This window comes from Rhizobium sp. BK399, from assembly GCF_014194695.1.
Classification (GTDB): Bacteria; Pseudomonadota; Alphaproteobacteria; order Rhizobiales; family Rhizobiaceae; genus Rhizobium.
This window is the reverse complement of sequence record NZ_JACIAH010000018.1, coordinates 57672-113279: the sequence shown is the minus strand read 5'-3', so window position 1 is coordinate 113279 and position 55608 is coordinate 57672. Positions and strand designations below refer to the sequence as shown.

Annotated in this window: 48 protein-coding genes and 6 pseudogenes (1 of these 54 cut by a window edge); 32 read left to right on the top strand and 22 right to left on the bottom strand. The window is 60.5% G+C overall.

Annotated elements, in window-relative coordinates; translation table 11 throughout:
* The 5 genes from FHT97_RS26285 to FHT97_RS26265 form a co-directional block, all read left to right on the top strand.
* A partial coding sequence (locus tag FHT97_RS26285; RefSeq protein WP_183864724.1) for an acyl-CoA dehydrogenase family protein occupies positions 1-716 on the top strand: 716 nt, incomplete at its 5' end.
* Between the two features lie 8 nt (positions 717-724).
* Positions 725-1156: a thioesterase family protein gene (locus tag FHT97_RS26280; RefSeq protein ID WP_183758478.1), complete on the top strand. Its 432-nt coding sequence runs from the start codon at positions 725-727 to the stop codon at positions 1154-1156.
* On the top strand, positions 1134-1529 hold the full coding sequence (locus FHT97_RS26275; RefSeq protein WP_183758476.1) for a RidA family protein: 396 nt from the start codon (positions 1134-1136) through the stop codon (positions 1527-1529). Before FHT97_RS26280 ends, FHT97_RS26275 begins: the two co-directional genes overlap by 23 nt.
* 7 nt (positions 1530-1536) lie before the next feature.
* Positions 1537-3510, top strand: a complete 1974-nt coding sequence (locus FHT97_RS26270; protein WP_183864723.1) for a 3-hydroxyacyl-CoA dehydrogenase NAD-binding domain-containing protein — start codon at positions 1537-1539, stop codon at positions 3508-3510.
* 170 nt (positions 3511-3680) lie between these two features.
* On the top strand, positions 3681-3905 hold the full coding sequence (locus FHT97_RS26265; protein ID WP_183758473.1) for an antitoxin MazE family protein: 225 nt from the start codon (positions 3681-3683) through the stop codon (positions 3903-3905).
* Positions 3906-3925: 20 nt separating this feature from the next.
* Here the strand turns inward: FHT97_RS26265 and FHT97_RS26260 are convergent, their stop codons facing one another.
* Positions 3926-4153, bottom strand: a complete 228-nt coding sequence (locus FHT97_RS26260) for a hypothetical protein (RefSeq protein ID WP_183758471.1) — start codon at positions 4151-4153, stop codon at positions 3926-3928.
* A 54-nt stretch (positions 4154-4207) separates the two neighbouring features.
* Positions 4208-4599 (bottom strand): annotated as a pseudogene (locus FHT97_RS26255) (DUF983 domain-containing protein).
* A gap of 340 nt (positions 4600-4939) precedes the next feature.
* Here FHT97_RS26255 and FHT97_RS26250 point away from each other — a divergent pair.
* Both FHT97_RS26250 and FHT97_RS26245 read left to right on the top strand, forming a co-directional pair.
* Positions 4940-6316 (top strand): PLP-dependent aminotransferase family protein, encoded by a 1377-nt coding sequence (locus FHT97_RS26250; RefSeq protein WP_183758467.1) that lies wholly within the window; start codon positions 4940-4942, stop codon positions 6314-6316.
* Positions 6317-7053: 737 nt separating this feature from the next.
* Positions 7054-7263, top strand: a complete 210-nt coding sequence (locus FHT97_RS26245; protein ID WP_028827775.1) for a cold-shock protein — start codon at positions 7054-7056, stop codon at positions 7261-7263.
* Between the two features lie 345 nt (positions 7264-7608).
* Here FHT97_RS26245 and FHT97_RS26240 read toward each other — a convergent pair whose 3' ends face one another.
* The 4 genes from FHT97_RS26240 to FHT97_RS26225 form a co-directional block, all read right to left on the bottom strand.
* On the bottom strand, positions 7609-8916 hold the full coding sequence (locus tag FHT97_RS26240) for an NtaA/DmoA family FMN-dependent monooxygenase (protein WP_183864722.1): 1308 nt from the start codon (positions 8914-8916) through the stop codon (positions 7609-7611).
* A complete protein-coding gene (locus FHT97_RS26235; protein WP_183864721.1) occupies positions 8913-10166 on the bottom strand; it encodes an acyl-CoA dehydrogenase family protein in 1254 nt (417 codons plus the stop codon). Before FHT97_RS26235 ends, FHT97_RS26240 begins: the two co-directional genes overlap by 4 nt.
* A gap of 87 nt (positions 10167-10253) precedes the next feature.
* Entirely contained in the window at positions 10254-11342 is a 1089-nt protein-coding gene (locus FHT97_RS26230; RefSeq protein ID WP_183758462.1) for a rhodanese-like domain-containing protein, read from the bottom strand.
* Between the two features lie 17 nt (positions 11343-11359).
* Positions 11360-12958: an ABC transporter substrate-binding protein gene (locus tag FHT97_RS26225; RefSeq protein WP_183758460.1), complete on the bottom strand. Its 1599-nt coding sequence runs from the start codon at positions 12956-12958 to the stop codon at positions 11360-11362.
* 351 nt (positions 12959-13309) lie between these two features.
* On the opposite strand from FHT97_RS26225, the gene FHT97_RS26220 reads away from it, so the two are divergent.
* The 6 genes from FHT97_RS26220 to FHT97_RS26195 all read left to right on the top strand — a co-directional run bounded on the left by FHT97_RS26220 (position 13310) and on the right by FHT97_RS26195 (position 19351).
* On the top strand, positions 13310-14488 hold the full coding sequence (locus tag FHT97_RS26220; RefSeq protein ID WP_183864720.1) for an acyl-CoA dehydrogenase family protein: 1179 nt from the start codon (positions 13310-13312) through the stop codon (positions 14486-14488).
* 11 nt (positions 14489-14499) lie between these two features.
* Positions 14500-15858 (top strand): LLM class flavin-dependent oxidoreductase, encoded by a 1359-nt coding sequence (locus FHT97_RS26215; RefSeq protein WP_183864719.1) that lies wholly within the window; start codon positions 14500-14502, stop codon positions 15856-15858.
* A 10-nt stretch (positions 15859-15868) separates the two neighbouring features.
* Positions 15869-16210, top strand: a complete 342-nt coding sequence (locus FHT97_RS26210) for a DUF3088 domain-containing protein (protein WP_183864718.1) — start codon at positions 15869-15871, stop codon at positions 16208-16210.
* Between the two features lie 13 nt (positions 16211-16223).
* Positions 16224-17444, top strand: a complete 1221-nt coding sequence (locus FHT97_RS26205) for an acyl-CoA dehydrogenase family protein (RefSeq protein ID WP_183864717.1) — start codon at positions 16224-16226, stop codon at positions 17442-17444.
* On the top strand, positions 17441-18766 hold the full coding sequence (locus tag FHT97_RS26200) for an LLM class flavin-dependent oxidoreductase (RefSeq protein ID WP_183864716.1): 1326 nt from the start codon (positions 17441-17443) through the stop codon (positions 18764-18766). Before FHT97_RS26205 ends, FHT97_RS26200 begins: the two co-directional genes overlap by 4 nt.
* 156 nt (positions 18767-18922) lie before the next feature.
* Positions 18923-19351: a nitroreductase family protein gene (locus tag FHT97_RS26195; RefSeq protein ID WP_348649647.1), complete on the top strand. Its 429-nt coding sequence runs from the start codon at positions 18923-18925 to the stop codon at positions 19349-19351.
* 24 nt (positions 19352-19375) lie between these two features.
* Here FHT97_RS26195 and FHT97_RS26190 read toward each other — a convergent pair whose 3' ends face one another.
* Entirely contained in the window at positions 19376-20386 is a 1011-nt protein-coding gene (locus tag FHT97_RS26190; protein WP_183758449.1) for a LysR substrate-binding domain-containing protein, read from the bottom strand.
* Positions 20387-20672: 286 nt separating this feature from the next.
* Between FHT97_RS26190 and FHT97_RS26185 the strand changes: the two genes are divergently transcribed.
* On the top strand, positions 20673-22289 hold the full coding sequence (locus tag FHT97_RS26185; protein ID WP_183864715.1) for an ABC transporter substrate-binding protein: 1617 nt from the start codon (positions 20673-20675) through the stop codon (positions 22287-22289).
* Positions 22290-22360: 71 nt separating this feature from the next.
* Here the strand turns inward: FHT97_RS26185 and FHT97_RS26180 are convergent, their stop codons facing one another.
* From FHT97_RS26180 to FHT97_RS26145, 8 genes are all read right to left on the bottom strand, one after another.
* Positions 22361-23776: an FAD/NAD(P)-binding protein gene (locus tag FHT97_RS26180; protein WP_183864714.1), complete on the bottom strand. Its 1416-nt coding sequence runs from the start codon at positions 23774-23776 to the stop codon at positions 22361-22363.
* Between the two features lie 63 nt (positions 23777-23839).
* Complete coding sequence (locus FHT97_RS26175) at positions 23840-24802, bottom strand: amidohydrolase family protein (RefSeq protein ID WP_183864713.1); 963 nt, start codon at positions 24800-24802, stop codon at positions 23840-23842.
* Between the two features lie 33 nt (positions 24803-24835).
* Complete coding sequence (locus FHT97_RS26170) at positions 24836-26083, bottom strand: acyl-CoA dehydrogenase family protein (protein ID WP_183864712.1); 1248 nt, start codon at positions 26081-26083, stop codon at positions 24836-24838.
* Between the two features lie 69 nt (positions 26084-26152).
* Positions 26153-27211 carry an aldo/keto reductase gene (locus FHT97_RS26165; RefSeq protein ID WP_183758440.1) on the bottom strand — a complete coding sequence of 353 codons (1059 nt, stop codon included), beginning with the start codon at positions 27209-27211 and terminating at the stop codon, positions 26153-26155.
* Between the two features lie 13 nt (positions 27212-27224).
* The gene (locus FHT97_RS26160; protein WP_183758438.1) at positions 27225-28160 is read right to left on the bottom strand and encodes an oligopeptide/dipeptide ABC transporter ATP-binding protein; all 936 of its coding nucleotides are present in this window, start codon (positions 28158-28160) and stop codon (positions 27225-27227) included.
* The gene (locus FHT97_RS26155; RefSeq protein WP_183758436.1) at positions 28141-29133 is read right to left on the bottom strand and encodes an ABC transporter ATP-binding protein; all 993 of its coding nucleotides are present in this window, start codon (positions 29131-29133) and stop codon (positions 28141-28143) included. The genes FHT97_RS26160 and FHT97_RS26155 overlap by 20 nt, the downstream gene beginning before the upstream one ends.
* Positions 29133-30134, bottom strand: a complete 1002-nt coding sequence (locus FHT97_RS26150; RefSeq protein ID WP_183864711.1) for an ABC transporter permease — start codon at positions 30132-30134, stop codon at positions 29133-29135. Before FHT97_RS26150 ends, FHT97_RS26155 begins: the two co-directional genes overlap by 1 nt.
* Positions 30131-31120, bottom strand: a complete 990-nt coding sequence (locus FHT97_RS26145) for an ABC transporter permease (protein ID WP_183864710.1) — start codon at positions 31118-31120, stop codon at positions 30131-30133. Before FHT97_RS26145 ends, FHT97_RS26150 begins: the two co-directional genes overlap by 4 nt.
* 274 nt (positions 31121-31394) lie before the next feature.
* On the opposite strand from FHT97_RS26145, the gene FHT97_RS26140 reads away from it, so the two are divergent.
* The 10 genes and pseudogenes from FHT97_RS26140 (at position 31395) to FHT97_RS26100 (ending at position 41300) form a co-directional block, all read left to right on the top strand.
* The gene (locus FHT97_RS26140) at positions 31395-33002 is read left to right on the top strand and encodes an ABC transporter substrate-binding protein (protein WP_183864709.1); all 1608 of its coding nucleotides are present in this window, start codon (positions 31395-31397) and stop codon (positions 33000-33002) included.
* Between the two features lie 23 nt (positions 33003-33025).
* On the top strand, positions 33026-34204 hold the full coding sequence (locus FHT97_RS26135; protein WP_183864708.1) for an LLM class flavin-dependent oxidoreductase: 1179 nt from the start codon (positions 33026-33028) through the stop codon (positions 34202-34204).
* A gap of 11 nt (positions 34205-34215) precedes the next feature.
* Positions 34216-35253 (top strand): ABC transporter substrate-binding protein, encoded by a 1038-nt coding sequence (locus FHT97_RS26130; protein WP_183864707.1) that lies wholly within the window; start codon positions 34216-34218, stop codon positions 35251-35253.
* Between the two features lie 20 nt (positions 35254-35273).
* Entirely contained in the window at positions 35274-36428 is a 1155-nt protein-coding gene (locus tag FHT97_RS26125; RefSeq protein ID WP_183758424.1) for an acyl-CoA dehydrogenase family protein, read from the top strand.
* A gap of 51 nt (positions 36429-36479) precedes the next feature.
* The gene (locus FHT97_RS26120; RefSeq protein WP_183758422.1) at positions 36480-37550 is read left to right on the top strand and encodes an LLM class flavin-dependent oxidoreductase; all 1071 of its coding nucleotides are present in this window, start codon (positions 36480-36482) and stop codon (positions 37548-37550) included.
* Positions 37551-37897: 347 nt separating this feature from the next.
* Entirely contained in the window at positions 37898-38017 is a 120-nt protein-coding gene (locus FHT97_RS26115) for an ABC transporter (protein ID WP_183758420.1), read from the top strand.
* Positions 38018-38164: 147 nt separating this feature from the next.
* Positions 38165-38767 (top strand): hypothetical protein, encoded by a 603-nt coding sequence (locus tag FHT97_RS26110; protein ID WP_183758419.1) that lies wholly within the window; start codon positions 38165-38167, stop codon positions 38765-38767.
* A 43-nt stretch (positions 38768-38810) separates the two neighbouring features.
* A pseudogene (locus FHT97_RS26105) lies at positions 38811-39035 on the top strand (glycosyl transferase); the annotation flags it as partial.
* Between the two features lie 715 nt (positions 39036-39750).
* Positions 39751-40033, top strand: a pseudogene (locus tag FHT97_RS31135) (AraC family transcriptional regulator); the annotation flags it as partial.
* A gap of 58 nt (positions 40034-40091) precedes the next feature.
* Positions 40092-41300 (top strand): MFS transporter, encoded by a 1209-nt coding sequence (locus tag FHT97_RS26100; RefSeq protein ID WP_183864706.1) that lies wholly within the window; start codon positions 40092-40094, stop codon positions 41298-41300.
* Between the two features lie 485 nt (positions 41301-41785).
* On the opposite strand, the gene zwf is transcribed toward FHT97_RS26100, so the two are convergent.
* The 5 genes from zwf to FHT97_RS26075 all read right to left on the bottom strand — a co-directional run bounded on the left by zwf (position 41786) and on the right by FHT97_RS26075 (position 46602).
* Positions 41786-43255, bottom strand: a complete 1470-nt coding sequence (gene zwf, locus FHT97_RS26095; protein ID WP_183758415.1) for a glucose-6-phosphate dehydrogenase — start codon at positions 43253-43255, stop codon at positions 41786-41788.
* Positions 43256-43590: 335 nt separating this feature from the next.
* Positions 43591-44382, bottom strand: a complete 792-nt coding sequence (locus FHT97_RS26090) for an amino acid ABC transporter ATP-binding protein (protein ID WP_183758413.1) — start codon at positions 44380-44382, stop codon at positions 43591-43593.
* Positions 44379-45047, bottom strand: a complete 669-nt coding sequence (locus FHT97_RS26085; RefSeq protein ID WP_183758411.1) for an amino acid ABC transporter permease — start codon at positions 45045-45047, stop codon at positions 44379-44381. Before FHT97_RS26085 ends, FHT97_RS26090 begins: the two co-directional genes overlap by 4 nt.
* Positions 45044-45685 carry an amino acid ABC transporter permease gene (locus tag FHT97_RS26080; RefSeq protein ID WP_183758409.1) on the bottom strand — a complete coding sequence of 214 codons (642 nt, stop codon included), beginning with the start codon at positions 45683-45685 and terminating at the stop codon, positions 45044-45046. Before FHT97_RS26080 ends, FHT97_RS26085 begins: the two co-directional genes overlap by 4 nt.
* Before the next feature lie 89 nt (positions 45686-45774).
* The gene (locus FHT97_RS26075) at positions 45775-46602 is read right to left on the bottom strand and encodes a transporter substrate-binding domain-containing protein (RefSeq protein ID WP_183864705.1); all 828 of its coding nucleotides are present in this window, start codon (positions 46600-46602) and stop codon (positions 45775-45777) included.
* Positions 46603-46826: 224 nt separating this feature from the next.
* Between FHT97_RS26075 and FHT97_RS26070 the strand changes: the two genes are divergently transcribed.
* The 5 genes and pseudogenes from FHT97_RS26070 (at position 46827) to FHT97_RS26060 (ending at position 50788) form a co-directional block, all read left to right on the top strand.
* A complete protein-coding gene (locus FHT97_RS26070) occupies positions 46827-47561 on the top strand; it encodes a UTRA domain-containing protein (RefSeq protein WP_183864728.1) in 735 nt (244 codons plus the stop codon).
* A 6-nt stretch (positions 47562-47567) separates the two neighbouring features.
* Positions 47568-47663 (top strand): annotated as a pseudogene (locus tag FHT97_RS31130) (LysR family transcriptional regulator); the annotation flags it as partial.
* Positions 47664-47754: 91 nt separating this feature from the next.
* A pseudogene (locus FHT97_RS26065) lies at positions 47755-48780 on the top strand (IS110 family transposase).
* A gap of 421 nt (positions 48781-49201) precedes the next feature.
* A pseudogene (locus tag FHT97_RS31125) lies at positions 49202-49342 on the top strand (LysR family transcriptional regulator); the annotation flags it as partial.
* A 93-nt stretch (positions 49343-49435) separates the two neighbouring features.
* The gene (locus FHT97_RS26060; protein ID WP_183864704.1) at positions 49436-50788 is read left to right on the top strand and encodes an LLM class flavin-dependent oxidoreductase; all 1353 of its coding nucleotides are present in this window, start codon (positions 49436-49438) and stop codon (positions 50786-50788) included.
* 57 nt (positions 50789-50845) lie between these two features.
* On the opposite strand, the gene speB (FHT97_RS26055) is transcribed toward FHT97_RS26060, so the two are convergent.
* Complete coding sequence (gene speB / locus FHT97_RS26055; protein WP_183758403.1) at positions 50846-51817, bottom strand: agmatinase; 972 nt, start codon at positions 51815-51817, stop codon at positions 50846-50848.
* A gap of 206 nt (positions 51818-52023) precedes the next feature.
* On the opposite strand from speB (FHT97_RS26055), the gene speB (FHT97_RS26050) reads away from it, so the two are divergent.
* Positions 52024-53070 carry an agmatinase gene (gene speB / locus FHT97_RS26050; protein WP_183758401.1) on the top strand — a complete coding sequence of 349 codons (1047 nt, stop codon included), beginning with the start codon at positions 52024-52026 and terminating at the stop codon, positions 53068-53070.
* Between the two features lie 483 nt (positions 53071-53553).
* The gene (locus FHT97_RS26045; protein ID WP_246712782.1) at positions 53554-54495 is read left to right on the top strand and encodes a polyphosphate kinase 2 family protein; all 942 of its coding nucleotides are present in this window, start codon (positions 53554-53556) and stop codon (positions 54493-54495) included.
* 238 nt (positions 54496-54733) lie between these two features.
* Here FHT97_RS26045 and FHT97_RS26040 read toward each other — a convergent pair whose 3' ends face one another.
* Complete coding sequence (locus FHT97_RS26040) at positions 54734-54982, bottom strand: SPW repeat protein (RefSeq protein WP_183758397.1); 249 nt, start codon at positions 54980-54982, stop codon at positions 54734-54736.
* 489 nt (positions 54983-55471) lie between these two features.
* Between FHT97_RS26040 and gatC the strand changes: the two genes are divergently transcribed.
* A protein-coding gene (gatC, locus tag FHT97_RS26035; protein WP_183758393.1) for an Asp-tRNA(Asn)/Glu-tRNA(Gln) amidotransferase subunit GatC crosses the window boundary here: on the top strand, positions 55472-55608 show its 5' portion. It continues 151 nt past the right edge of the window; only the first 137 of its 288 coding nucleotides appear in the window; it begins with the start codon at positions 55472-55474; its stop codon lies beyond the right edge, outside the window.

Genomic DNA, 55608 nt, shown 5'->3' with positions numbered 1-55608 from the left:
AGGTCGATGGCGGCTACAGCCTGACCGGCGCCAAGACCTGGATCTCCAATGCCCCGATTGCCGATGTCTTCGTCGTCTGGGCCAAGACCGAGGACCGCGTCATCCGCGGCTTCATCCTGGAAAAGGGCTGGAAGGGCCTGTCGGCGCCGGCAATCCATGGCAAGGTCGGCCTGCGCGCCTCGATCACCGGCGAAGTGGTGATGGATGAGGTCTTCGTGCCGGAAGAGAACCTTCTGCCCAATGTCACCGGCCTCAAGGGACCGTTCACCTGCCTGAACTCGGCCCGCTTCGGCATCGCCTGGGGGGCGCTCGGGGCTGCCGAGGACTGCTATGCCAGGGCCCGGCAATATGTACTCGACCGCAAGCAGTTCGGCCGGCCGCTGGCCGCCAACCAGCTGGTCCAGAAGAAGCTTGCCGACATGGTCACCGAAATCTCGCTCGGCCTGCAGGGCTGCATCCGACTCGGCCGCATGAAGGAAGGCGGGCATCCGCCGGTGGAACTGACCTCGATCGTCAAGCGCAATTCCTGCGGCAAGGCGCTCGACATCGCAAGGCTTGCCCGCGACATGCTCGGCGGCAACGGCATCTCCGACGAGTTCGGCATTGCCCGCCATCTCGTCAACCTCGAGGTGGTCAACACCTATGAGGGGACACATGACGTCCACGCGCTGATCCTCGGCCGCGCCGTCACCGGCATTGCCGCATTCGCGAATTGAGGCACGCCGTGGGGTTTCGAACGACAAGACCGCTGCGCTTCGGAGACTGCGATCCCTCGGGGATTGCCTATTTCCCATCTTACCTCAACCTGCTCGTCGGTGTTCTGGAGGACTACTTCGCCTCGCTCGGTTTTCCCTGGAAAACATTAATCGAGGACCGCAGGATCGGCGTTCCCACCGTGCGGCTGGATGTGACGTTCTCAAGACCCGGCTTCCAGGGCGATCAACTCGAATTCGAAATTGCGGTTTTCAAAATCGGCAGTACCTCGCTCGATCTGGAACATAGGATATCGGCAAACGGTAAGGTGCTTTGGACCGCACGACAGCGCGTCGTTGCCACGTCGCTCGACACCCACCAATCACTCGCATGGCCTTCCGACGTCCGCGCCGCGTTGACACATCATCTGGAGACAACTGATGCACACGATCCTGCAGCCTGAAGGCTGGGCGAAGCCAATAGGATACGCCAACGGAATGGCAGCAAAGGGCCGCATGGTTTTCGTCGGCGGGCAGATCGGCTGGAACGAGCGCTGCGAGTTTGAAACCGACGACTTCGTCGAACAGGTGCGCCAGACCCTGAAGAACGTCCTGGCCGTGCTCGCAGAGGGCGGCGCCGAACCACGACATATCACGTCGATGACCTGGTACTTCACCGATAAGGCGGAGTACCTCGGCAATCTGAAAGGTATCGGTCAGGCCTATCGCGAAACGATCGGCAGGCATTTCCCAGCCATGGCTGCGTTGCAGGTCGTGGCCCTGGTGGAAGATCGCGCCAAGATCGAAATCCAAGCAACCGCGGTCATTCCTGAATAGGTGGATCATGGGCGACCTGTGCTTTTCCAAAACCGTCTCCGGCAAGATCGCCGATCGCGTGCTGGTCGTCACCATCGACAATCCGCCCGTCAACGCAACATCTCTCAGCGTCCGCGCCGGCCTTGGTGCTGCACTGGACCATGCCGCGGCGCTGGATGCCGTGCGCGGCATCGTCATTACCGGGGCCGGCAAAACCTTTGTCGGCGGCGCCGACATCAAGGAATTCGACAAGCCGGCCGAAGCGCCTTTCCTGCCCGATGTCTATCTGCGCATCGAGCAGTTTTCCAAGCCGGCAGTGGCGGCGGTCAACGGCGCAGCACTCGGGGGCGGATGTGAGCTGGCTCTTGCCTGCCATGGCCGCGTTGCCGCGCCCGCGGCAAGCTTCGGCCTGCCCGAAGTCAAGCTCGGCATTGTCCCGGGTGCCGGCGGCACGCAACGCCTGCCGCGGCTCGTCGGCATAGCCGCGGCTGCCGAGATGATCGGAACCGGTCGTGCCCTGAAGGCCGACGAAGCGCTTCGCATCGGCTTGATCGACCGCATCACGACAGAGGGTCTGGTTGCAGAAGCGTGCGTGCTTGTTGCCTCCATGGCGGGCGGCGAGCTTCGCAGATCCGGCGCGATTGCTGTAAAGCCGGTCAGCGATGCCGAGATTGACGCCGTCGGCGCGAAAATTCTTGCCAGGGCGCGCGGCCAAGCCGCGCCGGTCGAAGCCCTGCGGCTCGTGAAGGCCGCCGTGACGCTTCCATTCACGGATGGCCTTGCCGAAGAACGCAGGACATTCCTTCGCCTCAGGGAATCTCAAGAGGCGGCAGCGCTGCGCTACGTCTTCTTTGCCGAGCGGGCAGCCGGGAAAGTCGAGGGACAGGAAAAGACGACGCCGCGAAACACACGATGCGTCGGCGTGGTCGGCACCGGACTGATGGGCTCCGGTATCGCCGTCTCGGCGCTGAACGCGGGCTTCCAGGTCATAGGCGTCGAGCAGAGCGAGGAAGGCGCCACGAAGGGGTATGGGCGCATAGCGGGAATTCTTGAGAAGGCGGTACAGTCCGGTCGTCTCGATCCCGCAGGCCGGGACGAGCAGCTCCTTAAGCTCACAGTCGCTTCGGACCTCGGTGCGCTTCACGATGCTGATCTCGTCATCGAAGCTGTTTTCGACGACTTCGACGTCAAGGCCGGGCTGTTCCGCCGCCTCGACGACGTCGTCAGGGCGGATGCGATCCTTGCCACGAACACCAGCTATCTCGATCCTGACACCATTGCCGCTGCGACGCGCCATCCCGAGCGTGTCGTCGGCCTGCATTTCTTCTCGCCCGCAAACATCATGCGACTGGTCGAAGTCGTGAATTGCGCCCGTACCGAGACCGAGGTCCTTGCTACGGCGATGGCCTTCGCCAAGCGCCTCGGCAAGCTGCCGATTGTCTGCCGCGTGACCGAAGGCTTTATCGGCAACCGGGTCTTTTCTGCCTACCGGCGCGAGGCTGAATTCATGGTTGAAGAGGGCGCCCTGCCGCACGAGGTAGACCAGGCGATGGAAGCCTTCGGGTTTCCGATGGGTCTCTTTGCCGTCTGCGACATGGCTGGGCTGGAGATCGCCTGGGCGCGCCGCAAACGTCAGGCGTCGATGCGCGATCCGAATGCTCGTTACGTCGAGATTGCCGACCGCCTTTGCGAGGCCGGGCGCTTCGGACAGAAGAGCGGCCGCGGCTGGTATGCCTATCCCGAGGCACGGCGGACAGTCGATCCGGACGTCACCGCCCTTGTCGTGGCAGAGCGGAAGCGCAAGGGGATCAAGCCTCGTTCGTTCACCGCGAACGAGATTGTGACAAGGGTTCTGAAGGCGATGGTCGACGAGGGCCGCGCTCTTCTATCGGAGGGTATCGCGACACGCGCAAGCGACGTCGATCTCGTGATGATCAACGGATACGGTTTTCCCGCCCATAGGGGCGGTCCGATGTTTGCGGCTGATAAAGCGGAGACGTGACCGGCGTAATCCGCCACCGCGCCTGCATGCTGTGGCAGGTGCGGCTCTATCACGTAGTGGGTAGGACACAGGTGAGATCGTTGCGCAGGGAAGCCAATCCGTGAACCGCATGGACATGACGAATCTCTGACCTTACATCGTTACATGTAACAAGCCGCAGGGGGATGGTCGTGGCAACCCCGGTCAATGAACGAGTCCAAAAGCGCCGCCGGGCCCTCATGGAAGCAGGGCTGCGTCCGGTACAAATATGGGTTCCCGATACCCGTCGCCCCGGTTTCGCCGCCGAATGCCATCGCCGATCGGTTCAGACAGCTCTTTCCGATGCTGGCGACCAGGAATTGCAATATTTCCTTGATGCCGCACTCTCCGACTCAAGCTCCGGAGATGAATCGTGAGGCGTGGCGACATTATGCCATCATGGAAAGCTCAAGTCCAAACCGACCATCCTGCTAAGAACGAACGTGAAGAGCCCCACGCATAGGAGCGATAGCACGAAGACTGCGGCCATCTTGCCGCCCGCGCGTAGCACCGCGCCTCTCTCTCCATTCTTCCCTTGATCGTAATGCCACTTGATGGCGAAGTACATGCCCGTTCCTAACACGAGAAGCTTGAACGGAAGGAAGACGGTAATGAACCAATCCATTTTGAACATTCCCAGGGTATTAGTTGACACTATCTACTCGTGAGGACCACTACCTCACGACTTTGGTCGAACGTAGTCGCGGTCGATCTTTCCCTCTTCCGCCTTGAAGAAGAACTGACTGTTGATGAGCCAGCCCTTCAGCGGCCGGAGAGGCAAAAGACAAGCCAGAAGCACCAGTGGGAGGGACGTGAAGAGATGCACCCACATCGAAGGGGAATAGGCGACCTCTATCCAGCACGCACCGCCACTGCCGGTACGCATGTGAAGCAGATTACGAAAAACGCCGGGCCATCTGCCGGATCGGCGAAGGAGTAGTCGAGGCCACAAACTTCGCATTTGGGCTTAACAGTCAGAAAGCCGTCGAAAAGGTGCCCTTGTCCACATTGCGGACATAACCCACGCAGGCCCGTTTGTATGGGCGGCAATGGAGGCCATTCAGTGGTCATTGCGTTATCTTTCCATTGATTGAATACATTGATACATACAATTATCCAATCAAATTCTCCATTTTACAAATTGTCGCAGAGTCTGTTCCGGCCAGGCCCAGGTAGTCGTTGCTGCACCACACCGTAACGCGACGTGCGTGGTGAGGACCATGCCAGAGCAGGAATTCTCAGTGTCGCTCAATGAACGTGCGATAGCGGCCATCCAGCTTCATGCTATGATGGCTTCGAATTTAGGGTTGCTGCTCATTCTAGGCCCCAATTTCCTTGACAACCGGCGTGGTTTGATATCCATATATTATACATATAAGGCTTGAATTGAATGCAGATCTGTGGAAAGTCGATGACTGCGACATCCTGGACACCTCAGCTCGGTACCCGTGAGGGGCCAATCTATTTGTCGATCGCGGATGCTTTGGCTGCGGACATCGCGAGTGGTCGGTTGGCCGAAGGGGTGAGACTTCCAACGCAGCGCAAACTCGCTGACGACCTCGGGATCGACTTCACCACAGTCAGCCGAGCCTACTCGGAGGTCCGCAGCCGTGGCCTGATCGAAGGCAAGGTGGGTCAAGGGACATACGTGCGATCGAAACGTGGCGCGCGACCATCACTGCAGCCCTCGGGCGTCGTCGACATGAGCATGAACCTGCCGCCGAGGTTTCTCGATCCCGTCCTGGAACAGAGAATGTGGGATGGCGCAAAAAAGCTTCAGGAACAGGGCTTGGACCTCCTGCTACGGTACCAGGAACCAGGCGGCATCATGGAGGATCGTATCGTCGCCGCGTCTTGGCTTTCAAGGCGGCTTCCGGGGATATCGGCTGATCGAGTGGTAGTCGCGTCAGGCGCGCAAGGAGCCCTTCACGCCATTCTCAGCGCGATGACAGAGCCCGGCGATGTCGTCTGTGCGGAAGAACTCACCTACCCTGGCTTCCGCTCGATCGCATCTCATCTCAGGCTCAAATTGGCTCCGATTGCAATGGACGATCAGGGGCTTGTTCCGGACGCTTTTGCGCGAGCATGCAGGGAGGCGAAGCCGAAAGCGCTCTATTGCATGCCAACGCTTCACAATCCGACGACACGGACATTGTCCGTTCAGAGGAGGCACGATCTCGTCAATGTTGCGCGGACATATGGCGTGCCAATTATCGAGGACGACGCGTATAGTGGCCTTGTTTCGGCCCCGCCACCGCCGCTTGCGGCGCTGCTGCCCGAAGCGGTTTATCATGTGGCCAGCTTATCCAAATGCCTGTCGCCCGCCCTTCGGGTCGCATATGTCGCCGTACCGGAGGGTCGTACACATCGCGTGGCCAACGCGATCCGGGCGTCAGCGTCAATTGTGTCGCCCCTCACGAGTGCTCTAGCGTCACGGTGGATAGAGACGGGAGTAGCGGATGCCGTCAGAGGCGAAATAGTCAAGGAGACGGGAAAGCGCCTGGACGCCGTCAAGGCGATCCTTCCGTTCGATGTTGAAACCTCTCCAGGGGGCTTCCACGTGTGGCTAAAGGTTCCTGAACCGTGGACGCGAGGTGAACTGGTTTCCAGATTGCGTTCGATAGGGATCGGTATCGTCACCAGCGACGCTTTTGCAATTGCGTCTGCGCCCGAAGCCATACGACTTGCGCTTGGCGCTCCGGTGGACCTGGAGGAACTTACACGCGCTCTCCGGGTTCTGGCAGACCTCCTAGCTCAGCAGCCGGCGATCTCCACAATGGTAGTCTGACCTTTCATCAGGCAAGTTGCATTGCTCGATGTGCCCGGGCCTGCTCAATGCGACCTTGCGGGGACAATGATGGGCAGAGGCTGGTCGTCCCGCATCGTATGTATCGAGGCTCCGCCGCCGCCCATTCCATGAGCCGTCACTTTACCCCTATCCTACGCGCGCGCTCGACCGCTCCGGAGTTCGATCTGAAGCTCGCCGCGAAACGATTTCCGGCAAGCCTTTTCGTTTAGAACTATGCGATCGGCTGCCTGTCGAAGTTCTGATTGGTTGCGGGTTCAGGTAATCAGATTCAACCCGGCGAAAGGCTCATCAGGCGCCCTTCCGACCATGCAGTTCAATGTATTGCTGATCAAGCGTATGGCCATCCTGTGAAATGGCCTGCCGGGACGACAGCCCGGTGAATTCCCTCACCTTCTACGCACAGTCCGTGCGAAGCCGTACAATGCTGTTCGGCTCAAGGTTCAAGTCCTCTATATCTTTGCATCAGCGAGGGTCATCTCGCCAGAAAGGACACCCGCAGCCCGCACCAAATTCAGGAGCCGTTGGTTTTGATCTGTGGTTCCTAGCGTGACGCGTTGGTCGGCTTTCGTTGTGAGCGTTACACAGCACCGTCGTCACCAGAACGGCCGAATTGCTCGTCCATTCACCACATTGAATAGAGGCGAGGATATTTCCAGTTGCAGACATCGAATCTGGACGGCATGTTAGTGACCGAACAGTGCTCCTGGGAGAACAAAATGGCCACTGGTACCGTAAAGTTTTTCAACGCAGACAAGGGTTTCGGCTTCATCTCACCCAGTACGGGAGGCAGCGATATCTTTATTCACATTTCGGCTCTCCAAGCCTCCGGCATCCAGTCGCTGCAGGAAGGCCAGAAGGTCTCGTTCGACACAGAGCCGGATCGCCGTGGCAAGGGACCAAAGGCTATCAACATTCAGCTGATGTAGTCACCGGTTCCGAGCGGATATCCACTCGGCTTCCCGGACCTAGCGATCTCTCCATCATCGCTGTCTGCATTGCTGCTCGGCTGATGGAATTGTGTTTGAAACTTGGGAAGCGTCGACGGGACCGACATCGATGGCGCGCCAGCCATCCTGAGAATTTTATCCGAGAGACTCGAAAGCGAAGCTTTCGGCAAGGCGCGAAATCGACCGCTCGATTGTCGCCTGCGCCTCGCCCATGGCATCGGTCTGCAATTGAGCGCAAGTGCGCAGCAGGAAAAGCGTTCGGGTAAGCGGCGGGTTTATGATCCGTCGACGGCTTCCCCCTGGCGAAAGCACGCCATGCAAACGTCATGTCGGATAGGAGAGCCCATACCGGTCGCGTATCGTTCGTCCCTCGTACTGACGGGGATAGACGTTTCGGTCCTGAAGGATCGGGATGACCGTGTCCACAAACTCGATGATATCATCGGGCGCCCTCGGCGGTTGCAGCATGTAGCCGTCCACCGTGCCGTCCTCCCACAGGTCGATCATTTCCTCGGCCACCTGTTCCGCCGTGCCGATGAGGAGCCGGTGATGTCCCTCGGAACGGCGCACGGCCTGACGCGCAGTCAGTCTTTCATGCTGTAGCAGGTCGGCAAGCCCAAGTCCCATCCCAACGGCCTGTTGCCTGTTTTGATCAGGCAAGAAGCGTTCATAGTCAAGGACGGCGTCCGGGTCGAAACGGTCGCGGTCCAATCCATGCTCGCGCACGAAACGTTCGAGCAGCCCATCTTCCGATCCCGTCCCACTGTAGAGTTCATGCTTGCGCAAGGCTTCCTTAAGGCTTTCCCCCAAGATAACCACGAGGCCGGGGACGATGCGAATGCCGGCTGGATCCCTGCCGAGCGAAACGGCCCTGTTGCGCACCTTGTCGCCGAACGCCCTGCCCGCGGGTTTCGACAGGATGTTGCAGTAGATGATCTCGCCGTGCCGTGCCGCAAGATCGATGCCGCCATCGGACGCACCTGCCTGGGCGATGACCGGATGGCCCTGGGGACCACGCGGGACGTTGAGCGGACCACGCACCTGGAAAAAGGCGTCCTCATGATCGATCGGAACGGCACTCGTGCTGTCCCAGAAGCGATCGGATCCAACCTCGCTCTCACGCCTTGGATCCCAGCTCGCCCACAGCTTCTTTGACACATCGAGAAATTCGACAGCGCGGGCATAGCGCTCTTTGCGCGGTGGAAGCGCTGCACTGCCGAAGTTGGCGGCGACATTGGGATTGAACGACGAGACAATATTGACGATCAGCCGCCCTCCCGAAACGATATCGAGCGACTGGGCGCGCCGTGCGAAATTATAGGGTGAATTATAGGTGGACGAGACCGTCACGACAAACCCAATATCGGGCACCTGCGCTGCCAGCGCCGTGCACAGGATCAGCGGGTCGATCGTATGAAAGGGTCGCCCCAGCGGTTCTGTCATCAGCGCCGGGTGGTCGGAAAAGAACACGGCATCGAAGCGCCCCTTGTGGGCAATCTCTGCCAGGCGCCGATAGTAGGCCGGATCATTGATATCGTGCCAGTCACCGCTGCGGTATTTCCATGCATTGGCGAGATAGCCGGTGGAATTCAGTCCGACGTTAAGGTTCATGCGACGTTGTTGAATGCTCATGCGCCTGCCCGTTCCGTCTGCTCTTGCCTTGCGACACCCACGCCTGCCTGCGGACCCGGGATCGTGCCGTTGACCGCGTAATCGCCGACGATGCGATCGTGGTAGATGCGCGGATTGTGGGACGCGATCGTGCGCGCATTGCGCCAATGGCGGTCAAGACCATGGCCGCGCTTGGCCGCGGACGCTCCCAAGGCGTCGAACAGCACCGTGCTGGCGTCAAGGATCAGCGAAGTGACGACGGTGACGGACTGGCTGACCTCAAGTTCTGCATTGCGACCAGCCACCGCGATCTGATCCTGATCGCCGCTCTGATTAGCCTCGTAGGCGCGCTGCAGGGCGCCTGCTGCCTGAAGCACGATTGCTCCGGCGCTGTAGGCCGCACCCCTGACCTTCCCCACCACCTGCTGGATCTGCGGGTCTTCGGCCGGTCGGGGCGCATTGCCCCGGTTATAAATCCTCTTCCTCGCCGCCACATGCCGCGCAAGGTCGTTCGCCGCGGCGCGGCCGATGCCCGCAAGCGACGCCAGATGGACCAGTTGGAAGAACCCGCCGGAATAGCTAAACCGGACCGCGCTTGGCTTGATCAGCTCGTCGGCGATCTCGACATCCCTAAAGCGCGCCGTGCCGCTGGCTGTCAGCGACTGGCCGAAGCCATCCCAGTCGTCGATAATCTCCACGCCTGGTGCCGAGGTCGGCACCAGCGCGCCGATCGGCTGCCCGTCCCCATCGATCGCGCCGAGCGTGATCCAGTCCGCATAAAGCGAGCCAGTGGTATAGAACTTTTCGCCATCGAGCCGCCAGCTTGCGCCATTGCGGACCAGACGGGTCGAATAACTGCCGAGCGGCGTATCGCCAAGCTCCGAGAACCCGCTTCCAACCGTCTCGCCCTGCCCGAGCCTTGTCAGCCAACTGTCGCGCCAGGCACTGTCAGCTGCGTTCAGAAGATCCTCGGTGAAACCAAAGTGACTGCGGTAGGCGTTGGTGAGGTTTGGGTCGGCCGCCGCAAGCTCGATGATGAGGCCGAAGAGTTCGGGCAAGGTTAGGCCAAAGCCCCCATGGACGGCCGGCAAACGCAATCGCGAAAAGCCCGCGGTTTTCAGCCACTCATAGGCATCAAAGGGTAATTCATGAGCGAGGTCGCGGTCGATCGCACGCTCGCCGATACGGGCGAAAACGGGCCTGAGACTCGCCGCCAGGCGCTCGAAGCGCTCGCTCGGCGGTGCGCCCCAGGCCCCGTTGATATCTGTCATGGCGTTTTTTCCTGTTACAGGCCCAATACCGCCGGCTAACGGCGGCGATTAGGCCCGGTTCTCATTTCAGCCAAGGCTCGGCCTGCCTTAAGCGGCTGCCCGCTCCTCTGCCCCGAAATCGTGAAGCAGGATTGCGATCTCGAAACCGCGGCGGGCGAGCCAGTGGGCGACGATGCGGGCGCGCGAACCCAGGAGATCGTCGACCAGGACGACGCGGGCGCCACGAACGGCAATCGTCCGATAGGATACGCCGAGCAGCTGCCCGCCCTCCGAGGAGATCGAGCCCGGAAGATTCGAGCGCGCAAACTCGTCCGGCGTGCGAACGTCCAGGAGGTAGGTTGTGCGCACCGGATCGGCCTTCCACGTCTCGGCCGTCTTCCGATCGACGAACGTCAGACCGTCCTTCGCTGAAAGGCTCTTTCCATACTCGCTTGCAAACCGGCGCGCTGTTTCTGTCGCCTCGTGGTAGGTTGCGGTACGCCCTGTCTCCAGATCGAGGCCCGCGTCGGTCCAGCCGCGCGTCCCGTCATCGAGATAGGCAACGGCATTTTCGACGCCGGCATCAATAAGGGTCTGGGCCCCGAGAATAGCGCGCGGCAGGCCGGCGCAGGAAACCACGACCTTCGTCTCCGTCGAGGGGACGAGGTCCTTGAAATGCAGCAGTAGTTCGGCCCCGGGCACGCCGACGGCGCCCGGCACATGCGCCTTTTCATATTCGCCGAGCGTGCGTGTATCGAGGACGATGACGTCCTGACCCTGATCGCGCAATGCCTTCAGCTCGACGGCAGAGACCACGGGCGTCCCTCTCTCGTCGCGAACCTTCGTGACGAAGGCAACGCCCGGAATATCGAAGGTCGGAAGCTTGTCCTCGCCTTCCTCCACCCAGGCGGGAATGCCGCCTTCCAGAACATGGATGTTCGTCCAGCCGGTTTGCCGCAATCGGGTGACAGCCGCTTCGGCCGTGCCATCGCCACCATCGACCAGAACCGTGCGGACCACACGACGCGGCACGAAGCGGTCGAGTTCGGCGTCCAGGCGTTCGGCAGGCAGGTTTGTCGCAAACAGCGGCGATGCGTAGCCGACCTCTTCGGTTGGCCGGATATCAAGCACCGCCAGTTCCAGCCCATCGCCCAGCCAATCAGTCAATCTGGCCTTGTCTATCGAATATCCCGTCATGTTTTCTGCTCCTGATATCAAGCGTTCGGATCGAGCCACAGGTCGCCGAAGCTCCAGTTCAGCCCCTGCGATCCCGTCACGTAGTTCTTCACCCTCCTGTTGGCGACGATCTGGGCGCCGGCGGCGACGAGGTCGACGGACGCCACCTCGTCATGGATCAGATGCTGGAACTTGCTCCAGACCTCCCAGCGCTTCTTCTCATCAGGCTCGATGGCGGCCGCCTCGAGCAGCGCATCCGCCTTGGCGTTCGCGTAGTGGCTTGCATTCGAGAACGGCAGGCCGATCTTGAAATTCTTGCTCCAGTAGGCGCGCTGAATGCCGAGCGACGGATCGAAGGTGTTGGAGAGCGACTCCACTACCAAGTCGAAAGCCCGGTCGGTGTAGACGGTCTTCAGGAAGGTCGGCAGGTCGTATTTCTTGATCTCGATTCCAACGCCGATCTTTTCCAGCTGGTTTTTCAGCACATCGGCGTAGCCTTGCGGCAGGTAGGAATTATAGGTCAACCTGAGATCAAAGCGCTTGCCATCCGCCTTGCGCGGATAGCCCGCTTCATCGAGCAGCTTTTCGGCTGCGGCCGTATCGTAGGGATGGGCCACGACGCTCTTATCGTACCACTGCGGCAAGGCCGTGCTGACAGGGCTGGGCGACACCTGCGCATAACCATAGAGCGCGACGTCGACGATCTCCTGCAGGTTGATCGCCTGGGCGATGGCAAGCCGGACCTCGCGCTTGGCAAACAGCCGATTGTCGTAGTTGAAGAACAATTGCTGCTGCGGGCCGGAATAGGCGTAGGTGGTCGTGTCGACGATGAGATTGGGGACCTGCTTCAGCCGCTCGAGATCGGCAAGCGGCACCGGATTGTCGCCGATGTCGGCTTCACCGGTCTCCAGGGCCGCGGACCGGGCGGCCGGATCGGTGACGACGCGTAGGATGATGCGGTCGAGATAGGGCTTGCCCGCGTCCCAATAGTCCGGATTGCGTTCGAAGATCAGGTGGCTGCCCGCAACCCATTCCGTCAGCTTGAAGGGACCTGTCCCTATCGCTGTTTGCAGCGTCTGCCCGTCACCAGGCGCCAGCTTCTCGAAGATGTGCTTCGGCACGATCGGCGACTCCGAGCTCGACTGCGCCGAGAGCAGGAACGGAGCCGGCTTCGACAACACGATAACCGCGGTCAGCGGATCCGGCGTCTCCACCGCCACCACGTTCTGATAGGTGATGCGACCGCGCGGATGCGCCTCCTTCAGCCGGAAGATCGAGAAGGCGACGTCATCGGAGGTGAAGTCCTTGCCGTCGTGCCACTTCACGCCCTTACGCAGCTTGAACGTGTAGCGAAGATTGTCGTCGGAAACAGACCACTCCGTCGCCAGCAGCGGCTGCGGCTTGACGTCGAGGTCGAAGGTGAGCAGGCCCTCAACGATCTTCGGGCCGATCGCCTGGCCGGTGCCCGACGATGTGTTGATGGCAAAGAGAGCATTGCCGGGATCCACCCGGTAGAGCCAGTTCAAGGTGCCGCCCGTCGCCGGTGCAGCGCCTTGTCCAAATGAGATCGACGGGAGCAAGGTGCTAGCGCTTGCAAGCAACATCAGCTGGTTGAAACTGCGACGGTTGATGGACACGCGAAGAGCTCCTCTCGGGTTGGATTGTGGTCCGCTGAGGGGAAGCTTCAGTGCTGCGCCTCGAAAGCCGAAGTGAAAGTTTCTTCTCGTCCGGGAAAGAATAATTGCCTCCGGACGATTGTTCGACGTCGGCGTAACACAGAGGAAAAGCTGCTCAATTTCCGCGATTTGACAGGATGGTGTTTTCGCCGATGAGCACCGCGACGAAACGCAGAAATCGAGCGCACCGGTAAAAGAATTTCTTTCCGTGAAATCAAACAGATATTTCTGGACTTGAACGGCCGGCCAGCCAACCGTTGACGGGAAATAGGCGGGCACACGCCCGTCCTACCGTCATTTCCGGGAGGCAAAATGCCGTTCGTAACAGATGCTGACGACACGCTTCTGGCAAAGGCGAGCGAACTGCGCCAGGCGTTTCATCTCGATGCCGTCGAGAGAGACAAACAGGGCGGCAGGCCAGTCGACCAGATCAGGCTCCTGAAAGAAAGCGGCCTGCCTTCGGCGCAGATCGCCAGGAAGTACGGCGGCCAGGGCGCCTCATGGCCAACGATCCTGCGCATCGTCAGGGAGTTTGCGAAAACCGACGGATCGCTCGCCCATCTCTTCGGCTATCACCACCTGCCGCTCAACCTCATCCTGTTTCGCGGCTCGGCCGCGCAGAAAGAGAAATGGCTGACTGGCTCGGCGGCCGGCAACTGGATCTGGAGCAATTCCGGAAACGCGTTATCGAAAACATCGAGCGGCGAACGGACGGCGACCGGCTGGATCATCAACGGCAGTCGCCCGTTCTCCTCGGGCACGCATGTCGCCGATTACATCCAGGTTTCCTGGGAGAATGGCGATGGCGCCCGACTGACCGCCGCCGTTCCCGCCGACCGCGACGGCATTGTCATTGTGAACGACTGGGACGGCATCGGCCAGCGGCAGACCGGCAGCGGCACGGTCCGCTTCGTGGATCTTGAGGTTCAAGACGACGAGCTGATCAGCTCGCCCGAGGTGCCGTTGACACCCTATTCCTCGCTCACATCGCTCCTTCAGCAAAGCGTCCTGCTCAACGTCTTCGTCGGCAGCGCACAGGGCATACTGGAGGAGGGCCGCAGCTATACGACGACGAGTTCGCGGCCATGGGTCTATTCCGGCGTCGAGCGGCACACCGACGACCCCTGGATCAAGCGCCAATACGGCGACCTCTATATCCGCACTCTTGCGGCAACGGAGCTGGCCGACAAGGCCGCGCGCAGCCTCGATGCTGCCTACGCCGCAGGGCCTTCGCTGACCGCCGCGGGCCGTGGCGCGGCCGCGATCGATATCGCGACGGCGAACGTCTATGCCGGCGAGGTCGGGCTTGCCGTCTCCAGCGAGGTCTTCGAGGTCATGGGCGCCCGCTCGGCGACCAATGCCAATGGCTTCGACCGCTTCTGGCGCAATGTCAGGACCCACACACTCCACAATCCCGCCGAGTACAAGAAACGCACCGTCGGCACCTGGCTGCTGACAGGCGAATTTCCCGTGCCGGCCATCTATCGCTGAAAGGAACCGCAATGGCGAAACGCAAGGACAAGATCAAGCTCGGCGCATTTCTGCTCTTCACCGGGCATCACGTCGCCGCATGGCGTCATCCAAAGGCTTCCGTCGGTACCGAGTTCGAGAACTACCTGGAATTGGCCAAGCTCGCCGAAGCGGCGAAGTTCGACACGATCTTTTTCGCGGATGGCGTCGCCGCGCGCATCAAGGATGTCGAGGCCGCAAGCCGCAAGGCTCATAGCGGTGTTTATCCCTTCGAGCCCATCACCCTGCTCTCCGCGCTGTCTTCCGTCACCCGCAATATCGGGCTGATCGCCACCGCCTCCACCAGCTACTCCGACCCCTATAATCTCGCCCGGCAGTTCGGCTCGCTCGACCGGCTGAGCGGCGGTCGAGCCGGCTGGAACCTGGTGACCTCCGCCGACCCCGACGCCGCCTTCAATTTCGGCCATGAGACGCAGATCCTCCATTCTGACCGCTACGAACGGGCGGAGGAATTCGCCGACGTCGTGCTCGGCCTATGGGACAGCTGGGAAGACGATGCTTTCCTGCGGGATCGCGAAAGCGGCCGCTATTTCGACCCGGCCAAGCTGCATCGGCTCGATCACAGTGGAAAGCATTTCAAGGTCCGCGGCCCGCTCAACATTCCGCGCTCGCCACAGGGGCGACCGGTTGTCGTCCAGGCCGGCGCCTCCGAGCCCGGCAAGGAGCTTGCCGCCCGCACGGCGGAAGCCGTCTTTGCCGCCCAGATCACCCTGGAGGAAGCAACGAGCTTCTACGCCGACGTCAAGGGACGGTTAGCGAAATACGGTCGCTCGCACGACGACCTGAAGATCCTGCCCGGCATTTTCCCGGTCGTCGGCCGCACACAATCGGAGGCGCAGGAGAAGTTCGAATCCCTTCAGGAACTCATCCAGCCGGAGGTCGGATTGAATCTGATTTCCCAGCTCTCGGGCCTCGACCTCCGGGATTATCCGCTCGATGGACCGGTGCCCGAAAATCCGCCTGCGACAAATGCCGGCAAGAGCCGGCAGGCACTGGTTCTGGATCTTGCCCGGCGCGAGAGCCTGACGATCCGCCAGCTCTACCTTCGCATCGCCGGTGCGCGCGGCCACTGGCAGGTCGTGGGCACGCCGACGGAGATTGCCGATACGCTGGAAGAGCGCTTCGAAAACTATGGAGCTGACGGCTTCAACATCATGGCGCCGATCATGCCGGGCGGGCTCTCTGATTTCATCGAGCTTGTGGTGCCGGAACTGCGACGGCGCGGTCTCTTCCGCCACGAGTATGAGGGTACGACACTGCGCGAAAACCTTGGCCTGAAGCGCCCCGAAAACAGCCATACCGTCATTCACGGCGCAGTCGCGGCCGAGTAGGGGAAAAGACATGAGCCGCGATACGCTTTTTCTCATCGCCCCCGGTTTCTCGGACCCGACGCACCCTGGGCAGACGTTCGTCTGCCCCCATTGCAATGCGATCGAGGGGGTACTTTCGAGCTTTCCCGAGCTTGCTGCCCGCATCGAGGTGCACAGAGTTCCCTTCCCTCGCCCGCGCACACAGGTGATCGAGGCGGTTGGCGAGGAAAACCAGTCCTTGCCGGTGCTGGTCCTCGCATCCAACCCGCCGCCCGATGCTGCGGACTGGAAAGGCAAGCGCTTCGTTTCCAAGACCAGCCGCATTCTCGAATTGCTTTCAGAGCGGCATGGCTTTCCGCGACTTCACGACTGACGGAGATAAGACGATGACCGTAAAGCCCTCAGGCTTCGAACCAGCCCTGCTGCCTCCCGTCCTCTTCGAGCCGGACCAGACCGATCCCTATCTCGCCAAGGCGGTCGAGCTCAGGAACATCTTCGCTGTCGATGCCGTCGAGCGGGATCAACAGGGCGGGCGGCCGACAGAGCAGGTCCGGCTTCTCAAGGACAGCGGCCTCGTCAATCTGCTCATTCCCACGGAATTCGGTGGTGAGGGACAGCCCTATTCGACCGCTCTGCGCATCGTGCGTGAGTTCGCCAAGGTCGACGGGTCGCTTGGCCACCTTTTCGGCTACCACTTCAGCCCCATCCAGAATGCCCTGACGGGGGGTAGTGACGAACGATCGGCCGCGATCCTGCGGCAATCGGCCAAGGGTCGGTGGTTCTGGGGCAACACCACGAACAGCTTCTCCAAAAGCCTCTTCGGCAAGAGGATAGAAGGTGGCGTCCTCCTGAACGGCTATCGGCCGTTCGCTTCCGGCTCGCACGTCGCCGATTATCTGATGGTCGCATGGGAAGACGAGGAAACGAACGCGCGCAGCTTCGCCTATATTCCCGCCAATCGCGATGGCATAACGATCGCCGACGATTGGGATGGCATCGGACAACGGCAGACCGGCAGCGGCCGTGTCTTCTACAAGGATGTCACCGTGAAGGATGAGGAGATCTTGTCGGAACGCCCCAGGGATCCGGCTGCCCTTCTCATTCCGCAGCAACAGCAGAGCGTTCTCCTCAACGTCTTCATCGGCAGCGCGCAAGGCGCCCTGATCGCAGCACGGGATTATACGATCACGAAATCTCGGCCGTGGATCTACTCCGGTGTCGAACGCCATTCGGACGACCCGTGGATCAAGCGACAGTACGGTGAACTCTGGACCAAGGTGCAGGCCACTACCGCACTGGCTGACAGAGCCGCGGTCGCCATCGATACGGCCTATGCCAAAGGCCCGGCGCTGACGGCCGAGGAGCGCGGCGCCACCGCGATTGCGGTTGCTTCCGCCAATGTGCTCGCGGGCAAGGTCGCGCTCGAGGTCACCAGCGAAATATTTGAGGTGATGGGTGCTCGTTCCGCCGTCCGGCCGTACGGCTTCGATCGCTTCTGGCGCAACGTCCGTATCCACACTCTTCACAATCCGGCAGAATATAAGACCCAGAATGTCGGCTCCTGGTTCCTGACCGGCGACTATCCCGAGCCGGGGATATTCCAATGAGCCGACGGCAGCTTCATCTCAACATCAATATCCTGCACTCGGGGTTCTCCCCAGCGGCCTGGCGCATGGAAGGCAGCGACCCCCGCGCCTCCTTCGACATCAACCACTACATCAAGGTCGCTGACATCGCGGAACGGGGCACATTCGATGCCGTCTTCCTGGCCGACCAGGCGGCCATATCGGACCGCATCGACTTTCGCCCGCTCACCTCGCTGGAACCGACCATCGTGCTTGCAATTGTCGCGGCCAGCACGGAACGGATCGGGCTGATCGGCACGGCCTCCACCACTTACAACGAACCCTACAACATCGCCCGGCGCTTCGCGACGCTCGATCATGCCAGCGGCGGACGCGCCGGCTGGAACATCGTCACCAGCGCGGATCTGGCGCAAAGCAGGAACTTCGGCCTTGAAAAGCCGGTAGCCCATGCCAGCCGCTATGAGCGGGCCAGCGAGTTTGCCTCCGTGGTCAAGGCGCTATGGGACAGCTGGGAGGAAGAGGCCTTTGTCGGTGACGTCGCGACCGGACGTTTCGTCGATCCCGGTCGTGTCCACCCCATCGCTCACAGCGGCAAGCACTTCTCCGTGCATGGGCCGCACAATATTCCGCGCCCACCACAGGGGCACCCGGTTCTCGTGCAGGCGGGCGGATCAGACGACGGGCGTGAACTCGCCGCCGCACATGCCGAAGCGGTATTCTCCGCCTCGCAATCCTTCGAAGAGTCGCTGGATTACGCCAGGGATCTGCGCCGTCGCGCCGTTCGTTTCGGTCGCTCGGAAAACAGCATCCTCGTGCTCGCGGGCCTCGCCACCATCATCGGCAGCACGGAAGCGGAAGCAAGGCGCAGACAGGAAGAACTGCGCGACCTCATTCCGCTTGAATACAGCCTTGCCCGACTGGCCGGTGTCCTGCAGGTCAATCAGAAGAAGCTCGAACTCGACAAGCCCTTGCCTGAGGACATTCCGCTGCCGGCCGACGGCGGGCACACGTTCTTCCACGCCACGCTGGCGCTCGCGCGGCGGCAGGGATTGACCGTTCGGGGCCTGATCCGCGCGCTCAACGGCGGCACCGGGCATCGCACGATTGTCGGCACGCCTGCCGCGATCGCCGACGATATAGAGACATGGTTCAGCGCCGGTGCGGCCGATGGTTTCAACCTCATGCCCGATGTGCTGCCGCACGGGCTTGAAGTCTTCGTCGATGAGGTGGTTCCGATCCTGCGTCGCCGCGGTCTGTTCAGGCACGAATACGCCGGCCGCACATTGCGTGATCACCTTGGTCTCACGCGGCCACACAACCCCTACGCCAGCGCGGCAGAATAGCGACCCGGAAAAGGACAGTCCCATGACACCTTCCCTTGCAGCAAAGCCAACCGGCTCCGACCGGCTGGCAGCGCTATCAGCCGAACGCTATCGCCAGGTGCAGCACCTCGGCAGCGACTGGAATGAACGGTCGACGCCCTGCTCTCCCACCGCAGCGTGCGCAGCGATGCGGCACTTGCGGCGCAGAATGCGGTCGTTGCCTTTGAATCGCTGGGGCTCGGGACCTGCTACATCGGCGCGATCCGCAACGATCCGGAAAGGGTCGCCCGGGAACTCGCCTTGCCGGATGGTGTCTTCCCGGTCTTCGGCCTTACTGTGGGGTTTCCCGATCCGGCACAACCCGCCGGCGTGAAGCCGCGCCTACCTCAGTCGACGGTCCTGCATCGCGAGCAATATTCGGATCGCGCCCGGACGCGGGATCTTGCGGGCTACAAAAAGGCACTGAGGAGCTTCCAGACGGAGCAGGCGATGCCGGCGATCGACTGGACCAATCAGGTCCGGAACCGCATCGGCACGGTCGAGGCCTTGAAGGGGCGGCACGTACTTGCGGCGGCGGCGCGCAGGCTGGGCTTCCGGCTCAAGTAGAGCGGCAGGGCCTGGAAGAACAACTTATTCTGCGGCCATCATGTCTGCCGCAGGTCGGATACGGCGCGCGATGATCTCATCCATCGTCTGCAGGGCGCGCGCTTCCGCGAGCAGCCACTCGCGAAACAGATCGACGCGCATCAATCGCGCCGTATGCGCCGTGGTGGCGAAGAAATAGGACGAACTGACGGGCTGCGGCACGCCAAAGGGGCAGACCAGCCGCCCGGAGCGGATCTCTGCTTCCGCCAGCCTGATCTTGCCGAGCCCCAGCCCCTGCCCTGCCAGCGCTGCATCGAGGACAAGAGAGGACTGGTTCAGGCGGAACCCACCCTGCGACGGCAGGTAGGAGAGCCCGGCTGCGCGCAACCACCCACCCCAATCCGGGCAGGATTGATCATGCTCTGCCCCATCCTCGTGCAGCAGCGGCACGTCTTCGATGGCCTCCGGCTTGCCCCACAGCCCATGCGTATCCGCAAACTCCGGGCTGCAGACCGGCAGTATGGCCTCGGAAAAGAGATGATCGACAACGAGCCCCGGATATGGACCGCGACCGTAGCGGATCACGCAATCGGCGTCGCCGGCATCCAGGTTCGTCAACTGGGTCGACGCATCGACCAGAACCTGCAGCCCGGGAGCAGCCCGCCGCAGCGCATCGAGGCGCGGGATGAGCCACTTGCTGGCAAACGACGGGGCGACCGAAACGCGGATCGGCTGTTCATGATCGCTCTGCACGAACTGAGCCATAGCGGCCAGAACAGCATCGAAGGCCCCGGTCAGTCCGGGCACCAATGCCAACCCGGCCGGCGTCAGATGCAACTGGCCACGCACACGGTTGAAAAGCGGCTGACCGAGGTAGTCTTCCAGCAGGCGGATCTGTTGACCCACCGCTGCCGAGGTCACATGCAGCTCTTCGGCGGCGCGAACGAAATTCAGGTGTCGGGCCGTCGCGACGAAGGCCCGCAACGATGTCAGCGGCGGCAGCCGCGCAAGCGTCGGCTGAATTGCTTTTCTGCGGGAGTCGGCAAACGTGCTCATGAGAGGATTGCACCACAAACCTGCCCTTCAAGACGAGAACCGGCATTCCTTCCCGCCCTACCGACGGGACATTTTCTTGCGCGGCGAGCCTCAATCGGAGATGCAAAAACTATTCTCTATATTTTTAGTGGACTACAGTAATTCAACCTTCTCCTTGACGCTCTGCCGCGAAGTTTTCCTTTTCCGGACAGGCAGAAAAACATTCTTCCTGTTTTGCACGGCCCTGCCCGATGATGCCTGCAACGACGCTTCGATAGAGGCGTCCATCGCAATTCAGGGGGTATCCATGGACATCAGCAGACGCCAGCTCAACAAACTTCTCGCCGCGACCGGCCTTACCGCATTCCTGCCGCTCAAGGCGTTCGCCGAGACTTCCGCACCGACAAAGGGTGGCACCTTGAACTTCATCGTGGAGCCGGAACCGCCGACGATCCTCACCCTCGCCCATACGGCTGGCGGCACGCAGAAGGTGAGCCCCAAGATCACCGAAGGTCTCTTGACCTACGACTTCGATCTGACACCAAAGCCGCAGCTTGCCACCGAGTGGTCAGTCAGCGACGACGGGTTGAACTACACTTTCAAACTCCGTCCAAACGTCAAGTGGCATGACGGCAAGCCCTTCACATCGGACGACGTTGCCTATTCCATCGAGCTTCTAAAGCAAGTCCACCCGCGTGGCCGCGGCACCTTCGCCAATGTCACCAAGGTCGAAACGCCCGATCCGCTGACCGCCGTGATCCGGCTTTCCAAACCCGCCCCCTACCTGCTGAGCGCTCTCTACGGGGCCGAGTCCCCGATCGTGCCCAAGCACGTCTATGACGGCGTAAAGATTGCCGACGTGCCCACCATTCCGAATGGCAGTGCCCCGATCGGCACGGGACCATTCGTCTTCAAGGAGTGGGTGCGCGGATCGCATATCATCCTCGAGCGCAATCCCGATTACTGGGACGCCGGCAAACCCTATCTCGACCAGGTTATCGTACGCTTCGTACCCGATGGGGCCGCCCGCGCCGCCGGCTTCGAAACCGGCGAATTCGATATCGGCGGCGACAATCCCATCCCGCTGAGCGATCTCGAACGTGTGAAGGCATTGCCGAACATTGCCGTCGATTCACGCGGCTACGAGACCAAGGGCGACCAGACGCAGCTGATCTTCAATCTCGACAACGAGTATCTGAAGAATGTCAGCGTTCGCCGCGCCATCGCCCACGCCATCGACCTCGACGTTATCCTGAACACCGTCTGGTACGGCTACGGCCATGTTTCGCCGACCCCGATCAGCACCTTCCTGCCGCGCTATCTCGACACCTCGATCAAGCCTTATGCTTTCGATCTGAAAGCCGCTGAACAGCTGCTCGACGAGGCCGGCTACAAGCGCGGCGCGGACGGCGTCCGCTTCAACCTGCGACTGACCCACAACTCCTACAATGAAGGCTTCAAGCGGGTCGCCGAATATCTGAAGCAGAACCTGACGCGTATCGGCATCAACGCAACGATCGATTCCTACGACTTCTCCACCTACATCAAGAAGGTCTACACCGACCGCGCCTTCGACGTGACCGCCGAATATCTGGGCAACCAGTTCGATCCGACGCTCGGCGTGCAGCGCATCTACTGGTCGAAGAACTTCAAGCTCGGCCTGCCCTTCTCGAACGCCAGCCACTACAATAACCCGGAGGTGGACAAGCTGCTCGAAGCCGCATCCGTCGAGGTCGACGATGCAAAACGCAAGCAGCAATTCTTCGCCTTCCAGAAGATCGTTGCCGACGAAGTGCCAGTAGTGAACCTGATTTCACTGGAGAACGTCACGGTGTTCAACAAGCGGGTCAAAAACCACACCATCGGGGCCGAGGGTGTGCAGTCCAACTTTGCTGATGTCTACATCAAGGACGGCGAAGGCTGAGGTGCGGCGGCAGGACTAGCACGAGAAAGGGGCGCATCGACGATGCGCCCCTTTTGCTTTTGGAGATGAGATCACGCCACTCGGATGGGCGTGAATTTCGTGAGGATGCGATCGGCAAGCGCAATCGCCTGGGCGCGCTGCTCGGTGATCGAACTCGACTCCCATGCAACGCCCCGCAACGGATGTCCGATGGCGCTGAGATTGCGGTGCACGAGCCCCTCCTCGTTGATGAGATCGCCCGCCGTCGTCGCATCGATGCCATAGCCGGTGCTATGAGGGCGAACCTCGCCGCTTGCCAGCAGGCTCCTCACGAAGGGGTCGGATACCCGACGCCAATCATGCAACTGATGGCCACGACAATCGATCACGCCATCGAACGGCACAGTCTCGACGCCTGTCGCTGTCTTCAGGCTGGCGATGATCTCGCTACCCTCGACCGCAAATCCGAGGATACGGGCGCGTCCATGCTCCAGCCGGCCTTCCGAAATCACCCGCTCGATAATCGCGTGGCTTTCCGGTGCCGAGCGATGCGCGGTGACGTCCCAGAAGGCCCTGAGATGCCGGGTGAACCGCAGCCGCTCGCGATCGCTGGCCGCTTGCCACAGCGAGAGAATATGAGGGCGGATCGCCAAGGGCAGCCCTTGCCAGTCGGCACCCTCAGCCGAGATCGCCCGTCGTTCCGCCTTGACGCGTGACAGCAGTTCGCGCGCCGTTGATGGCAACGGGCCATCGGCAAGAAAGTCGCGCGCTGCGTCGACAGTCCTGCGACCCTCCACGAACTGGCCACGGCGCGATATCACGCGGTAGCGACTGCGGTAACCTCGTGCCTCCATGCTGGCCACGGCATCGACCATCGACAGGCTCGAACCAATCAGGAGAATTTCCTCGCAGCCTTTCAGACGGTCGAGCGCCAGTGCGTCCCACGGATTGGCTGCAAAACGTGGGTGACCGGCGAGTTCAGCCTCGGCGGCCGACAGGCGCGGTTGAAAAACGCCAAGGGCCAGCACGGCTTCATCCGCCTCCACAGAGGTACCGTCAGCCGTGGTAATGCGGATCCGGCTCGGCGTTGCCAACAGCGTGGATGCCGACGACCGGATATGCCGCAACGTCGAACCGAGCCGCGCGTTCGCGACCGCACGCGCGAGCTCGTCACGGACATAGGTCCCATAGAGGTAACGCGGCGGGCTGCTTGTGCGCACCTCGGCGGGAGGCGTCCAGCCGTAGGCGGGGCCATTCTCGACGAGCCAGCGCGCGAGATGGCCGGGATCCTCGGGATAGAGCGAGAAGATTTCAGCGGGACCGTTCACCAGATGTGCCGGATCGGGTGTGCTGTAAGCAACACCCCGCCCAAGCTCCTCGCGCCGCTCTATGATGGTGATCGCCAGCGGAACTTCGGTCTGGTCGAGCAGCTTGAGCGCCATCAGCGCCCCAGCGAAGCCCCCACCGACAATGGCAACGGAGTGATACGGAATACGATCAATGCGCAATAGACCTCCTCTCCCACCGGCGTCGGTGGGGCGTGATATGTCGGGATGTGAGAGCGGACGCCCTTATGCGATCAGCCTGTCGCGACTGCGATGGCGCCCATTCAGCAGTTCTAGGGCATTTCGGCTGGCAATCAGCTCGGCTTCATGCGCGCTCAACCCTGCCGCCGCAAAGGCCGTGGCGAGCCCGTCCTGCGTCGGATCATGTTCGAGGATCGGCCAGTCGCTGCCGGTCAGAACATGGTCGGCGCCGACGAGACTGGCCACGAAGCGGATGAAGCGTGCTTCCGACGGCATGATGTCGATATAGAGGTGACGCCGCTTGCCCGCTGGCGCCTCCGCGAAAATGGATGGCAGTTCCCCGAAGGGACCGGTCAGCGCAAGTGCCGAAATGCCGAGCGCGGTGATGACGACCCGAAGCTCCGGCAATTCCTCGAAAACACCCGATGTCACCAACGAAATCGCAGCGGCGGCGTTGATCGTGCCGCGGCTCAAGCGGGTCCCGAGCCTGCCGAGGCCTGACAGCTGCGTTGAAAGCGGCTCGGGGTTGATCGGATGCAGGAAGACGGGAACGCCAAGCTCCGCAGCAACCCTCAGGACCGGCCGGGCTTCTGGCGCGTCGATTAATCTGTCACCTCTCGCGCTGTCGAGAAACAGGCCGGGCAAATTGAGTTCGACGATGGCGCGCCGCGCCTCGATCGCCGCCGCTTCTCCGCCGAAGGTGTCCACGGTCGCCAGCGCGAAAAGCCGATCAGGATGGCCCGCAACGGTCGCGGCGAGATCGTCGTTCAGCTTGCGGCTGACCGCACCAAGATCGGCATCAGGTGCGGCGACCATCGACAGCGCGACCCCGATCACGCGGCGCGAGATACCGGCCGCATCGCTATCCGCGATAAGCGCATCGATGTCTGCGATTTTCGTGCCGATCCGCGCCCACAGCGAGTCGAGCGGGCGACCGGGCGCGCGGTAAACCTCCCAGCCTTCGGGCAGGAAATGTGTATGGAAATCGACGATGTCGAGCTTGCTCATGGTGGCTCCGTGACGATCGCTGCGCGGCAGGGATCAGAAGACCTTGCCTTCCTCCAGGTGTGTCGTGGTTCCGTTGATGTAGAAGTCACCGACCACCCTCGCCTTGTGCAGCAGCGGATTGTGATTGAGCACCGTGCGGATGTTGCGCCAGTGCCGGTCGAGATTGAGATGGCGCGACGTCGCGGAGCCGCCGCCGAGTTCGAAGACGTTGGTGGCCGCCGTGAGCGCAATTTGCGAGGCGACGATCTGTGTGCGCGCCGTCGTCAACGCGCTCTCGATCAGCGCGGCTTCAAGCGTCTGCTGATCGCCTGCGGCGAACGCGGCGGCCGTCTTGTCGAGCGCACGCGCGCTTTCGCGGATCAGCGTGTCGACGGCAAAGGAGCCGGCAGCGACCTCACCGAGAATCTTCTGCACGAAGGGATCCGCACTGGCTGTCTCGGCCGCGCTATGGGCCGCCGACCGTGCCTGCCGGCGCACATATTCCGTCCCTTCGGCAAGCGCGCCACGCACAGCGCCCGCCATTGATGCCGCAAGGTGAAGCTGCCGCAAGGTGGAGGTGTGGCGGCCGACCAGCGTGTTAAGGCCGCGCGTGGAGATTTCATGCGGCAACACCTCGACGTCTTCGAGCAAAACGCCACCGCTCGCGGTCAGCCGCTGGCCCATGCCATCCCAGTCGTCGAGAATGGTGATGCCTGGACGATTGACCGGAAGCAAAACGCTCACGAACTCACCGTCATCGTTCTTCGCACTGAATGATGCGAAGTCCGAAAATGCAGTGCCGGTTGCATACCATTTGCGCCCGTCGAGACGGTAGCTATCCCCCGATCTCGTCAAACGTGTCGTCACCTCGCCCGGCCGCTTGGTGCCCTGCTCCGTATGAGCCCCGCCGAAAAGCTTGCCCGAGAGAACGCGGCTGAGCTGTGTGCGCTCGATGGCAGTATTAGGGCTGAGGATCAGGCTTTCGGTAAAATTGAAATGGCTGCGCAGCGCGTGAGCGACATTCGAATCTGCCGCTCCGATCGCCATGATCGTTTCGATGTAATCGGCAACGGATCCCCCCGGACCACCGAGCGCCACGGGAATGCGCAGCGCCCCCAGACCGGTCTCCTTGAATAGGCGGAAGGCCTCGAATGGAAGCTCCCTTTCCAGATCGCGTCTTGCCGCCTCCTTCGCGATTTCGGCCGTCAGATCAGGAATTCTTGCCAAGAGCGTCGAGAGATCGTTCACCGCCTCCTGAGGTGTCGGAGTGGCGGACAGTGCTGAAGGAGCGGTATTCGGCATGCGGGAACCTTCTCGGCCGGGAAAAGAAAAGAAGGGACCCGCCATATCGGCGGATCCCCAAAGTCATGATCAGGCGACAGCGCGTGTCAGCGGCACGACATTGTCGGAACCGGCTGCAGCGCTACGCGGCACACGACCTTCGACCGGATGGCTCGGATCGTTGAAGCCTGGCGTCGAGGGATGCCCCGTCGTGACCAGCCGGTCGACCAGCGCCTCGTCCTCGGCGTCGAGCTTGACGTCCAGCGCGCGGATATAGCTGTCCCAATGCTCTTCCGTGCGCGGACCGGCGATGGCCGCCGAGATCAGCTTGTTGTTCAGCACCCAGGCGAGCGCGAACTCGGTCGGCGATATCCCCTTGCGGGTCGCGTGCGCAGCGATCTCGGTGGCGATGGCAATCGATTCAGGACGCCATTCCGTCTCGAGGATGCGCTTGTCGCCGCGACCGGCGCGCGTGTCGGCAGCCGGCTCCTTGCCCGGCTCGTACTTGCCGGTCAGAACGCCACGGGCGAGCGGCGAGTAGGAAACGACGCCGAGACCATAGTGATGGGCGGCCGGCAGCTGCTCGGCTTCGGCGGTGCGGTTGACGATGTTGTAAAGCGGCTGGCTTGCCACCGGACGATCGATACCGAGTTCATCGGCGAGCTGCGCGACTTCGGCGATGCGCCAGCCGCGGAAGTTGGAGACGCCGAAATAGCGCAGCTTGCCGGCGCGGATCAGGTCGGCGATCGCGCGCACCGGCTCTTCCAGCGGCGCATCGAAGACGGCGCGGTGGAAATAGAGGATGTCGATATAGTCGGTGTTGAGACGGCGCAGCGAATTCTCGACAGTCTCGATCACCCACTTGCGGGAATGACCGCCGAGGTTCGGGCCCTTCTTGTGCGAATTGACGAACTTCGTCGCCAGAACCCAGTGATCGCGATGCGCCTTGATACCCTTGCCGACAACCTCTTCCGACTTGCCGTCGTGATAAACATCGGCGGTATCGATGAAGTTGATCCCCTGCTCGCGCGCCTTGTCGATGATGCGGAACGCGACATCGTCAGGCGTCGGGCCACCGAACATCATGGTTCCCAGGCTGAGCGGTGACACCTTGAGCGCACTGCGCCCGAGATAGCGATAATCGACCATTGTATTCTCCTTCTTACTGAGCATGGTGGCAGGCGGCGGCGTGGCCGCTGCCGAACTGGCGGAATGCTGGATCTTCGGATCGACAAATATCGGTGGCGAGCGGACAGCGCGTATGGAAGCGGCAGCCGGCCGGTGGATTGTGCGGGCTTGGCAGATCGCCGGTGATGGGCGCGGCCTGCTTGCGCCGCGACGGATCGGGCACGGCGGCGAGCAGCGCTTGCGTGTAGGGATGTTTGGCGCCCTTCCACAGCTCGCTCGTCGCAGCGCTCTCGACGATGCGGCCGAGATACATGACGAGCACGCGATCGGCGAAATAGCGAACGACGGAGAGATCGTGAGAGATGAAGAGATAGGAAAGCGAGAGCTCCGTCTTCATCTCGACCAGCAGATTGAGGATCTGCGCCTGGATCGAGAGGTCTAGCGCCGAAACCGGTTCGTCGCAAATGACGAGTTCCGGCTGCAGGATGAGCGCACGGGCGATGCCGATACGCTGGCGCTGGCCGCCGGAGAACTCATGCGGATAGCGATCGAGCGAATCCGCCGGCAGGCCGACATGAGCAACCATCTGTGAGGCGATCGTCTCGCGCTGCTTGCGCTCGCCGATGCCATGAACCGCAAGCGGTGCGGTCAGGATTGTGCGGATCGTCTGTCTCGGGTTGAGGGACGCGAACGGATCCTGGAAGATCATCTGGATGCTGCGCCGGACGGACTGCAGTTCGCGCCCCGCCATGGCGGTGACGTCCCTACCCTTGAAAGTAACGCTGCCAGACAAGGGATCGACAAGCCGCACCAGCGATTTGCCGAGCGTGGACTTGCCACAGCCGGATTCGCCGACCAGCGCCACCGTCTCGCCCTCTGCAATCTCCAGGGAAACACCATCGACGGCGCGCACGGTGCCAGCGGCTCCGGGATAATGGGTCGAAAGCCGATCAACCGACAGAAGCGACATGAGCCTTCTCCGCAATGGCTGGAACATACGGGCACGCCACCTGTCGGCCAGCGGGCAGTGCGATGAGTTGCGGTACGACGGACGCGCAGGAGGGCCGCGCCACCGGACAGCGTGGGCGGAACGAACAGCCTTTCTCGCCCGCCGCCGAAACGATCGAACCCGGGATTTCCGAGAGCGGCCCGTCGCGATAGTGGTAATCGGCCTTCAGGCGCGGCGATGCCGACAGGAGGCCGTTTGTATAGGGGTGATACGGCTCGTCGAACACCTCGCCCGGAAGCCCCTCCTCGATCTTGCGCCCGGCATACATGACGACGACGCGGTCGGCCCATTGCGCAACGATGCCGAGATCGTGGGTGATCAGGATGACCGCCATGTTCAGCCGCACGCGAAGGCTATCGAGCAGCTGCAGCACCTGCGCCTGGATCGTCACGTCAAGTGCGGTCGTCGCTTCATCGGCGATCAGCAGTTTCGGATTGCAGGCGACCGCAATGGCGATCATCACGCGCTGGCGCATGCCGCCGGAAAGCTGGTGCGGGTATTCGTCTATGCGGCGGCGGGCGTCGGGGATGCTGACGAGATCCAACAGTGCAACGGCGCGCTCGCGAGCCTGACGCCGGCTGAGATCCTCATGAATGCGCAACACTTCGATGATCTGATCGCCGATTGTCAGCACCGGATTGAGCGATGTCATCGGCTCCTGAAAGATCATGGCAATGTCGCGGCCACGGATGCGGCGCAGGTCCCGTTCCGGGAGGCCGACAAGATCACGGCCGTCGAAGCGGATCTGCCCGCCAGCCTTCGCGTGCCGCGGCAAAAGGCCCATCAGGCCGAGCGCCGTCAGCGACTTGCCCGAGCCGGATTCCCCGACGATGGCGAGCATCTCGCCAGGATTGGCGGAAAAGCTGACTCCCTTCACAGGTTCGGCCGCCCCAAAGCGCACCGAGAAGTCGTTAACTTCGAGAAGCTTTGCCATCAGCGATCCTCCGAAAAGCGCGGGTTCAGCGCATCGTTCAGACCATCGCCAATCAGGTTGAGCGAGAGCACGGTGAAGACGATCGCAAGACCGGGCAGCGCCGTCAGGTACCAGGCGGTGCGGATGACATCGCGCCCGGCGCCGATCATCGAACCCCAGGAAACGCGGTTGGGATCGCCAAGCCCCATGAAGGAGAGCGCCGATTCCATCAGGATGGCGCTTGCCACCATCACCGACGACGTGACGATCAGCGGCGGCAGCGCATTGGGAAGGATCTCGCGGAAGATGATGCGAGCATGACCAAAGCCGAGGCTACGGGCAGCCTGAACATAATCCTTCTCGCGAATGGCTCGGAATTCCGCGCGCGTCAGCCGCGCCACCGTTGGCCAGGAGACGATCGCAATGGCGATGGTCACGGTCCCTGTCGTCGGTTGGGCGATCGCCACGAGAACGACGAGCAGCACGAAGCTAGGAATGGTCTGGAAGATCTCGATGAACTTGACCAGCACGTCGTCGATCAGACCACCGAAATAGCCGGCGACGGCGCCCATGGCGATCCCCACCGTCAAGCCGAGCGCGGTGGCCGCGAGCCCGACGGTCAGCGATATCCGGGCGCCGTGAACGATACCGGCAAGCACATTGCGGCCCATGGAATCCGTACCAAGCGGATAGGCAGGGTTCTGACCGGGCCACAGGAAGGGTCGCGCCACCATCTCGAGCGGGTCACCGGGAAAGACAAGCGGCGCCAACAAGGCCGACAGGGCAACGAGCAGCAGAATGCCTGTACCAAACAGTGCATTGTAGTTGCCGAGAAAGACTTTCAACTCCCGGCGCATGCCGCGCCACGCCGTACCCGAAACCGAAGCGCGGACGTCTGGGGCGTGGATGTGTGTCCAGCGCGGCTTGGGCGCTTCCGGTGCTGCTTGATCGCGCTCGACCTTTGTCTGCGGCGCGAAGTCGATCGCCTGGCCGGCCAGTGTTCCAAGTTTTTGACTGTTCATCGGCTTGCTCCAATTCGGGGATCGATCCACGCCTGCAGCAGGTCGACGGCGGCATTGGCGACGATCACGAGGAAGGAAGACAGGAGGAGAATGCCGAGCAGCACGCTGAAATCGCGGGCCATGACGGCTTCGAAGGCAAGGCGCCCGAGGCCGGGCCAGCTATAGACGGTCTCGACCACGACCGCACCGCCCAGCATGCCGCCAAAGTGCATGCCGGCCATGGTGGTGATCGGGATCAGGGCGTTGCGAAGGACGTGTCGCGTCGTCAGCACGAAAGGTGAGACACCCTTGGCGCGCGCGGTGCGCACAAAATCCTGCGATTTGACTTCCAGCATCGAGGCGCGCGTCAGGCGGGCATAGATCGCCAGATAGAAAAGCGCGAGAGATGTTGCTGGCAGCACCATGTAGCGCGCCCTGTCGAGCAGTGCCGGGAGCCCTGTCAGCCGCGAGCCAATCGTGCTGTCTCCGCCGCTCGGCAGCCATCCAAGCTTGACCGAGAAGAGCAGGATCAGCATCAGGCCAATCCAGAAGCCGGGGATAGAATAGAAGAGCAACGAGACGACGGAAATGATACGATCCGGAAGGCGCCCGGAAAAGGCGGCCATCAGCGAACCGAGCAGCAGTCCAACGGCAATTGCGATCGCCAGTGCCGCCACCATGAGCACGAGCGTGCCGGGTAGCCGCTGGCCGATCAGATCGGCGACCGGCAAGCCGTAGCGCGGCGAAAAGCCAAGGCTGAAATGCGCGAGGTTGTTCAGATAGTTGGCAAGCTGAACGAGGATCGGGTTATCGAGCCCGAAGCGCTCGCGCAGTGCTGCCATCGTCTCGACCGTGGCCGAGCCGGATTCCGCCGCCATCACATCGGCCGCATCGCCGGGTGCCAGCTTCAGCAGGAAGAAATTGAGGATGACAATCCCGAGCATTGTGGGCACGGCCTGAATGATCGTCCTGCTGATCGTTCGACCTATCCGCCTGTAAGCCGACATGTGCCCCACCTCGCGATCTGAAAAGAATTCACCTCGTCTCGTCGCTTAGTAGTTGACTAATTCTGTGGGTTTTGTCAAATCCATATTGGTAAATAATTCCAACGAATACGTGCTTTAGCGTTCTTTTAGAAATATGATACCGCATATCGACACTGAGTAGGTTTTTGTCCCACTTCAAAGCAGTCACGGGGCAAAAATCTCTAAGGCAGGCTCGATCCGCGGAATGACACAGAAGCGGGCCGTGACGGCCCCTGGATCATGAGGGTTGAACAAGATGTCACTATTTCCCGCACCCACGCGCCGCAGCTTTCTTCTGGCCTCGGTCGCACTCGGCGTCACCGCCACAGCGCGGCTTCCCGCCTTTGCGGCGACGGCAACGCGCGGCGGCACGGCAACGCTTCTGCTGGCCGCCGAGCCGCCCGTCCTGACGACGATCGCCCATACGGCTTATAACGCGGTCTATGTCTCACCGAAGACCACGGAAGGCCTTCTCACCTACGACTTCGATCTCAATCCGAAGCCGCTGCTGGCCAGGGAGTGGACTGTCAGCCCTGACGGACTGACCTATACCTTCAAGCTGCGCGACGGCGTGAAATGGCATGACGGGCACCCCTTCACTTCCGCCGACGTTGCCTTCTCAATCAAGACCCTGAAGGAAGTGCACCCGCGTGGCCGCAACACCTTCCTCAATCTGGTCGATATTGAAACGCCCGACGCGCAGACGGCCGTCCTGAAGCTTTCCAAGCCCGCGCCCTATCTGATCACCGCGCTTGCCGCCTCGGAAACACCGATCGTGCCACGCCATATCTATGAAGGCACCAAGGTCGCGGAAAATCCGGCCAATCTCGCGCCAATCGGAACCGGTCCTTTCAAGTTCAAGGAATGGGTGCGCGGCAGCCACATCGTCTATGAGCGCAACCCTGATTACTGGGATCAGCCTCGCCCCTATCTCGACCAACTGATCATCCGCTTCATCCCGGATGCCGCCGCTCGCTCGATTGCGATCGAGACCGGCGAAATCGATCTCGCACCCTCGACACCCGTACCGCTCAGCGATCTCGAACGGCTACAGAGCGCCGAAGGGCTGGCCTTCGAGACCAAGGGCTACCAATACCAGAACGGCGTCAGCCGCATCGAATTCAACCTCGAGCGCCCGTTCTTCAAGGACGTGAGGGTACGTCGCGCCTTTGCGCACGTCATTGATCGCAACGTCATTCTCAACACCATCAACTATGGCTATGGCGCAGCCATCCCCGGCCCGATCAATCCGAACCTTGCGAAGTGGTTTGTGCCGGATCTCAAGACATACCCGATCGATCTCGCCGCCGCCGAGAAGCTTCTCGACGAAGCCGGTTACCCGCGCGGCGCCGACGGCATCCGCGCCCGCATCAATCTCGACTTCGTGCCGAGTGGCGAAACCTATCCGCGGGGTTCGGAATATATCCGCCAGGCGCTTGCCAAGGTCGGCATTGATGCGAAGGTCCGCAGCCAGGATTTCGCGACCTACACGAAGCGGATCTACACGGACCGCGATTTCGACTTCGCATTCGAAGGCATGAGCAATCTCTTCGATCCAACGGTCGGCGTCCAGCGCCTCTACTGGAGCAAGAACTTCAAGCCGGGCGTCCCCTTCTCGAACGGCGCTGCCTACAGCAACCCCAAGGTCGATGAACTGCTCGAGGCCGCCGCCATCGAGGTCGACCCGGCAAAGCGCGTCGAGCAGTGGCGCCAGATCCAGCAGATCCTCGTCGAGGATGTTCCGGCGATCGACGTCGTCAGCCAGCCGGAACTGACGATCTACAACAAGCGCATCTCCGACCACACGATCGGCGGCGAAGGCATCGCGGGCAGCCTTGCCTTTGCCTACGTCGCAGCGTCCTGAGCCGGAGAAACGGGAGAACAACCATGTCCATTCAACATCGTCCCGGCTCGATCGTCGGCTTGCCGAATTTTTCCGCCCCGACCGATTTTCCGGAAAGCCCGCTCTCGCAGGCACTCAAGCAGCCGGTTCTGCTCGGTCTCTTCCTGCCGATCCAGGCGGGCGGCTGGACGCAATCGACACTCGAGCGGTCGACCGACTGGCGCTTCGACTACAACAAGGCGCTGACGCTGAAGGCCGAAGAACTCGGCTTCGATCTCGTCTTCGCGCTATCACAATGGCTGCCGAAGGGCGGCTATGGCGGCGTCTTCGACGGCCAGGCGCTGGACAGCTTCGTCTCGACGGCAGCACTTGCCGGCCTCACCAGGAAGATCATGCTGATCTCGACCATACATGTGCTCTATGGCCCATGGCATCCCCTGCATCTGGCGAAATTCGGCGCGACGCTCGACCACATCACAGGCGGGCGCTGGGGTATCAACGTCGTCACCGGGCACCGCGCCGTCGAGCACGAGATGTTCGGCTGGCCGCGCATCGAGCACGACAAGCGCTACGAACTGGCGGCCGAATTCCTCGAGGTCGTCCAGCGCCTTTGGAGCGACAGCGAGAACTTCTCCTTCGAGGGCGAAAGTAGTTGGAAGCTCGGCGGCGGCTTCGTCACGCCGAAGCCCAACTTCGGCCGCCCGATCCTCGTCAACGCCACCGGTTCGGACGCCGGCATTGCTTTTGCCGGCCGCTATTCGGATATCGTCTTCATCACCAGCCCGACCGGTGCGGACATCGACAGCGCGCTGGAATCGCTGCCCGCGCATACGAAGCGGGTGAAGGATTCGGCAATCAGCGTCGGGCGTACAGTGCGTACATTGTTGAACCCGATGGTGATCTGCCGGCCGACGGAGAAGGAGGCCTGGGAGCTCGCCGACCGCATCGTCGCCCATGCTGACCAGCGTTCGCCACAAGGCTTCCAGTCACTGAACTCGGATGCCCAGGCCTGGAAGGGTCGCGACCCGCAGGATCCCTACCGCCCTATCGGCGGCAACATCCGCGTCATCGGCTCGCCCGAGCAGGTGGTCGATCAGTTCGTCAAGCTGAAGGAGGCCGGCGTCGATGGTCTGCAACTCAGCTTCTTCGACTTCCGTGACGATCTCGAATTCTTCGGCACCGACGTCCTGCCCCTGATGAAGCAAGCCGGCCTGCGCCACTGAGGAGAAGCACCATGACAAGTAATGCCATTTCCGAAATCTGGTACACGCGCTGCCCGGTGCCGACGCCCGTCGGCCTTGCTGCGCAGCTCGGCTATCTCGAGGAAAACTTCCGCAAGGACGGCGTGACGCTGAAATCGATCATCGATTCACCCGACCGCAATATCCGCCAGAGCCATTTCAACCACACGCTCGACTGGTCGTTCCGTCACGGCGGCAACGTTCCACCAATCCGGGCACGCTCGGAGGGGCGCAAGACGCGCCTCATCGGCATCACCTGGACCGACGAGTTCCAGGCGATCATCACCCTACCGGAAACCGGCATAAAGACCACGAAGGATCTGAAAGGGCGCCGCTTCGGCATCGCCCGCCGACCGGAAGGCATCGTCGATTTCATGCGCGCCACCGCATTGAAGGGGCTGCTTTCGGCGCTGTCGCTGGAAGGCCTGGCGCTCGACGAAGTCGAGATCATCGACATCGCGCTGTCAGACTCGGTGCTCTCGACGCAGGAAGGCCCGTCCCTCTTCGGTCTGAAGCGTCGGCAGGCCTATGGCGAGGAGGTCGCGGCTCTCATTCGCGGTGACATCGACGCCATCTATGTGAAGGGTACGGCCGGTATCAATGTCGCCAACCTCATCGGTGCCGTTGAGGTGGCAGAGTTCGGCTTTCATCCCGATCCGAAGATCCGCATCAATTCTGGCTCGCCGCGCGTCCTGACGGTGGACGAACTGCTAGCCGACGAGCGGCCGGATCTCGTCAGCCGCCTGCTGGAATCGATCTTCAAGGCTAGCGCATGGGCCGAAGCGCATCCCGAGGAAACGAGGCGCTTCGTCGCCCGCGAGGCGGGCGCCACGGAAGAACAGGTTCTCGCCGCCAATGGTCCTGACATCCATAAGCACCTGGGCCTTGGGCTGCAGCCCGAACTGGTGGACGCGATCGGCCACTACAAGGATTTCCTGCGCGATTTCGGTTTCCTCGCCGCCGATTTCGACATTGCCGATTGGGTGGATCGCCGCCACATCGACGTCTTCTTCAGGCGCGCCGTGGCCTGAACAGGGAGACCAATAGCACCATGCTTCAGGAAAACATCGACCCGGTCGACAAGGCACGGCGTCTCGCCGTCGATTTCGCCGAACGTGCCGCTCACCATGACGCAACGGGGGAATTCCCGTTCGAGAACTTCACGCGTCTCTTCGAAGCCGGCCTGCTTGGTCTGGTAACCGCTCCCGAGCATGGTGGGCACGGCGGCGGGCTTGCGGAGGCGCAAGCCGTGATCAGCGAAATCGCGCGCGGCGAACCCTCGACCGCGCTCGTGCTTGCCATGCACTACAACAGCCACTATGTCCTGCGCCGCTTCGCAAAGTGGCCGGCCCACCTTTCGGAGCGGGTACTCACAGCCAACCGTTCGGGTCCCGCCCTGATCAATGCCGCCCAGGCGGAGCCTCGTATCGGCTCGCCCGCCCACGGCGCACTGCCGGAAACCGTCGCGCGCCGCGACGGCAACGTCTGGCGCATCAGCGGCCACAAGAGCTACGTGACCGGCATCCCGGTGCTCAAATGGGTCGCGCTGCTGGCGCTGACCGACGAGGACGAACCGCGTCTGGCGTCCTTCCTCGTTCCCACGGACAGCCCCGGCCTGCGTATCGAAAAGGCATGGAACGCCGCCGGCATGCATGCAACCGCTAGCGACGACATCATCCTCGACAATGTCGCCGTTCCACTCGAAGACATCATCGAAGCCCAGCCGGCTTCCGAGCCGCTGCGCCGCGAGGAACATGCAACTGCCTTCTTCTTCTCGCTGATATCAGCAGTTTACCACGGCGTTGCGCTTTCGGCGCGCGACCGCGTGCTAACCTTCGCCGCCCACCATTCACCGGCAAGCCTGGGCGCTCCGCTCTCGACCGTTCCCCGCATTCAGGATGGCCTTGGAGAAATCGAAGTCCGGCTCGCCACCAATGCCCGCTTGCTCCGCTCTCTCGGCGAAGACGTTGATGCCGGCAGGGCTGTGGGAATGGATGGCATGCATGTCCGCCATGTGGTCATCGACAACGCGGTCGCGATCACCAGCCTCGCGCTTGAGCTTGCCGGCAATCCCGGCCTCAATCGCGACTTCCAGCTGGAGCGCCACCATCGCGATGCCATCACGGCGCGCTCCCATGCCCCGCAGAGCCACATGATCCGCACCATCGCCGCCCGTAATGCGCTTGCTCGCCTCGCATCACGATAGCGGGGACGTGGCCACGAGTTCACGGGTCGGATTCACAAATGCAGGCTAACCATGAGCAAAGACAGCGAATTCCTTTGGTACATCCCTAATGACACGAGGCCGGGACACCGTGGCGATACCGTCGTTGACAATCACAACAGCCTTTCCACGCTGACGGAGCACGCCCGAGCACTTGAACAGCACGGATGGAAGGGCGCGCTCATCGGAACCGGCTGGGGCAGACCAGATACCTTCACCGTTGCCGCAGCACTTGCGGCGAGCACGACGACGTTCGAGCCGCTGATAGCGATCCGCCCCGGCTACTGGCGACCGGCGAACTTCGCCTCCGCCGCCGCAACGCTCGACCATCTCACCGGCGGCCGCGTGCGCGTCAATATCGTCTCAGGTCTCGACAATCTCGCCGCTTATGGCGACCAGGAGGGAGATCAGTCAGAACGCTACGCCCGCACCAAGGAATTCATGCGGCTGGTCCGCAGGCTCTGGACCGAGGAGAACGTCAGCTATGACGGCGAGCACTTCGGCGTCGCCGAATCGACCGTCGTGCCACGCATCGAGCCTCGCGGAAATCGTCGCCACCCGAAGCTCTATTTCGGCGGAGCCTCCGAGGCGGCCGAAAGGGTCGCTGCCACCGAGGCGGATGTCCAGCTGTTCTGGGGCGAGCCGCTCGACGGTGTTCGCGAGCGCATCGCCCGCCTGAAGGCGCTGAGCCGCGAACTCGACCGGGATCTGCCGCCGCTTGAATTCGGGCTACGGATCACGACACTGGTGCGCGACACGACCGAGCAGGCGTGGACCGACGCCGAGGCCAAGGTTGCGGAGATGGCGAACAGTAATGGCGCCGGCTGGAGCGATCACCGCAGGGCAGTCGCGGTCGGCCAGCAGCGGCTGTTCGACCTGCATCGGTCAGGCGACGTCCTCGACGACAACCTCTATACGGCGCCCGGCAAATATGGCGGCGGCGGCGCCGGCACGACCTGGCTGGTCGGCTCGGCAGCTGACGTCGCCAAGTCGTTGCGCAAATACCAGGATCTCGGCATTAGCCATTTCGTGCTCTCCGACACGCCTTACCTCACGGAGATCAGACGGCAGGGAAATCAGTTGCTGCCGCTTCTGCGCGGCTGAAGCGTAAGTGACGATCAAACTCGCGGTGGTATTTGCGACGGCTGGAGACAAGACCCTAACACGCCGCGGGCCTGTCTTGGACGCTCTGTTTCGAAGACGTAGCGGTACCCACGAACCGTGATGGTCGGCCATGCGGTTTCGCGTGATTAAGTGCGCACGACATCGTCATTCTCCGTCGTCGCCCACCTGGGCGCTCGGGCACTCGTCATCGATGGCGTACGCGATTTTGGTAACTGCTAATGTAGGAAGGCTACAAACTGTGTCTTTCTGCGCCTAGCCAAAGCCCGGTTAGTCACTAAGCTCTGATTCGTTGCCTTCAATAACCTGACCCAATGAGGGACGTCTTGATGAGCAGAATTCTAGTGATTGCCATTGCAGTGCTTGCCGTTGCCAATCTGAGTGCCTGCGCGGATATCGGTAAAGGAAAAGGTAAGGCCCCGCCGCCAGCAGAGGCTGTTTACAAGTAAGTTGGCCTTCAAATTCGGGAAAGGCCAATGTGGCCTTTCCCCTTTCAACCGCCAGGCTTAATCCCCGTTTACACATCCACGGCGTGCAAGAGTGGCTCATCGCTGTATCAGGCCCGCGGGACAGGGCCAGCAAATGGAGCGTATTTGATGCACCTTGGAAAAGGCCGTCTGTCGCTTGTGGTTCTGATGGCATGCGCACTGGCGTCCTGCCAAACCAAAGACAAGCCACAACAACCGCGTTTCACGTCGACCAGCAGGAATTCGCCAGCAACGACCACGCCAGCCAAGGAAATCGCAGCGAACCAGTATTACATCGAATTTCGATCGCGCTTTGCGCTTAGCTACGGCCACACCTATGTGGTCTTTGGCAAGCTGGACGAGAACGGAGACCCGATCAATCCGGAGGTCGCCGGTCTTGCCCCGGCTTCTCATGATCCGAGCGACTACGTGCTTGGCCATTTCGTGCCGGTACCGGCCACAACTGGGTGGACAGACGGCGATCTCGAAGAACAATACCGCTCCGCAAGCTGGCGAGTGCTCTTGACCCAGCAGGAATATAACGACGCCGTGGCCTTCATCCGAAAGCAGCAGGCCTCGTCCAAGACCTGGGAAGCGACTTTCAATAACTGCAACGCCTGGACTGGAGAAATTGCCCGCCACATGGGCTACAAAATACCCGGCATCTGGCTGAGACCCCAGCAGTTCATCACTGACCTCCGCGAGATGAACACCGCTTCAAGCGCGTCGTAAGACCGAATGTGGGGGAGTGGGAATTTGCGCGAAGCGAACCACGCTGGCCCGGGTCGGGCATCCGGTACCGCGACATGCTGCGTCCGCGCTGATGAGCTTTCGCCTTGGTGAAGATAAGTTGCTATTTCACACGGACGACTACGACCACTTCTTGTTGTCTAATGGTCATGCACAGGCGATCACCCGGGACCTCTTGCGCTTCGCGCGCGATCTCGTGCCCCGTGTCGTGCATTTCCGTCATGTTCTCGGTATTGGTTTCGAAGCGCTCTAGGCCCTTAGAGAGGCATTTCCCCACGCGCGGCGCCCGCGACTCGCGGCTATAGAGAGAGGTAGAAAGAAAGTGGGCCGAATAGTCGAACCCCAAATGCCCGGCAAAGTCTGCGCCAACTTAAAGGGAGAAGGGAAGCCGATTTGGGGAATTGAGGCTGAAGCTTCCCTTCTTGTCCTGCCGCAGATCAGCGATCGGGACGAACAAGAGGTTACCTCATTAAGCTATCAAAACCAGTCGGACCAAAGTCCCAATATCATAGGTCCAAAGTCCTATCAGGCCGCGACCTGTTGGTTACTCACCAACGAGGCGCCCGGATATTGCGGGGGTCCGTCCGCAAGTATCCGGGCTACACCCCATCCTACGGGAAGGAGGATGATTTGAGCATAAGGAACGTTTCGTGACCTTGCATCATTCGAAGGTCCCCCGATGGAATGGACTTAGGTCGCACTCGGTCGCGGAGGCCCTCAGACCAAGGTCGATCTCTGACAAGGCAGCAGAATGCTTCCCCTATCAATGGCCTAGCAAAATCTTGTTCCCTCGCAGCGGAAGGCGATACTTGACCGCCTTGCTGCAACCGAACAACATGAGAACGTGAATAGCTTTTAGGACTGCAGTACCCGCGTAGCACAATGCACCGAGAATCGTGATCCCCACTCCCATAATCCACGTTTTCTCAGCAGCAACTTCAGAGACCTTGATCCCACTGGCCACTATCGAAAGCCTCACCGGCGTGGCAGGGCAAACGCGCTCGATCTTTGCCGAGCACTTCAGCGCTATCTTGGGAGAAGGAGCGGCACATTATCTCGCCGGGTTACGTATGCAGCTTCCCCGCGAGTGGTTGGGCAAGGCGGGATGTCGGTTGCCGAGGTTGCGTCCCGGTCAGACCATGAGTCCGAGGCATCCTTCGTTCCGCCTTCAAACGTATCACTAAAGTCCCACCCGGCGTTGCGCACCGCACAAATTCCGGACGAACGAGCATGAATTTCGGATTTTAGGATACAGATAATCCTGAGAAGGTCGTCTATGACATCTCCTAACTAAGGAGATACATGTATGACGGACACAACATCGCAGCTTGATGGGGCAGCAATTGGCGTCGATTTCCCCGAGCCATCCACGTGGAACGCGGCGACCTGGGCTGCCGTTCTTTCGATGGCGGCCACTAGCTTTGCACTCGTATCGGCCGAGTTCCTGCCGGCCGGCCTGTTGACGCCGATGGCGCACGATCTCGGGATTACCGAGGGGACAGCCGGACAGGTCGTCACCGCTACCGCTTCTGTCGGTGCTGTCACCGCCCTGTTAAGCAATGTTCTCATCGGCAGATTGAACCGCAAGACGGTGCTGGTCGGTCTCAGTGCATTGGCGATCGGATCCAATATCCTTGCAGCGTTAGCGACCGACTTTTGGCTATTGTTGTTGGGCCGTGCCGGGTTGGGCGTAGCGCTTAGCGGTTTCTGGGCGCTTTCAGTTGCCGTCGTGGCGAGGCTGGTTGGCCCCAATGCGACGGGCCGGGGCATGGCTATCGTCACTCTCGGCGTCTCGCTCGCCACAATCGCTGCACCATCGCTAGGTGCTTTGATCAGCGACTGGCTGGGATGGCGCAGCGCCATGGCCATGACAGCGGGGCTTGCCGCGCTTGCAATGCTGCTGCAGGTACTTACTTTGCCAACATTGCCTGCAAGTACGAGCAACAGTCTCGCCGATGTTTTCCGGCTGACACGGCGGCGTGGCATTCAACTGGGAATGCTTGCTATCCTCTTGCTGATGACCGGCCATTTTGCCGGCTCGGTTTACATGCGCCCCTTCCTTGAACAAGTGACGCTCCTTGAAACCCGATCGATCGCCCTGGCACTGCTAGGATTCGGCGTCGCCTCCGTGATCGGCAATGTCGCCGGTGGCCGAATGGCAGACGCCAGTATCGGCCTGGCCCTTGCTGTCACGGCAGCGCTGATGGCGTTTGCTGCATGCGCTTTGGTGTTGTGGGGCGCTCATATCAGTGTTGCGTACACCCTTGTTGCGCTTTGGGGCTTCGCCTTCGGCATGGCCCCGGTAGTTCTACCGACCAACCTTTCCCGCGGGGCACCCGACGCTTTGGAGGCGGCCGGGAGCCTGATGGTCGTCTCGTTTCAGGTCGCCATCAGCATCGGCGCGGTTTTCGGCGGCTACATTGTCGACCACTACGGTGCTATTGGGCCCTTGACCCTTACCGCTGTCCTAGCTGCATCGACGGTGGCCCTGGCGATGGTTCAGCCTCGCAGCTGATCTTTGCGTCTGGGTTGGGATGCAAAAGCAATCGGACTGAAGATGCTGTGTCACCACCCTGTGCATCGATAGGCGCTGGGTGGGCGTTGCAGGCCGGTCCGAGTGGCGTTCTGGATATGGGCGCCGCCGGCGATCATCCTCGGCCCAGGCGGTATAGCTGGGCCGAATCGAACATGAGAGCCGAGGTAAGACCGGCCGTCTGTAAGGCTCCCATTGGTCGTGTCGTCGAAGTTTGCGAGGCCGGTTGTGGGGCAGCAGGAATGAAAGAGTATTGGATGCTTGTCCTTGAACTCGGGTTCAAGCGGTCCCGGAAGGGTAGGCTCAAGTTTGGCCTCCGCTGTGGTCCCGGCGAGCTACGATCGCGAGCGAAGATGAAGTCTTCGCGCCAAGCGACATTGCGATGAGGTTACGGGCGGATTGGTTGAGGGCTGACTGAGACTTGTCAATTCGGCGTTTCGCATTGCTATTGATAGCGGCTAGGCGCATCAGTCGACCTTTGACGAATCCCGCCAGGCCCGCTCGAAAGGCAGCCGCCAGGCATGCGGTGCGATAAGCTGGTGGATCGATTTCGGCCCCCAGCCGCCCTGATCGTAAAGGCGCACCGGCGGCGGATTGTCCAGTAGCGGCTGCGAGACCTCCCAGAGCCGTTCGATACCCTCGGCGGTATTAAACAACGTGTGGTCGCCGCGCATAGCGTCGAGGATCAGGCGCTCGTATGCCTCCAGAACTTCGCCGATCAGGCCTGTTTCACTCATGGCGAATTGCAGGGAGAGCTTGTCGAGCCGGAAACCAGGTCCGGGTCGCTTGCCGTAGAAGGAAAGAGAGACCTTAGAGGCGTCGGCGAGGTCGAAGGTGAGGTGATCCGGCCCCTGCGCGCCGACGCCGGAACCTGCGGGGAACATCGATTTCGGGGGCTCGCGGAAGGCAATCGAGATGATGCGCTGCCCTTCAGCCAGACGCTTGCCAGTACGCAAAAAGAACGGCACCCCGGCCCAGCGCCAATTGTCGATTGCGCATTTGAGAGCGATGAACGTATCGGTGTCGCTCTCGGGATCGACCCCCGGCTCGTTGCGATAGCCAATATATTGGCCGCGCACCACGTCGCGCGGCTCGATCGGCAGCATGGAGCGGAATACCTTGTTCTTCTCCTCGGAGATCGGCGCAGGTTCGAGGGCTGTAGGCGGCTCCATCGCCATGAAGGCTAGAATCTGAAAGAGGTGGGTCACCACCATGTCGCGATAGGCGCCAGTGGTCTCGTAGAATGCCGCGCGGGTGGAAAGACCTAACGTCTCCGGCACATCGATCTGCACATGGTCGATGAAATTGCGGTTCCAGATCGGCTCGAACAGGCCGTTGGCAAAGCGGAACGCCAGGATGTTTTGCGCCGGCTCCTTTCCGAGGAAGTGGTCAATACGGAAGATCTGCTTCTCGTCGAACACCTCGTGCAGCTTGGTGTTTAGTTCCACAGCGCTGGCAAGGTCCGTTCCGAACGGCTTTTCCATGATGATACGGGAACGCTCCACCAGCCCAGCCTCGGCGAGAAGCTGCACGGCCGGGAGCGCTGCTTTCGGCGGCACCGACAGGTAATGCACGCGCCGCGTTTCCGGCCCCATTGCCTCCTCGGCCCTATTTACCGCTTCCCTCAGCGCACCGGCACCAGCGCCGATCGGTGCGTAATCAAGTGATGCTGCGAAAGTCTCCCATTCGGCCTGTGTAAACTTGCGGGTCAAGAACTTATCCAGCGACTCGCGGGCAATGGTTCGAAATCCATCGACATCGATATCGTCAAGCGACACGCCGACGATCCGGCAGCCCGGGATGAAGCCAGCTTTGATAAGGTGGAACAACCCGGGCAGCAATTTACGCCGGGAGAGATCACCCGTCGCACCGACGAGCACGACAACTTGCGGATAGCCGGGGCCGACCCGTGTGGAATTCTTGCGCAAAATATCCATCCCAGTATCTTCAATTGCACCCAGCGCGTGGTACGAGACCGCGACGGCACCAACGCCTTGCTGTCGCGAAGCAGCTGGCCTCGTCCCGAAGCCATCACGGCAAATCCTCGTCCGATCTGAGGTTGGATAAGGACATGGATTTCAATGTCAATCAAGGGCCGAGTGCGGCCGCCCCGAGCCAGTATTCACCGCCTCGGCACAGGACGCCGATCTCGCGCAGAAGCTGTAAAACCCGATTTCGTCGTTTTCTTACCAGCCCACTTTTGGCCGTCGTCGATCTAGAACCTGTCACGGCATGAGGACCTCTCCCATGGCGGCGGATGGTACCGCTCTCCTCACAGCAACATGGACGCTCCACGATCGAGATAGGTGTCGAGGAACTGCTCAAGACGTGCATTTCTGGGCTTTCTGAAGACCTCTTGTGGAGGGCCCGTAAAGACGATTCTTCCATGGTCGAGGAATGCGATCTGTTGCCCGACGGTGGCCGCAAAGCCGATTTCGTGCGACACGACGACCATTGTCATGCCTTCGGCGGCGAGATCGCGCATGACGTTCAGCACTTCGCCGGTCAACTCTGGGTCCAGGGATGACGTCGGCTCGTCGAAAAGCATGATCTTCGGCTTGAGGGCGAGCGCCCGGGCGATCGCCACCCGCTGTTGCTGTCCACCGGAAAGCTGCGATGGATAGTGACCCGCCCGGCTTTCAAGCCCGACCTTCACAAGCTGCGCCATGGCGCGCTCCTCAGCATCCTTACGGCTCATCTTGTGAACGGTCTTCAGCGCCTCGCTCACGTTTCCTAGCGCTGTCATGTGTGGCCAGAGATTGAACTGCTGAAAGACCATGCCGATCTGAGCGCGAATTGCACGGTTGGCAGCAGGTGGAACGCGCTCCCGTATCCCCGTGGCACTTTCGGTGAAACCGAGAACCTCGCCATTGATTGTGATGGTTCCAGACGTTGCTTCTTCAAGAAAGGCCATGCAGCGAAGGAGCGTGCTCTTGCCAGAGCCTGAGGGGCCGATCAGGCAGGAGACCTGGCCGTGCGGGATCTGGAGGTCGACATTCTGGAGGACTGTCGTATCCCCAAACTTCTTGACGAGATTTTTGACTGCGATCGCGGGGAGGCTCATGCGTTGAAAAACCTGAATCTGGTGAGTTTCGTTTCTACGAGACGGCCAAGTCGACCGGTGATCTCAACGAGCACCCAATAGAAGAGTGCGAGCGCCGATAGAGCTTCGACGAAGGCATACTGCTGTGCGCCAATCGCACTCAGCGTCGCCGTCAGCTCTGGAACGGTGATAATCGAAAGAACGGCCGTTTCTTTCATCAGAAGGACTGCCATGTTTAACGACGGAGGCAGCACGAGCATGGTCATCTCGGGCAACAGGATGCGCCGGATGATCTGCCCCTGGGTTAAGCCCACGCACTGGCCCGCCTCGATATGACCTTTGGGAACGGCAAGGAAACCTGATCGAAAGATCTCGCTGTAGTAGGCGGCGCCGTAAATCGAGATGCCAATCAGACCCGCTGGCAGAGGATCGAGTGACAGGCCAATGAACGGACCGCCATAATAGACGAGGAAGATCTGGATAAGGAACGGGGTACCGCGCAGTACGGCAATGATCAGGCCAAGCGCCTTGTTGAGCATCGCGCCACCGAACTGCCGACCGACAGCGACGAAAAATCCGACGATTGTGGCAGCGATCGTCCCGACGATCCAGATCAGAATCGTGACGCCGGCGCCACTTGTGATCGCCGGCAACTGGTCAAGGATGACGTTAATGTCGAACGTCATCGCGGCACTCCCGGAAGAGAGCGCTCGATAAGATCACCAGCAAGCGCCACGATCCAGTTGATGACGAGATAAATAAGGCCCGCGGCCGCAAATATCTGCAGCGGCAGGAAGGTGCTGCCGGCGAGATCCTGCGCCATGCGGGTCAGTTCGATGACGCCAACGACGGAAACGAGCGACGACGCCTTGAGGATGAGGATTGCCTCGTTGACGAGCGCCGGAAAGGTCAGCCTCAGTGCGATAGGTGCCTTGATGCGCCGGAAGATCTGACCCGGCGTCAGTCCCACCATTTCAGCGGATTCCACGAGACCGATCGGGACGCTGGCGAATCCGCCGCGCATGTTTTCCGCCTGGTAGGCCGCCGTGCAAAGCGACAGACCTACGATCGCAGCAACGATGCTCGGCACGTTCAGTCCGATCGCAGGCAACATGTTGTAGATCAGCAGCAATTGCACAAGCAGCGGCACACCGCGGAAGAAGCTGATGAAGATTTGTGCAGGAACGACGAACAGGGCCTTCTTCGACAGCAGCATGCCGGAAAGAACGATCGCTATGGCGAAGCCAATCAAGATGGAGACGACGCTTATCAGCACTGTATAGATCGACGCGTAGAGAAGCAGTTCAAAGAGTTTGATGGACATGTCCGGCTTTTGCCCGCCTGGCTGTCATGAAGGCACGATGGCGTCGTTGATTGCGCGCTCGTGCGACGCAATCAACGATCGGCCCGCTATTAGAATGCTGGGTCTTTTACTGCATCGGGCGTATCGAACGTCGCACCAAACCACTTCTTCTGCAGCTCTGCCATACGACCATCAGCCTTGATCTTCAGCAGTGCCCCATCGATAGCGTCCATCAGCGTCGCATGATCAGCATCCTTGAGGCCAATGAAGCCGAAGTAGGACTTCTTACCAAAAGGCGGCAACACGACTTCAAACGTTCCCTCGCGCTGCTTGGCGACGAAGGCGATGTTCGGGAGCGAATTGGCGACACCGGCAATACGGCCGGCTGCGAGATCCGCATAGGATTCAGTGAAAGCCGGATATTCGCGAACATCCACCTTGGAAGACAGCGTTGCCGAGAATTCCTTCAGCTGATCGAGCTGCGAGGTGGCCTTTCCGACGCCAATCGTCTTACCGGCAATATCATCCGGCTTGCTGATGGTCGTGTCGCCTGCCTTCTTCAGAATCGCGATGGTCGCTTCGGCAATCGGCGGCGTGAAGCGGTAACGCTCCATGCGCTTTTTAGTGATCGTTGCGGGACCGGCCACGACGTCGAACTTGCCCGCTTCGAGGGCCGGGAAAACGCCATCCCAAGGAAGCGCGACCCACTCAATCTTGACACCCAGCTCCTTGCCGATCTCGGTAAAAAGATCAACGTTCAGGCCGGCATGTTCGCCGGCATCGATAAAATCAAACGGCGCAAAGGCGGTTTCAGTGCCGACCTTCAGCGTGCCGGCTGCCTTGACGGCAGCGAGCGTATCGGCGGCTTGCGCCGACAGGGTCGCCCCAACCAAAAAGGCAGCGCCGACGAGGCCCTTTAGCAGTGAACGTGCGATCATGATTGCTATCTCTCCAGTTTCCGCACCCCCAGGATGCGTTCGAGTTCCCGATTTCAGTTCCGTATGCGGACTTCTTTGATCCACTTTTGACTATACAAATAGATATGCGCTAGCCTAGAGTGTCAACGTCAAAGTCGACGAACGCAATTTTTATGCCGACCGGCGGCTTGTGGGCGCGAATTTGGCGTTTGCATCGTTTGCCGGCGGCGTGATGAGGTCGCGTGTTGGAGCCAATTTATCTTAGGATATTCAACGATATCGAGGCGAAGATCCTGGCTGGGGATTGGCGTCCGGGCCATCGGATCCCAAGAGAGCATGATCTTGTCGATGACTACGGCTGTTCGCGGATGACGGTGAGCAAAGCGCTGGCCGCGCTCGTCGACCGTGGACTTGTCGTCCGCAAGCGAAAAACAGGATCATTCGTCGCCTCGCCGCAGATCGACCGTACGGTCATGGATATCCAAGATATCGGGACCGAGGCGAGCTTGGCAGGCTATGAGCACCGCTACAAGATCCTAGCGCGAAGGATCGAGACCCTGGACTCGGTCGAGGCTGCACAGTTGGACAGCACATCGGGAGCCGAGGTTCTCAGAATCCAATGTCTGCATATCGTTGATGGGAAGCCCACGGCAGTCGAGCGTCGCATCATTCTGCTGGATACGGTGCCGCTCGCCAGAATCGAGAGTTTTGCTGCTGCGCCTCCGGCAGAATGGCTCCTCTCCCAAGTGCCATGGTCTAAGGCAAAGCATGTGATACGGGCGGTCCCGGCCGATGCTGCGACGGCGCGCATTCTTGAAATCGATCGCGGCGAACCCTGCTTGAACCTCATTCGTCAGACCTGGCAGAATGATCGCCTGGTGACGTACGTCGAAATCACGCATCCCGGCGATCGCTTTCAATTTGCCGGAATCTTTCATCCAGCCAAAAACCCTCGTCATGTCGACAGCCCCACTGGGTAGGGTACATTGAGCGAAAAACAGATATTCCGTGGAATTCCGCTAAAAGGTCTGCAAGCATTCGAAGCGGTCGGGCGCTGCGGGAGCGTGATGGGGGCTGCCGTGCCGTGTTGGGGTGGACGGCTCCCAACGGCATCGCAATGTGCCAGAATGAGTTCGTTGAAAGCTCAATCGAGGGAGACCGTCCGCGGAAAAGATTATCAGAATTGGCATTGATACGTCAAAGAGCGTTTTCCAATTGCATGGGGTGAATGCAGTCGAGCGACCAGTCCTTCGCAAGAAGCTTTCGCGTAGGGAGATGGTGTAATTCTTCGAGAAGGCACCACCGACCACCGTCGCACTCGAAGCTTGCGGTGGCTCTCATCATTGGGCGAGGTTGTTAGGTTCCTTCGGCCACGATGTAAAATTGATAGCGCCTCAACTGGCGAAGCCCTATGTCAAACGCGGCAAGAACGACGCGGCGGACGCGGAGGCTTTGTGTGAGGCGATGAGCCGACCCACCATGCGCTTCGTGCCGGTGAAGACCGCCGACCAGCAGGCGGCTTTGATGCTGGTCGGTTTGCGAGAGAGACTCATTCGTAATCGAACGCAGCCCGCCAATGCCATACGCGGGTTTGCCATGGAGTTCGGCATCGTCGCAGCCACCGGCATGTGCCGCATCGAACCGTTGCTGGAGCGGATCGCGGCCGACCAATCCCTGCCTGAATTGGCCCGCGAGCTTTTTGCCATGCATGGCGTTGAGTATCGAGACTTGCTTGCCGAAACGAAAGTCGTCGAGGAAAAACTGACCGCGTTGCATCGCTCCGATGAATGCAGCAGGCGCCTGGCCGAAATTCCGGGTGTTGGGCCGGTCGGCGCATCGCTTTTGATGATGAAGACCCCAGATCCCCGAACGTTCAAGTCGGGTCGCGATTTTGCCGCTTGGATAGGACTCACGCCCAAAGACCATTCGACCGCAGGCAAGGTCAGATTGGGGGTGATTACACGTGCTGGCGATGAAATGCTACGAAGCATATTGGTGGTCGGCGCGACCGCTCTTCTTCAGCACGTCAGAGCAGGTCGAAGCAAACATGCTTCCCGATGGCTCATCGAACTCCTCCAACGGAAAAAACCGAAGCTGGTTGCGGTGGCGCTGGCCAACAAGATTGCCCGTGTCGCCTGGAAGCTCATGGTAAGCGGCGAGACGTATCGGCGAACAGAGCGACAAACGCAGGCAATTTAGGAGATTGGCCATCACGGTGCGTGGGAAAAGATCGCGACCGTGTTGAGCTGATGCAGTGAACTTGCAAGAGATGAGCAGATGGTGCGATCGATCGATCCAAGACGCGTGACAATCCGTCAGTTCCAATGGCCAATCAAGGCCGTTGCCGTGTTAGGAACATGCGTTGCGGAAGCCATCTTGGCCAGTGGTCATGTGCGACCACACACAAAGGCCGCACATATGGAAGCAAGCGATCCGATCAAAAAATCTGCAAAAAATCACTTGCAAGTGGGAGCCGTCCACATATGGAACTGAACGTGCTCCGGGCGCCATCACCAGCAGATACGCAAAGTAGAGGGCTTTCTTGGCATCACCCTTGTGGAGCGGAGCGGACAGACAGTGGAGGTGACGCAGTGGGGCCGTCCCTATCACCGCGAGATATCTCAGGATGCCGTTGCTCGAGTGCTACTTCCTCGCGTGGGACTGTTGCGCACTGCAAAAGCCTTACGGTTCGGAGTTTCGCGATTGGCTTATTGCGATATCGCGGCGGCAGGCGCAAATCTCCGCACCTACGACCCTTTAAAAAACTAAAGCGGAAGTAGGCCTTGCGATATTGATGAAAAAGGTCGCGTAGAGTTACCTTGAGCAATCACAGATGAGCTCGCGGGAGAATGGCATGGCGCGTTCTGACAGGATGAAACTGGGCACCTTCGTCTACACGTTCGGCTTCCATCCGGCCTCATGGCTGCATCCGGCAAGCGATGTTCACGGCGCCAACGATTTCAGTCATCTGCTCGATGTCGCCAGACGGTCGGAAGCAGCAAAGCTCGATTTCATGTTCATGGCAGACTCGCCTGCCGCTGCTGTCGGCGACCCCGATGCTCTCTCGCGCATTCCGACGAAGATGAACCGTTTCGAGCCTTTGTCGCTGCTGTCCGCCCTGTCGGTGACAACAGAGAAGCTTGGCCTCGTCGCCACGGTATCAACCAGCTATTACGAGCCCTACAACGTCGCCCGACTGTTTGCCTCAATCGACCATCTGAGCCACGGGCGAGCGTGCTGGAATGTCGTCACTTCAGACCACGACGAGACGGGCTACAATTTCAACCGCGAGGGGCTTGACCCACATGCACTGCGTTATGAGCGTGGCAACGAGTTCGTGGACGTCGTCTTTGGTCTCTGGGACAGCTTCGAGGAAGGAGCGTTGCTGCTCGATCGCGAGAGCGGCGTCTACTACGACAAGACAAAGCACCACACGCTCAATCACAAGGGCAAGCACTTCCAGGTCCGCGGACCGCTGAACATCGCCCGATCGCCACAAGGCCGGCCGGTCATTGCGCAGGCCGGCGGCTCGGAAGCTGGCATGGACATGGCAGCGCGTACAGCCGAGATCGTCTTTAGCCTCGCCTCGAACATTGAGCGAAACCGTGCATTCTACGCAAACGTCAAGCAACGTATGCCGGCCTACGGACGCAATCCTGATGATCTAAAGATTATGCCGGGCGTTGTCCTGAATGTCGGCGAAACGGAAGCCGAGGCCCAGGCCAAGGTCAACTACCTCATCGACAAGATGCACCCCGAGGTCGGTCGCTTGATGCTTTCCGAGTTCCTGGAGGCCGACTTGCGCGGTGTCCCGTTTGACAGGCCGTTCCCGTTGGATCGATTGCCAACGGAACCCAAGGGATCGCGCGCGCTGTTCGAAGAGCTTACCGAATTCGTGAAGAGTGGCCGGACGGTTGGCGAGTTGGTGCGTCACTACGCTGAGAAGCATACCGGCAACGGCATTACTGGCACACCGGCACAGATTGCCGACTTCATGGAAGAGTGGTTCGAGACCCGTGCAGCGGATGGCTTCATTTTAATGTTCCCGACACTGCCGTCGAGCCTCGACGATTTCGTCAAGCTTGTGCTGCCGAAATTGCGGAGCCGCGGCCTCTTCCGCGAAGAATATGAGGGCAAAACGCTGCGGGAAAACCTCGGACTTTCCATGCCGGAAAACCGCTTTGCGAAGGCACGAGCCGCTCGCTAAGAGCAGACGACCGCTATCAGGCGAGGCCTTCATCAACCCTTGACGAAGGCCATGCGATCAGGCGCTTGCGCCGTTGCGCCGATCCGCGACCTGTCTGGCAATTACACAGAGAAGTTCGAACATCATCGTGGCGCCCGCAAGCGCCGTCATGCCGGCAAGGTCAAATGGCGGCGAGACTTCCACGACGTCGGCGCCCACGATCTGTACATCTGAAAGCAGACGGATCATTTGCTGCGCCTCGCGGGTCGTGAAGCCGCCTGCTTCCGGCGTTCCGGTTCCGGGTGCCATCGATGGATCAATGCTGTCGATGTCAAAGCTAACGTAGGTCGGCAGCCCCCCTGCAATATCTCGCGCCTCCCGCATCACGTCCTTCGCTCCGCGGTCAACAAACTCTTCCATATAGATGATCCGGATGCCCTGCTCTCTCGCCCAGTCGTGCTCGCCCGGATCGTAAATCGAGCCGCGAATTCCAATTTGGACGATCCGTTTCGGGTCGAGTAGGCCCTCTTCGATCGCTCGACGGAATGGCGTTCCGTGCGTGTAGGGATTATCACCAAAATAGCGATCGTTGGTATCTGAATGTGCGTCGAAATGAACCAGTCCGATCGGCCTATCTTTGACAATGGCGCGGAGTACGGGCAGAGTTGTCAAATGGTCGCCTCCGACCGACAGCGGAATGGCACCGGCAGCGACAATCGTATCCATTCCCTTTTTTATACGATCGAGGCCGTCGACAAGATCGATCGGGTTGACGGAAAGATCGCCGACGTCAGCAATATTCGCGATGCTGAATGGCTCGGTGCCCGAAACATGGTGTACACGCCGCATCAGGCTCGACTGATTGCGAACCTCCCGCGGCCCATGCCTAGCGCCCGCCCTATTCGTCGTTCCGCCGTCCCAGGGAATGCCGACAAGCGCGATATCAAGTCCAGTCGCCGTCTGCACGGCGGGCAGACGCATGAAAGTTGAATGCCCGGCAAAGCGCGGAACCTCGGCAGCGGAAACTGGTTGAAAGAAACTGCCGGTCATCGTCCAATCCTTTGCTCATGATGATGCCGCAATCTGCGAGCCCGCCGCTTCTCACGCAAGCCCAAATTCTTCCAATGCGCGATCAGGAATCCCGGCACGTCGAGATAGCGGATGTGGATTCAACCCCGACGACAGCAAAAGAAGTTGTCATCGGTCGCGACGCGCTTCAAACCTATGAAGCAGGACGCGCAAGAAGGGGACAAACGATGGTTGAGTTGAAAAAGCATCTCGAAGATCTGCGCCGGAAGTTTGCCGATAGTACCGAGTTCTTCGATCCGCGCTTTCTAAGGGTAGCGGATAAGATCTTCAAGGGCGGCACACGGGCGGCTCCTTATTCGGGGATCTCGACCTTCGCAACACTTCCCTACAGGGAGGTAGATTTCGCTGCCCCCGACTTTGGGGACCTGCAGGTGGTCGCGATCGGCATGCCGATGGACCTCGGGGTCACAAACCGCCCTGGCTCGCGATTCGGGCCCAGGGCCGTTCGCGCCGTCGAGCGTATCGGCCCTTATAATCACGTCCTGGAATGCGCCCCAGCTTACGACTTGCGCATCGCCGATATTGGCGACGTGCCATTCCAGAGCCGCTACCGGCTGGAACAATGCCATCAAGATATCGAGGCAATGATCGGCAAGGTCATCGCGTCAGGTGTCATTCCGGTTTCCGTCGGCGGCGACCATTCGATCACTCATCCGATCCTCAAGGCCGTCGGCGCTAGTGAACCAGTCGGCCTCATCCATATCGACGCCCATTGTGACACCGGGGGTCCGTTCGACCAAACGAAGTTCCACCATGGTGGCCCGATGCGCAACGCAGTGCTAGATGGCGTCCTCGATCCTACTAGAACTATTCAGATCGGCATCCGTGGGTCCGCCGAATACCTCTGGGAGTTCTCCTACGAGTCCGGCATGACTGTCATTCATGCCGAGAAAATCTCAGCGATGGGCATTCCGGCGATCGTGGAGAAAGCCCGCCAAGTCGTCGGTGACGGCCCTGCCTACCTCTCCTTCGATATCGATAGCCTCGACCCTGCCTTTGCCCCTGGCACAGGAACGCCCGAAATCGGTGGCCTCACCAGCCGCGAGGCCTTGGAGCTATTGCGCGGACTAAAGGGCCTGAATCTCGTTGGCGCCGATGTCGTGGAGGTAGCGCCGCAATACGACAGCACGACGAATACGGCGCACGCTGCCGCCCAGGTTCTTTTCGAGATTTTTAGTCTACTGGTATTCAGCCCAGCAGCATCATCGGGCTAGGTGCGTCGGCTTCAGGCTTCACTGACGGACGCCGGAGACCTTTCTCCAGCCCTCAACCCGTCACGGAAACACGGCCCGCACTCTTACTCTAAAGCCGCCATGCCACCGCCAGCACCCTCGAACCCAAAAGCCTCGTATCCAACGACATTGTAGCCCTCCGCGACGGAGCGACCGAAAGACAGCGCCGCCCTGGCTGCCGACCAGCGGAGGGGTACGGGGATCGCGCAGACGACAGAATCGGATGTTTCAGCTGGTTCGTGTCGGGGGCTCCGGGGTGCTTACTCATCTCACGCCATTCGCGCGGCATGGGCTATATTGCGGTATTTTTATTGTTACCGCTGTGGATTGGGTTGATACAGCTCTAGGCAGGGAGCAGCGATCATATTTGGACGTCCCATCACGGGGTCGGCATACAAGGATTCATAGTCAGGAGACACAAGGCCGCGCTTATCCCAAACAGGACATGTCATGGAGGAGCATGAGATGAAACTTGATCTGGACTTCGATAAGAAACGTGAGATCCCCGTCGGCGACAGTGGCCGTGTACGCTTTCGCTTCCGGGACATAGCAGTGGAGCCTGGAAAGGCCGTTTCGCTAAAGAAGGATTTCGATCCGGATTTCACCGGCGGCTATGATGACAAAGAGGGGGCGCTCGAGAAGGTGGCGGCAAACGTCGAGCGACTGTCCGCGATGCAGGAAATCCTCTATGCTCAGGATAACTACGCTCTGTTGATCATCTTTCAGGCTATGGATGCGGCAGGTAAGGATGGCGCGATTCGCCATGTGATGTCCGGAATCAATCCGCAGGGCTGCCAGGTTACCAGCTTCAAGGCGCCGTCAGCGGAAGATCTGGATTATGGCTACCTTTGGCGTGCATCAAAAGCGGTGCCTGGTCGCGGCATGATCGGTATCTTCAACCGATCATATTACGAGGACGTTTTGGTTGTCAGAGTTCATCCGGAACTGCTTGAAAAGCAGAAGCTCCCGCCGAGCGCTCACAAAGCAGATATCTTTCAGAAGCGTTTCAAGGAGATAAATAATTTCGAAAAATACCTCCGGCAAAACGGCACAATCGTTTTGAAGTTCTTTCTTAATGTGTCCAAGAACGAGCAGAAAAAACGCTTCCTGGCGCGGATAGAGGAGCCAGAAAAGAACTGGAAGTTTTCACCGGCGGATTATGCAGAGCGAAAATACTGGGACAGCTACCAAACGGCATTCGAGGATATGCTGGAGAATACCAGCACCGAGTGGGCTCCTTGGTTCGTCATTCCCGCCGACAACAAATGGTTCGCGCGATTAGCAGTATCGGAGGTGATCTCGGCAGCTTTCGAGAGGCTAGATCTTCGGATGCCGGAGGTTAGCAAAGCACGAAAAAATGAGCTGATGCAGATTAGAAGACAGCTTCTCGATGAGGAGGACGAGTAGAGCCAAGGTCCGCAATCCGCTCAAGGCAACGTCCCTCCGAGTGTAGCGCGCTGGAACGCGTTCGCGCGAAAGCCCCGCGTCGTGGTGATAGCGGAGGCGACGATCACGGCGCCTACAATGCAATGAACGCCGTCGTCAGGGAGGCAGTGTTTTTACCCCACGGTTGGTGCTGCGGTGCACAGTTATCTTGAAGAGTATGAGATTGACTGGAAGGACGAATGTAACTCATGACACACAGTCATGCGTAGCCTCCTTCAGAAGAAGCTCGGCAACGGCTATGCACCCCGTCGGTGGACAACATTTCAGCCCCCGCATAGAGACCGCCGGAGCGGATTGCCTGGCGTTGATGCAGACATGGCCCACGAGGTCTTGGGGAAGTCCGGGAACCGACCGGGACCACATGGGTCCACATCGCGTTCATGTTCGCCGCAAATTGAAGCATCCAGGGCGATACGGTCAGCCAGGAAAGGACACGGCTCAAACACACAGCCTACCGCGCCTCCAAGCCTAAAAGCGGCCGCCGGAACAGTTATGAAGAGCGAAAGCTGGCACGAGCCATCAGATGAATGCACTTTTTCGATGGGAATTGAATTTCCGGTCCAAATATCTTGAGGGGCCGCCTGATATAAATGCGCCGTCGGAAAGGCGGAAAATGGTCGGCCCGCGCGGCCTCGGTCAAGGAGCGCCGAAAGACGGCGCTTCCAGCATTGCCAGCCCTGTGCCAGCGACTGACGGCAGACGATCTGGTATTTGAGAAGCCCGGCTCAAGTGCTGCCTTGGAGAAGTTTCGCAAATCTCAGTGCAGCCTTCAATACGGCGCCATTAGTACGGCCCGTCAGGCGCTGATGCGTAAAGCGAACCGACCGCAGCGGGCCCTCGAGATGGACTTGCCAGATTTCTTTTAAGCAGTCAGTGTTAGCGGCAGAAGGCTCAGATCGGCAAAAGGCGACGGAAGCCATCAAATCGGACGCAACCTATGTCGATAGATATCGCGACCATTAGACGTATTGCCCACCTTGCCCGTCTCGCTTTCAGCGAAGACGAGGCTGAAATAATGAGTGGCGAGCTGAACGAAATTCTGACCTTCGTCGAGCAGCTTTTGGAGGTTGATGT

What these genes read in the sequence shown, in the direction of transcription:
- FHT97_RS26275 (WP_183758476.1), top strand. Translation starts at nt 1,134, where the DNA reads ATGCACACGATCCTGCAGCCTGAAGGCTGGGCGAAGCCAATAGGATAC.
- FHT97_RS26270 (WP_183864723.1), top strand. Translation starts at nt 1,537, where the DNA reads ATGGGCGACCTGTGCTTTTCCAAAACCGTCTCCGGCAAGATCGCCGAT.
- FHT97_RS26260 (WP_183758471.1), bottom strand. Translation starts at nt 4,153, where the DNA reads ATGGATTGGTTCATTACCGTCTTCCTTCCGTTCAAGCTTCTCGTGTTA.
- FHT97_RS26250 (WP_183758467.1), top strand. Translation starts at nt 4,940, where the DNA reads ATGACTGCGACATCCTGGACACCTCAGCTCGGTACCCGTGAGGGGCCA.
- FHT97_RS26245 (WP_028827775.1), top strand. Translation starts at nt 7,054, where the DNA reads ATGGCCACTGGTACCGTAAAGTTTTTCAACGCAGACAAGGGTTTCGGC.
- FHT97_RS26240 (WP_183864722.1), bottom strand. Translation starts at nt 8,916, where the DNA reads ATGAGCATTCAACAACGTCGCATGAACCTTAACGTCGGACTGAATTCC.
- FHT97_RS26235 (WP_183864721.1), bottom strand. Translation starts at nt 10,166, where the DNA reads ATGACAGATATCAACGGGGCCTGGGGCGCACCGCCGAGCGAGCGCTTC.
- FHT97_RS26230 (WP_183758462.1), bottom strand. Translation starts at nt 11,342, where the DNA reads ATGACGGGATATTCGATAGACAAGGCCAGATTGACTGATTGGCTGGGC.
- FHT97_RS26220 (WP_183864720.1), top strand. Translation starts at nt 13,310, where the DNA reads ATGCCGTTCGTAACAGATGCTGACGACACGCTTCTGGCAAAGGCGAGC.
- FHT97_RS26215 (WP_183864719.1), top strand. Translation starts at nt 14,500, where the DNA reads ATGGCGAAACGCAAGGACAAGATCAAGCTCGGCGCATTTCTGCTCTTC.
- FHT97_RS26210 (WP_183864718.1), top strand. Translation starts at nt 15,869, where the DNA reads ATGAGCCGCGATACGCTTTTTCTCATCGCCCCCGGTTTCTCGGACCCG.
- FHT97_RS26205 (WP_183864717.1), top strand. Translation starts at nt 16,224, where the DNA reads ATGACCGTAAAGCCCTCAGGCTTCGAACCAGCCCTGCTGCCTCCCGTC.
- FHT97_RS26200 (WP_183864716.1), top strand. Translation starts at nt 17,441, where the DNA reads ATGAGCCGACGGCAGCTTCATCTCAACATCAATATCCTGCACTCGGGG.
- FHT97_RS26190 (WP_183758449.1), bottom strand. Translation starts at nt 20,386, where the DNA reads ATGAGCACGTTTGCCGACTCCCGCAGAAAAGCAATTCAGCCGACGCTT.
- FHT97_RS26185 (WP_183864715.1), top strand. Translation starts at nt 20,673, where the DNA reads ATGGACATCAGCAGACGCCAGCTCAACAAACTTCTCGCCGCGACCGGC.
- FHT97_RS26175 (WP_183864713.1), bottom strand. Translation starts at nt 24,802, where the DNA reads ATGAGCAAGCTCGACATCGTCGATTTCCATACACATTTCCTGCCCGAA.
- FHT97_RS26170 (WP_183864712.1), bottom strand. Translation starts at nt 26,083, where the DNA reads ATGCCGAATACCGCTCCTTCAGCACTGTCCGCCACTCCGACACCTCAG.
- FHT97_RS26165 (WP_183758440.1), bottom strand. Translation starts at nt 27,211, where the DNA reads ATGGTCGATTATCGCTATCTCGGGCGCAGTGCGCTCAAGGTGTCACCG.
- FHT97_RS26160 (WP_183758438.1), bottom strand. Translation starts at nt 28,160, where the DNA reads ATGTCGCTTCTGTCGGTTGATCGGCTTTCGACCCATTATCCCGGAGCC.
- FHT97_RS26155 (WP_183758436.1), bottom strand. Translation starts at nt 29,133, where the DNA reads ATGGCAAAGCTTCTCGAAGTTAACGACTTCTCGGTGCGCTTTGGGGCG.
- FHT97_RS26150 (WP_183864711.1), bottom strand. Translation starts at nt 30,134, where the DNA reads ATGAACAGTCAAAAACTTGGAACACTGGCCGGCCAGGCGATCGACTTC.
- FHT97_RS26145 (WP_183864710.1), bottom strand. Translation starts at nt 31,120, where the DNA reads ATGTCGGCTTACAGGCGGATAGGTCGAACGATCAGCAGGACGATCATT.
- FHT97_RS26140 (WP_183864709.1), top strand. Translation starts at nt 31,395, where the DNA reads ATGTCACTATTTCCCGCACCCACGCGCCGCAGCTTTCTTCTGGCCTCG.
- FHT97_RS26135 (WP_183864708.1), top strand. Translation starts at nt 33,026, where the DNA reads ATGTCCATTCAACATCGTCCCGGCTCGATCGTCGGCTTGCCGAATTTT.
- FHT97_RS26130 (WP_183864707.1), top strand. Translation starts at nt 34,216, where the DNA reads ATGACAAGTAATGCCATTTCCGAAATCTGGTACACGCGCTGCCCGGTG.
- FHT97_RS26125 (WP_183758424.1), top strand. Translation starts at nt 35,274, where the DNA reads ATGCTTCAGGAAAACATCGACCCGGTCGACAAGGCACGGCGTCTCGCC.
- FHT97_RS26120 (WP_183758422.1), top strand. Translation starts at nt 36,480, where the DNA reads ATGAGCAAAGACAGCGAATTCCTTTGGTACATCCCTAATGACACGAGG.
- FHT97_RS26115 (WP_183758420.1), top strand. Translation starts at nt 37,898, where the DNA reads ATGAGCAGAATTCTAGTGATTGCCATTGCAGTGCTTGCCGTTGCCAAT.
- FHT97_RS26110 (WP_183758419.1), top strand. Translation starts at nt 38,165, where the DNA reads ATGCACCTTGGAAAAGGCCGTCTGTCGCTTGTGGTTCTGATGGCATGC.
- FHT97_RS26100 (WP_183864706.1), top strand. Translation starts at nt 40,092, where the DNA reads ATGACGGACACAACATCGCAGCTTGATGGGGCAGCAATTGGCGTCGAT.
- zwf (WP_183758415.1), bottom strand. Translation starts at nt 43,255, where the DNA reads ATGGATATTTTGCGCAAGAATTCCACACGGGTCGGCCCCGGCTATCCG.
- FHT97_RS26090 (WP_183758413.1), bottom strand. Translation starts at nt 44,382, where the DNA reads ATGAGCCTCCCCGCGATCGCAGTCAAAAATCTCGTCAAGAAGTTTGGG.
- FHT97_RS26085 (WP_183758411.1), bottom strand. Translation starts at nt 45,047, where the DNA reads ATGACGTTCGACATTAACGTCATCCTTGACCAGTTGCCGGCGATCACA.
- FHT97_RS26080 (WP_183758409.1), bottom strand. Translation starts at nt 45,685, where the DNA reads ATGTCCATCAAACTCTTTGAACTGCTTCTCTACGCGTCGATCTATACA.
- FHT97_RS26075 (WP_183864705.1), bottom strand. Translation starts at nt 46,602, where the DNA reads ATGATCGCACGTTCACTGCTAAAGGGCCTCGTCGGCGCTGCCTTTTTG.
- FHT97_RS26060 (WP_183864704.1), top strand. Translation starts at nt 49,436, where the DNA reads ATGGCGCGTTCTGACAGGATGAAACTGGGCACCTTCGTCTACACGTTC.
- speB (WP_183758403.1), bottom strand. Translation starts at nt 51,817, where the DNA reads ATGACCGGCAGTTTCTTTCAACCAGTTTCCGCTGCCGAGGTTCCGCGC.
- speB (WP_183758401.1), top strand. Translation starts at nt 52,024, where the DNA reads ATGGTTGAGTTGAAAAAGCATCTCGAAGATCTGCGCCGGAAGTTTGCC.
- FHT97_RS26045 (WP_246712782.1), top strand. Translation starts at nt 53,554, where the DNA reads ATGAAACTTGATCTGGACTTCGATAAGAAACGTGAGATCCCCGTCGGC.